General features: G+C 29.1%; 56 protein-coding genes and 4 pseudogenes (1 of these 60 running past the window's edge). 6 read left to right on the top strand and 54 right to left on the bottom strand.

Annotated elements, in window-relative coordinates:
• The 7 genes and pseudogenes from carB to IR152_RS13395 all read right to left on the bottom strand — a co-directional run.
• Positions 1 to 3,198 carry the 5' portion of a carbamoyl-phosphate synthase large subunit gene (carB, locus tag IR152_RS13425; protein ID WP_227452452.1) on the bottom strand. The gene continues 9 nt to the left of window position 1, outside the view, so the window shows 3,198 of its 3,207 coding nt (coding positions 1-3,198); its start codon is at positions 3,196 to 3,198; its stop codon lies off the left edge, out of view.
• Between the two features lie 52 nt (positions 3,199 to 3,250).
• On the bottom strand, positions 3,251 to 4,294 hold the full coding sequence (gene carA / locus IR152_RS13420; protein ID WP_227452451.1) for a glutamine-hydrolyzing carbamoyl-phosphate synthase small subunit: 1,044 nt from the start codon (positions 4,292 to 4,294) through the stop codon (positions 3,251 to 3,253).
• Between the two features lie 25 nt (positions 4,295 to 4,319).
• Complete coding sequence (pyrF, locus tag IR152_RS13415) at positions 4,320 to 5,036, bottom strand: orotidine-5'-phosphate decarboxylase (protein ID WP_227452450.1); 717 nt, start codon at positions 5,034 to 5,036, stop codon at positions 4,320 to 4,322.
• Positions 5,037 to 5,410: 374 nt separating this feature from the next.
• Positions 5,411 to 6,043 (bottom strand): DUF1847 domain-containing protein, encoded by a 633-nt coding sequence (locus tag IR152_RS13410; protein ID WP_227452449.1) that lies wholly within the window; start codon positions 6,041 to 6,043, stop codon positions 5,411 to 5,413.
• A 24-nt stretch (positions 6,044 to 6,067) separates the two neighbouring features.
• Complete coding sequence (locus tag IR152_RS13405; RefSeq protein WP_227452448.1) at positions 6,068 to 6,982, bottom strand: nitroreductase family protein; 915 nt, start codon at positions 6,980 to 6,982, stop codon at positions 6,068 to 6,070.
• A 443-nt stretch (positions 6,983 to 7,425) separates the two neighbouring features.
• Positions 7,426 to 8,540, bottom strand: a pseudogene (tnpB, locus tag IR152_RS13400) (IS200/IS605 family element RNA-guided endonuclease TnpB).
• Between the two features lies 1 nt (position 8,541).
• Positions 8,542 to 8,640 (bottom strand): annotated as a pseudogene (locus IR152_RS13395) (transposase); the annotation flags it as partial.
• A gap of 257 nt (positions 8,641 to 8,897) precedes the next feature.
• Between IR152_RS13395 and IR152_RS13390 the strand changes: the two are divergent.
• Both IR152_RS13390 and IR152_RS13385 read left to right on the top strand, forming a co-directional pair.
• Entirely contained in the window at positions 8,898 to 9,047 is a 150-nt protein-coding gene (locus tag IR152_RS13390) for a hypothetical protein (protein ID WP_107612679.1), read from the top strand.
• Positions 9,048 to 9,501: 454 nt separating this feature from the next.
• Positions 9,502 to 10,731 carry an aminopeptidase gene (locus IR152_RS13385; RefSeq protein ID WP_227452447.1) on the top strand — a complete coding sequence of 410 codons (1,230 nt, stop codon included), beginning with the start codon at positions 9,502 to 9,504 and terminating at the stop codon, positions 10,729 to 10,731.
• Positions 10,732 to 10,935: 204 nt separating this feature from the next.
• Here the strand turns inward: IR152_RS13385 and IR152_RS13380 are convergent, their stop codons facing one another.
• From IR152_RS13380 to IR152_RS13355, 6 genes are all read right to left on the bottom strand, one after another.
• Positions 10,936 to 13,314 carry a homocysteine S-methyltransferase family protein gene (locus IR152_RS13380; RefSeq protein WP_227452446.1) on the bottom strand — a complete coding sequence of 793 codons (2,379 nt, stop codon included), beginning with the start codon at positions 13,312 to 13,314 and terminating at the stop codon, positions 10,936 to 10,938.
• Positions 13,286 to 14,011, bottom strand: a complete 726-nt coding sequence (locus IR152_RS13375; protein WP_227452445.1) for a vitamin B12 dependent-methionine synthase activation domain-containing protein — start codon at positions 14,009 to 14,011, stop codon at positions 13,286 to 13,288. Before IR152_RS13375 ends, IR152_RS13380 begins: the two co-directional genes overlap by 29 nt.
• Entirely contained in the window at positions 14,001 to 14,456 is a 456-nt protein-coding gene (locus IR152_RS13370; RefSeq protein WP_227452444.1) for an S-ribosylhomocysteine lyase, read from the bottom strand. Before IR152_RS13370 ends, IR152_RS13375 begins: the two co-directional genes overlap by 11 nt.
• A 281-nt stretch (positions 14,457 to 14,737) precedes the next feature.
• Positions 14,738 to 15,919, bottom strand: a complete 1,182-nt coding sequence (locus tag IR152_RS13365; protein ID WP_227452443.1) for a sensor histidine kinase — start codon at positions 15,917 to 15,919, stop codon at positions 14,738 to 14,740.
• A complete protein-coding gene (locus IR152_RS13360; RefSeq protein ID WP_227452442.1) occupies positions 15,909 to 16,601 on the bottom strand; it encodes a response regulator transcription factor in 693 nt (230 codons plus the stop codon). Before IR152_RS13360 ends, IR152_RS13365 begins: the two co-directional genes overlap by 11 nt.
• 134 nt (positions 16,602 to 16,735) lie before the next feature.
• Positions 16,736 to 17,452, bottom strand: a complete 717-nt coding sequence (locus tag IR152_RS13355; protein ID WP_227452441.1) for a M15 family metallopeptidase — start codon at positions 17,450 to 17,452, stop codon at positions 16,736 to 16,738.
• Between the two features lie 126 nt (positions 17,453 to 17,578).
• On the opposite strand from IR152_RS13355, the gene IR152_RS13350 reads away from it, so the two are divergent.
• Positions 17,579 to 18,313 carry a tRNA 2-thiocytidine biosynthesis TtcA family protein gene (locus IR152_RS13350; protein WP_227452440.1) on the top strand — a complete coding sequence of 245 codons (735 nt, stop codon included), beginning with the start codon at positions 17,579 to 17,581 and terminating at the stop codon, positions 18,311 to 18,313.
• Positions 18,314 to 18,735: 422 nt separating this feature from the next.
• Here the strand turns inward: IR152_RS13350 and tnpA are convergent.
• The 11 genes and pseudogenes from tnpA to IR152_RS13300 form a co-directional block, all read right to left on the bottom strand.
• A pseudogene (tnpA, locus tag IR152_RS13345) lies at positions 18,736 to 19,080 on the bottom strand (IS200/IS605 family transposase).
• 320 nt (positions 19,081 to 19,400) lie between these two features.
• Positions 19,401 to 20,156, bottom strand: coding sequence for a metallophosphoesterase (locus tag IR152_RS13340; RefSeq protein ID WP_227452439.1), 756 nt, complete (start codon positions 20,154 to 20,156; stop codon positions 19,401 to 19,403).
• 121 nt (positions 20,157 to 20,277) lie between these two features.
• Positions 20,278 to 21,216, bottom strand: coding sequence for an SDR family oxidoreductase (locus IR152_RS13335; RefSeq protein ID WP_227452438.1), 939 nt, complete (start codon positions 21,214 to 21,216; stop codon positions 20,278 to 20,280).
• Positions 21,217 to 21,318: 102 nt separating this feature from the next.
• On the bottom strand, positions 21,319 to 21,969 hold the full coding sequence (locus IR152_RS13330) for an HAD family hydrolase (RefSeq protein WP_227452437.1): 651 nt from the start codon (positions 21,967 to 21,969) through the stop codon (positions 21,319 to 21,321).
• Between the two features lie 147 nt (positions 21,970 to 22,116).
• A complete protein-coding gene (locus IR152_RS13325; protein ID WP_227452436.1) occupies positions 22,117 to 22,305 on the bottom strand; it encodes a ferredoxin in 189 nt (62 codons plus the stop codon).
• 106 nt (positions 22,306 to 22,411) lie between these two features.
• On the bottom strand, positions 22,412 to 23,596 hold the full coding sequence (locus IR152_RS13320; RefSeq protein WP_227452435.1) for an amidohydrolase family protein: 1,185 nt from the start codon (positions 23,594 to 23,596) through the stop codon (positions 22,412 to 22,414).
• 141 nt (positions 23,597 to 23,737) lie between these two features.
• Positions 23,738 to 24,040: pseudogene (locus IR152_RS20490) on the bottom strand (SufD family Fe-S cluster assembly protein); the annotation flags it as partial.
• The gene (locus IR152_RS20485) at positions 24,020 to 24,250 is read right to left on the bottom strand and encodes a hypothetical protein (protein ID WP_413927502.1); all 231 of its coding nucleotides are present in this window, start codon (positions 24,248 to 24,250) and stop codon (positions 24,020 to 24,022) included. The pseudogene IR152_RS20490 and the gene IR152_RS20485, both read right to left, overlap by 21 nt.
• 195 nt (positions 24,251 to 24,445) lie before the next feature.
• Positions 24,446 to 24,646, bottom strand: a complete 201-nt coding sequence (locus tag IR152_RS13310) for a hypothetical protein (protein ID WP_003420681.1) — start codon at positions 24,644 to 24,646, stop codon at positions 24,446 to 24,448.
• Positions 24,647 to 24,770: 124 nt separating this feature from the next.
• Positions 24,771 to 25,151: a VOC family protein gene (locus tag IR152_RS13305; RefSeq protein ID WP_227452434.1), complete on the bottom strand. Its 381-nt coding sequence runs from the start codon at positions 25,149 to 25,151 to the stop codon at positions 24,771 to 24,773.
• Positions 25,152 to 25,434: 283 nt separating this feature from the next.
• On the bottom strand, positions 25,435 to 26,793 hold the full coding sequence (locus tag IR152_RS13300) for an MATE family efflux transporter (protein ID WP_227452433.1): 1,359 nt from the start codon (positions 26,791 to 26,793) through the stop codon (positions 25,435 to 25,437).
• Between the two features lie 450 nt (positions 26,794 to 27,243).
• Here IR152_RS13300 and IR152_RS13295 point away from each other — a divergent pair, with 450 nt between their 5' ends.
• Positions 27,244 to 27,696, top strand: a complete 453-nt coding sequence (locus tag IR152_RS13295; protein ID WP_227452432.1) for a staygreen family protein — start codon at positions 27,244 to 27,246, stop codon at positions 27,694 to 27,696.
• A 157-nt stretch (positions 27,697 to 27,853) separates the two neighbouring features.
• Here the strand turns inward: IR152_RS13295 and IR152_RS13290 are convergent, their stop codons facing one another.
• From IR152_RS13290 to IR152_RS13195, 20 genes are all read right to left on the bottom strand, one after another.
• Positions 27,854 to 28,471, bottom strand: coding sequence for a DUF488 family protein (locus tag IR152_RS13290; protein ID WP_227452431.1), 618 nt, complete (start codon positions 28,469 to 28,471; stop codon positions 27,854 to 27,856).
• A 408-nt stretch (positions 28,472 to 28,879) separates the two neighbouring features.
• Positions 28,880 to 29,692 (bottom strand): MerR family transcriptional regulator, encoded by an 813-nt coding sequence (locus tag IR152_RS13285; protein ID WP_227452430.1) that lies wholly within the window; start codon positions 29,690 to 29,692, stop codon positions 28,880 to 28,882.
• A gap of 75 nt (positions 29,693 to 29,767) precedes the next feature.
• On the bottom strand, positions 29,768 to 31,186 hold the full coding sequence (locus tag IR152_RS13280) for a potassium/proton antiporter (protein WP_227452429.1): 1,419 nt from the start codon (positions 31,184 to 31,186) through the stop codon (positions 29,768 to 29,770).
• A 480-nt stretch (positions 31,187 to 31,666) separates the two neighbouring features.
• A complete protein-coding gene (locus IR152_RS13275) occupies positions 31,667 to 31,804 on the bottom strand; it encodes a DUF2268 domain-containing putative Zn-dependent protease (protein WP_227452428.1) in 138 nt (45 codons plus the stop codon).
• Positions 31,805 to 31,928: 124 nt separating this feature from the next.
• Positions 31,929 to 32,333 (bottom strand): YmaF family protein, encoded by a 405-nt coding sequence (locus IR152_RS13270; protein ID WP_227452427.1) that lies wholly within the window; start codon positions 32,331 to 32,333, stop codon positions 31,929 to 31,931.
• Between the two features lie 115 nt (positions 32,334 to 32,448).
• Entirely contained in the window at positions 32,449 to 33,312 is an 864-nt protein-coding gene (locus IR152_RS13265) for a pentapeptide repeat-containing protein (RefSeq protein ID WP_227452426.1), read from the bottom strand.
• Between the two features lie 225 nt (positions 33,313 to 33,537).
• Positions 33,538 to 33,894, bottom strand: a complete 357-nt coding sequence (locus IR152_RS13260) for a zinc ribbon domain-containing protein YjdM (protein ID WP_227452425.1) — start codon at positions 33,892 to 33,894, stop codon at positions 33,538 to 33,540.
• 62 nt (positions 33,895 to 33,956) lie between these two features.
• Complete coding sequence (locus tag IR152_RS13255; RefSeq protein WP_227452424.1) at positions 33,957 to 34,055, bottom strand: helix-turn-helix domain-containing protein; 99 nt, start codon at positions 34,053 to 34,055, stop codon at positions 33,957 to 33,959.
• 250 nt (positions 34,056 to 34,305) lie between these two features.
• The gene (locus IR152_RS13250) at positions 34,306 to 34,938 is read right to left on the bottom strand and encodes a ketohydroxyglutarate aldolase (RefSeq protein WP_227452423.1); all 633 of its coding nucleotides are present in this window, start codon (positions 34,936 to 34,938) and stop codon (positions 34,306 to 34,308) included.
• Between the two features lie 100 nt (positions 34,939 to 35,038).
• Entirely contained in the window at positions 35,039 to 35,941 is a 903-nt protein-coding gene (gene dapA / locus IR152_RS13245) for a 4-hydroxy-tetrahydrodipicolinate synthase (RefSeq protein ID WP_227452495.1), read from the bottom strand.
• A gap of 4 nt (positions 35,942 to 35,945) precedes the next feature.
• Complete coding sequence (locus IR152_RS13240) at positions 35,946 to 36,548, bottom strand: KpsF/GutQ family sugar-phosphate isomerase (RefSeq protein ID WP_227452422.1); 603 nt, start codon at positions 36,546 to 36,548, stop codon at positions 35,946 to 35,948.
• A 61-nt stretch (positions 36,549 to 36,609) separates the two neighbouring features.
• Positions 36,610 to 37,881 (bottom strand): PTS ascorbate transporter subunit IIC, encoded by a 1,272-nt coding sequence (locus IR152_RS13235; protein ID WP_227452421.1) that lies wholly within the window; start codon positions 37,879 to 37,881, stop codon positions 36,610 to 36,612.
• A 27-nt stretch (positions 37,882 to 37,908) separates the two neighbouring features.
• Complete coding sequence (locus IR152_RS13230) at positions 37,909 to 38,196, bottom strand: PTS sugar transporter subunit IIB (RefSeq protein ID WP_227452420.1); 288 nt, start codon at positions 38,194 to 38,196, stop codon at positions 37,909 to 37,911.
• Positions 38,197 to 38,211: 15 nt separating this feature from the next.
• The gene (locus IR152_RS13225; protein ID WP_227452419.1) at positions 38,212 to 40,299 is read right to left on the bottom strand and encodes a BglG family transcription antiterminator; all 2,088 of its coding nucleotides are present in this window, start codon (positions 40,297 to 40,299) and stop codon (positions 38,212 to 38,214) included.
• A 361-nt stretch (positions 40,300 to 40,660) separates the two neighbouring features.
• Positions 40,661 to 41,245, bottom strand: a complete 585-nt coding sequence (locus IR152_RS13220; RefSeq protein WP_227452418.1) for a MerR family transcriptional regulator — start codon at positions 41,243 to 41,245, stop codon at positions 40,661 to 40,663.
• A gap of 353 nt (positions 41,246 to 41,598) precedes the next feature.
• A complete protein-coding gene (locus IR152_RS13215; RefSeq protein WP_227452417.1) occupies positions 41,599 to 42,453 on the bottom strand; it encodes an acetyl-CoA hydrolase in 855 nt (284 codons plus the stop codon).
• Positions 42,454 to 42,505: 52 nt separating this feature from the next.
• Positions 42,506 to 43,018, bottom strand: coding sequence for a DUF1097 domain-containing protein (locus IR152_RS13210; RefSeq protein ID WP_227452416.1), 513 nt, complete (start codon positions 43,016 to 43,018; stop codon positions 42,506 to 42,508).
• Complete coding sequence (locus IR152_RS13205; protein ID WP_227452415.1) at positions 43,011 to 43,235, bottom strand: hypothetical protein; 225 nt, start codon at positions 43,233 to 43,235, stop codon at positions 43,011 to 43,013. Before IR152_RS13205 ends, IR152_RS13210 begins: the two co-directional genes overlap by 8 nt.
• Positions 43,236 to 43,287: 52 nt before the next feature.
• Entirely contained in the window at positions 43,288 to 44,241 is a 954-nt protein-coding gene (locus IR152_RS13200) for a flavodoxin family protein (RefSeq protein ID WP_227452414.1), read from the bottom strand.
• 26 nt (positions 44,242 to 44,267) lie between these two features.
• Positions 44,268 to 45,656, bottom strand: a complete 1,389-nt coding sequence (locus tag IR152_RS13195) for an LVIVD repeat-containing protein (protein ID WP_227452413.1) — start codon at positions 45,654 to 45,656, stop codon at positions 44,268 to 44,270.
• A 272-nt stretch (positions 45,657 to 45,928) separates the two neighbouring features.
• Here IR152_RS13195 and IR152_RS13190 point away from each other — a divergent pair, with 272 nt between their 5' ends.
• Positions 45,929 to 46,810 (top strand): LysR family transcriptional regulator, encoded by an 882-nt coding sequence (locus IR152_RS13190; protein WP_227452412.1) that lies wholly within the window; start codon positions 45,929 to 45,931, stop codon positions 46,808 to 46,810.
• 123 nt (positions 46,811 to 46,933) lie between these two features.
• On the opposite strand, the gene IR152_RS13185 is transcribed toward IR152_RS13190, so the two are convergent.
• The 9 genes from IR152_RS13185 to tnpB (IR152_RS13140) all read right to left on the bottom strand — a co-directional run bounded on the left by IR152_RS13185 (position 46,934) and on the right by tnpB (IR152_RS13140) (position 56,310).
• Complete coding sequence (locus IR152_RS13185) at positions 46,934 to 47,926, bottom strand: sugar kinase (protein WP_227452411.1); 993 nt, start codon at positions 47,924 to 47,926, stop codon at positions 46,934 to 46,936.
• 4 nt (positions 47,927 to 47,930) lie between these two features.
• Positions 47,931 to 48,671 (bottom strand): 2-dehydro-3-deoxy-phosphogluconate aldolase, encoded by a 741-nt coding sequence (dagF, locus tag IR152_RS13180; RefSeq protein WP_227452410.1) that lies wholly within the window; start codon positions 48,669 to 48,671, stop codon positions 47,931 to 47,933.
• A gap of 64 nt (positions 48,672 to 48,735) precedes the next feature.
• Positions 48,736 to 49,845: a DgaE family pyridoxal phosphate-dependent ammonia lyase gene (locus tag IR152_RS13175; RefSeq protein ID WP_227452409.1), complete on the bottom strand. Its 1,110-nt coding sequence runs from the start codon at positions 49,843 to 49,845 to the stop codon at positions 48,736 to 48,738.
• Between the two features lie 39 nt (positions 49,846 to 49,884).
• Positions 49,885 to 50,997 carry an amidohydrolase/deacetylase family metallohydrolase gene (locus IR152_RS13170; protein WP_227452408.1) on the bottom strand — a complete coding sequence of 371 codons (1,113 nt, stop codon included), beginning with the start codon at positions 50,995 to 50,997 and terminating at the stop codon, positions 49,885 to 49,887.
• Between the two features lies 1 nt (position 50,998).
• The gene (locus IR152_RS13165; protein ID WP_227452407.1) at positions 50,999 to 52,093 is read right to left on the bottom strand and encodes a DUF871 domain-containing protein; all 1,095 of its coding nucleotides are present in this window, start codon (positions 52,091 to 52,093) and stop codon (positions 50,999 to 51,001) included.
• A gap of 130 nt (positions 52,094 to 52,223) precedes the next feature.
• Positions 52,224 to 53,525 (bottom strand): PTS sugar transporter subunit IIC, encoded by a 1,302-nt coding sequence (locus tag IR152_RS13160; protein WP_227452406.1) that lies wholly within the window; start codon positions 53,523 to 53,525, stop codon positions 52,224 to 52,226.
• A gap of 223 nt (positions 53,526 to 53,748) precedes the next feature.
• Complete coding sequence (locus IR152_RS20220; RefSeq protein WP_285894803.1) at positions 53,749 to 54,450, bottom strand: GntR family transcriptional regulator; 702 nt, start codon at positions 54,448 to 54,450, stop codon at positions 53,749 to 53,751.
• A 212-nt stretch (positions 54,451 to 54,662) separates the two neighbouring features.
• Positions 54,663 to 54,980, bottom strand: a complete 318-nt coding sequence (locus IR152_RS13145; protein ID WP_227452405.1) for a PTS lactose/cellobiose transporter subunit IIA — start codon at positions 54,978 to 54,980, stop codon at positions 54,663 to 54,665.
• 211 nt (positions 54,981 to 55,191) lie between these two features.
• Entirely contained in the window at positions 55,192 to 56,310 is a 1,119-nt protein-coding gene (gene tnpB / locus IR152_RS13140; RefSeq protein WP_227452404.1) for an IS200/IS605 family element RNA-guided endonuclease TnpB, read from the bottom strand.
• Positions 56,311 to 56,595: 285 nt separating this feature from the next.
• Between tnpB (IR152_RS13140) and IR152_RS13135 the strand changes: the two genes are divergently transcribed.
• Positions 56,596 to 56,745, top strand: coding sequence for a hypothetical protein (locus tag IR152_RS13135; protein ID WP_021358895.1), 150 nt, complete (start codon positions 56,596 to 56,598; stop codon positions 56,743 to 56,745).
• A 230-nt stretch (positions 56,746 to 56,975) separates the two neighbouring features.
• On the opposite strand, the gene IR152_RS13130 is transcribed toward IR152_RS13135, so the two are convergent.
• Positions 56,976 to 57,242 carry a PTS sugar transporter subunit IIB gene (locus tag IR152_RS13130; RefSeq protein WP_255624791.1) on the bottom strand — a complete coding sequence of 89 codons (267 nt, stop codon included), beginning with the start codon at positions 57,240 to 57,242 and terminating at the stop codon, positions 56,976 to 56,978.
• Positions 57,243 to 57,671 lie beyond the last annotated feature (429 nt).

Raw genomic sequence — 57,671 nt, 5'->3', positions numbered from 1 at the left:
TATATTGTAAACTTTTAACTCATCTTTGTTTAAATGTTTTTTCTTAACTTCTACTAAAGCTTTTAGTGTATCCAAAGATGTCATTATTTCAGTAGAAAATTCAATGGCCGTTCTTCTTATCTTAAACCCATCTCTTGTAGAGTCATTTCCTTTAGTTGGTGTATTTATTACTATATCAACTTGTTTATTTCTTATAGCATCTAGTATATTTGGTCTAGATTCTTCTACTCTATTTACTATATCAGCTTCTATTCCACTTTCTCTTAGACTCTTAGCTGTCCCTTCTGTAGCAACAAAAGTATATCCTAACTCTTTCATATCTTTTGCTATCTCTATAAATTCATCTTTATCATGATTATTGACAGTAGCAAGTACTACTCCTCTTTCATCAGACATATGTCTACCTGCCGCTAAGAATCCTTTATATAAAGCTTCTTCTAAATTTTCTCCTACGCCTAGAACTTCTCCTGTAGACTTCATCTCAGGTCCTAGACTTACTTCAACCTTAGATAATTTAGACATTGAGAATACTGGCACTTTTACTGATACTAATTTTGGCTCTTTGTAAACTCCTGTACCATATCCTAAATCTTTTAATTTAGACCCTAACATACACTTAGTCGCTAAGTCAACTATTGGTACTCCACTCACTTTACTTATATATGGAACTGTTCTACTAGCTCTAGGATTAACCTCAATTATATATAATTCATTTTGGAATTCTATAAACTGTATATTAACCATACCAAGTACATTAAGGTCTAAAGCTATCTTCTTAGTGTATTCTACTATCTTTTCTTTTATCTCATCAGAAATATTTTGACTTGGATACATTGTTGTGCTGTCTCCAGAGTGAACCCCAGCTCTTTCCAAATGTTCCATTATACCAGGTATTAATATATCTTCCTTATCACATATAGCATCTACTTCTATTTCCCTACCAGTTAGATATTTATCTATAAGTACTGGATTCTTATGGTCTCTATCAAATGCATCTTGTAGGTATTGAGATAATTTTTCTTCGTTATAAGTTATTTCCATACCTTGACCACCAAGTACATAAGATGGTCTAACCAATACTGGATAACCTAATTCATTAGCAACTTCAATACCTTCACTAAGTGACCATACACCTTTTCCTTTTGGTCTATTTATATCTAGTCTCTCTAGTAAATCATCAAATTTTTCCCTATCTTCTGCTGCATCTATATCATCAAAATCAGTACCCAATATAGGTATATTTTTTTCATGTAAGAACTTAGCCAATTTTATAGCTGTCTGTCCACCAAACTGTAATATTACACCTTCTGGTTTTTCTTTTTCGATTATACTTAAAACTTCTTCTTCTGTTAATGGTTCAAAATATAACTTATCTGATGTATCAAAATCTGTACTTACAGTTTCAGGGTTATTGTTTATGATTATAGTTTCTATATCCATTTTTCTTAAAGATTTTACACAATGAACTGAACAATAGTCAAATTCTATACCTTGACCTATTCTTATTGGACCAGAACCTAATACTATCACCTTTTTCTTATCACTAACAACTACCTCATCATATTGCTCATAAGTTGAATAATAGTAAGGAGATATAGCATCTATCTCACCTGCACAAGTATCAACCATCTTATATGCTGGCTTTATATTATATAGACTTCTCAATTCGTATAATTTTTCTGGGCTTATCTTCATTAAGTCAGATATACCCTTATCAGAGAATCCTTTTTTCTTTAATTCAAGAAGATAATCTTTCGTTAAATCTTCAATCTTCATAACTTTTAGTTTTTCTTCTTGCTCTACTATCCATTTAAATTTATTTATAAACCATTTATCTACACCTGTAATTTGCTCTATCATTTCTACTTTATAGCCTCTTCTTATCATTTCAGCTAAATCAAATAGTCTCTCATCATCAGGTACTACAACTCTTTTCTTTAACTCCTCAATACTTCTCTCTTCAGATGGTGTGTGAACTAATGAATATTTTCCTGTTTCAAGCGATCTTATCCCTTTAAGAATAGCAGCTTCAAAGTTGCTTCCTATACTCATGATTTCACCAGTTGCCATCATCTTAGTTCCTAATTTTCTATTTGCTTTTTTAAATTTATCAAAAGGCCACTTTGGTATTTTTGCTACTACGTAATCTATAGTTGGTTCAAAACAAGCATAAGTTTTTTTAGTTACTGCATTTTCTATCTCATCCAAAGTGTAACCTAAAGCTATTTTTGATGAAACTTTAGCTATTGGATATCCTGTAGCTTTTGATGCTAGAGCTGATGATCTACTAACTCTTGGATTTATCTCAATAACTGCATATTCAAAGCTGTGTGGATTTAATGCAAACTGAACATTACATCCACCTTGAACTTCTACTGCATTTAATATATCTAAAGATGCTTTTTTAAGCATCGCACATTCTTTGTTACTTAAAGTTTGAGTTGGGGCAACAACTATACTATCTCCTGTATGAACTCCAACTGGGTCTATATTCTCCATATTACATACAACTATACAATTTCCCTTTGAATCTCTTATTACTTCATATTCTATTTCTTTCCAGCCTTTTATACTCTTTTCAATTAATACCTGTCCAACAGGGCTTAATTGTAGTCCATGTGAAAGTATTTCTCTTAATTCTTCCTCATTCTCAGCTATACCTCCACCAGTTCCACCTAGTGTGTATGCTGGTCTTACAACTACTGGATAACCAATTGTAAGTGCATAATCAAGACCTGCTTGTAAATCTGTAACTATATCACTAACTATTACAGGCTGATTTATTTCTTTCATTACTTCTCTAAATATATCTCTATCTTCACCTTTTTTGATAGATTCTACTGAAGTACCTATTATCTTCACTCCATATTTATCTAGTATGCCTTTTTCATAAAGTTCAACTGCTAAGTTTAGCCCTGTTTGTCCACCCATACCTGCAAGTAAACTATCTGGTCTTTCTTTTTCTATTATTTTTTCTATAAATTCTATTGTTAATGGTTCTATATATATTTTATCTGCCACTTCTTTATCAGTCATTATTGTAGCTGGATTACTATTTATTAATACAACTTCTATTCCTTCTTCTTTTAAAGATTGGCAAGCTTGTGTTCCTGAATAGTCAAATTCCGCTGCTTGACCTATTATTATTGGTCCTGACCCTAATACTAAAGTTTTCTTTATACTATCTAATTTAGGCATAAATTTTTCTCCTTATCTAAATGGTTTTTACTATCTGTAAATAATACTAAATCTATATTAATGCTAAGAATTTATTAAATATACAATCTAAATCTTCTTTTGTTGTGTATTCTGGAATGTACTGAACACTATATATTGGCAATTCTTTATGTCTCATTCCTTCTATAGTATTGTCATTTAAATTTATGTGAGTTACCTCTGTATTTTCTGGCATTTCTGAAACATTATATCCATGATTTTGAGAAGTTATAAATACTTTTCCAGTTTCTAAACATTTAACTGGATGATTGCCTCCTCTATGTCCAAATATAAGCTTTGAAGTCTTTCCTCCTAATGCCAATGCTAAAATTTGATGTCCTAAACCTATTCCTGTCAATGGCTTTTTGCCTACTAAGTTTTTTATATTTTCAACTATATCATTTACATCTTCTGGATTTCCCGGTCCATTAGATAGTAAGATTAAGTCAGGATTTATATTTAAAATTTCTTCTGCTGTAGTCATTGCTGGTACTATAGTTATATCACAGTTGCAAGCTTTAAGAGACTCTAGTACACTATTTTTAACACCAAAGTCTATAACTACAACCTTAGCACCAGTACCTTTGATATTTTCAATTTCTTTTCTCGTAACATTTTTTACTGAATCTTTGTTACAATGCTCTTCTAGTTTAGACTGAACATCTTGTAACGATGTATTTTCTAAAGTTATAATTCCTCTCTTAGTTCCATTGTTTCTAATAATTTTAGTTAATGCTCTTGTATCTATTCCTTCAAGTCCTATTACCTTATTTTGCTTTAGATATGTGTCTATATCCATCTCACATCTAAAATTATTTGGGTTATCACTTTTTTCTCTTACAATAAGTCCTTTTACTTGTACCTTATTTGATTCAACATCTTCTAAATTTATTCCATAGTTTCCTATAAGTGGATAGGTCATAGTAACTATTTGTCCATAATAAGTTGCATCTGTCAATATTTCTCCATATCCAGCCATTGAAGTATTAAATACAACTTCTCCAACAGTTTCCTTTAGATATCCAAATGCTTTTCCTTCAAATACTGTTCCATCTTCTAAAATTAATTTCCCCTTCATGTAAGCTACCTCCCAAATATTTTATCTAAGCATTTTCTATTTCTTTTACAATATTAATAGCTGATTCTCTTGGATTTTCTGCTTTTGTTATAGGTCTTCCAACAACTAAATAATGAGCACCTCTTTTTATTGCATCTGATGGAGTCACAACTCTTTTTTGGTCTCCAACCTCTGCTGATTTAGGTCTTATTCCTGGGCAAACTGTTATAAAATCAGTTCCACATGCTTCTACTATCTTATCAACTTCTTGAGCTGAACAAACAACCCCATCTATTCCTGCTTCTTTTGCCAGTTTAGCTCTCTTTATAGCTAACTCTTCTGTTGTCATATTACATCCTATGTCCTGTAAATCTTGGTTACTTAATGAAGTTAAAACCGTTACTCCAACTACTAATGGCTTTTCTATATTTAATCTTTCTGCTTCTTCCTTAGCAACTAGTGCACATTGTCTCATTCCTTCCATATCTGATACATGTATTGTCATTAACCAAACATTATCTCTCACTGCAGCTCTCACTGCACTTTTCATAGTATTTGGGATATCATGGAATTTAAGGTCTAAAAATATTTTTTTACCTTTTTCTTTAAGATAATCTATTGTTTTACCTTTTGTGGCAACGTATTGCTCTAGCCCTACCTTAAATATGTCTACACTATCTTCTAATCTGTCTATTAGTTCTTTAGCTTTATCAAATTCGTCAGTATCAATTGCAACTATCAACTTCTCTTTTCCATTTATCATTTTTACATCTCCTTTTTAATAAAGCCTAAATCCTCATAAAAAAATCCTTACACCAAAAGAGGCACAAGGATTTTATCTATACATAACTCAATTCTTAGCTATGAGATATCTTTCCCAGTCTCTCTGGACTAGTTTAAAAGACTTTATTATATTTAAATTTTTATTTTATACTCATCAAAAACCTCTAGAAGATTTACTAGAGGTTATATATTAACATTATCTATAACCCTTTAGTCTCTCTGGACTACTTTAAGGAATTTAGCTGTAATATTTTTCTTTATTTATATAACTTTATGTATCACTAGGATAATTTAAAGTTTTATCTTTTTTATAATTAAACCACTAATTGCTTTTTATGTCAATAAGTCTTTGAATTATTCTTCTTTATCAAACAATTTTTTCTCAAAATATGATTCTGCATTATATATTGCAGCAACTGGATTATGCCCAGTTACTCTATCTTTGACAACTAAAGTTGTTATAGGAGCTTCCATATATTTCATGGCTAAAGTATCGTGACCAACACATAATCCAAGAATTACATTAAGGTCAACCTTAGCTTCATTTAAAAATAAAGCTTGTCCTATTGGATTGCACATTATTTCATCTGCACACTTTGATATTGTTTGAGATGCTTCTAGTCCAACTGTACTCTTAGGCATTGCTCCGTTTTTACATATAACAGAAAATACTTCAAATCCATGATGTTCAAATATCTTTTGTACTGTTTGCATTTCTCTTTTTAATCCAATACAAAATGCTATACCAATCTTTTTATAACCACATTTCTTAGCAAACTCTATAATTTCTTTTAGTCTAGTATATTCACAGTATCCTTCTGCTTCAACTAGCCCAGCGTTATAAGCTATTTTTCTATTCTCTTCTTCTTCATAAAGTTGCTTTGCTTTTTGTTGTAGCTCAATTTCTCTAGTTGGACATATCTTCATTAACTTATCCATATTTCCATCAGAACAGCCTCTAAGGTTACATTTCCCGCACTTATACATATCCAATATCCACCTTCCAAAATTTTATTCATCTTGTGATTCTTCTTTTTCACGACTTACATTTTCTTCTTGGATTTCTTCTTCTGGTTTCACATGCTCAACTACAGTTATAAAATATGATTTTCCTATTTTATTCCTTATAGGAAGTTTTTCATATGAAACATCTATTTTATTTTTTATACAAGCTATATCAAAATGTCTTAAACCTACACCTAAGCTAACCTTATTCATATCTTCACAGTGTTTCTTAGGTTTCTTTTCAAATAAATGAAGACCTCGTTCATCCTTATGGAAATACCATGGTTGAGAATTTTTTACAGATGGAGCCCTTCTTGTCAATTCTAATACTTCTTTCCATTTTCTATTCCTATTTATCTTATTTATCATATCTTTTATTGGCTTTCTATCAGGTCTAGCATATCTTGTCCTAAACAAATCTTCATTTTTTGCTGGATATCCAAAAGCTATTATTATATAAGGATTCTCTATTTTGTTTTCATCTTCTACTTCTGTTTTTAATCCAGCTAAATAGTCTAAATCATCTTCTTCATCTTCTTCAAAGTTCTTATTCCCAATATCCACAAATTCTAATATATCTTCTCTCTTTAAGTTTCCTTCCAACCAGCAAGTAGCTACTCCCAATGTTGTAAGACGTAAAACTACACCTTCTGTAGCAAATCCTATATTCTGTAAATAGTCTTCACCTTTATCTGATGTAACTACTATATAGTGAGGTGCCTTTACTTTACATTCCTTACCCATTAAAAAATGTATTATATGCCCTCTATCAACAACATGTGCTTTAATATTTAAATCTTCATTTAAGTATTCTAAATTTTTACAACTTCTTTTTATTTCTTCCATTAATGGCTTTTTTATCTTATTACTAGAAAAATTTCTTACAGATTTTCTATAAAAAATGGCTTCATAAAGCTCCATTTATGCCCTCCTAACTGAAATCTTCTGACGTATAAACTCTATAAATTTATATAAATACTTTATATTTTTTATAGTTTTATTTCCTTTTTCCTCCTGCCCTATTTTGAAATTCATAAGAATATCTACTCTAGTTTAATATAGCATTCAAAAGGCTTAAATTCTACCTTATCAATGTCTATACATTAGCATAATTTTTTTATTTGATTTTCTATAAAAATTTTTTTCATTTATAAATATCTATCTCATTATTATATTATAAGTTTTTTTTGGTATTCTTGTATAGCTTTTCACTAAAAAAGTATTTTTATTTCTACTTTAATACTATTCTGAACCTCCTATGACTAAAGTCACAAGGTTCCTGCTTCATAGAATTTTGCATACTAAAATATGTCTTACTAATTCTCCACAGGCCATCCCCGTAGTTCCTACGGTTCTTACATACGTTATTTATTTTGAATTGTTATTAGTCTTAATCCTTCTTTTAATATATTTATACTTGCATTTATATCTCTATCGTGAGTTTCATTACAACTAGGACAAATCCATTCTCTTATATTTAAGTTTTTAACTTCCTCGTTTTTATACCCACATTTATTGCATATTTGTGAACTTGCAAAGAATTTACCCACCTTTAAAATTTGTCTACCATACCAATTAGCCTTGTATTCTAATTGACGAACAAATTCTGACCATGACACATCAGAAATTAAGCGAGATAGTTTACGATTTTTAATCATATCCTCTGTAAATCTTCTATGCAAATAATATCATTCTCTTTTATTAATTTAGTAGATAGTTTTTGTAGAAAATCATTTCTTTGATTAGCTATATGTTCTTGAAGTCCTGCAACTTTTAATCTTGCTTTATTTCTATTTAAACTACCGATTGTTTTTCTCGATAATTCTCTTTGTAATTTAGCAAGTTTGTTTAATGACTTCTTAAGATACTTAGGATTTTCTATAAATTCTCCACAACTTGAGATACAAAATTCTTTAATTCCCAAATCTAAACCTATTTGATTGTTAGTATTTTCAAATGCTTCAATGTCTACATCAGTACAGCATAATGATACATAATATCTACCACTTGGTTCTTTAGATATAGTAGCATTAAGTATTCTACCTTGAGGTACTTGTTTATCCCTTATCTTAACCATACCAAGTTTAGGTAGTTTTATATGTTGACCACAATACATAATGTTTCCATTTGTAAAGTTAGTTTTATATGAAAATCTATTAATTTTCTTTGATTTAAATTTAGGAAATCCTGCCTTTTTTTTAAAGAATTTTTCATATGCATTATCTAAATCTTTTAAGGCGTTTTGTAGTGAAAATTTGTCAGGTTCTTTAAGCCATTTTAATTCTTTTTTTAAGTTGGTCAAATCAGAACTACACTGTTTATAAGTAAAAGTTTCTTTATCGTTTTTATAAACTTCTATTCTTTTAGCAAGATATTTATTATATACAAATCTACAACATCCAAAAGTTTTGTTAATTAACTCTTGCTGTTTTTTATTTGGATATATTCTAAACTTATAAGCTTTTTCCACTACTACCACCTCACTTTACTTGCTTTTTCTGATTATTAATATATTTTCTTATCTGTTCTTCTGTATTTTCTGATACAGTAGCAACGAAATAACTAGGATTCCAAAGATGTCTCCCCATAATACTGGATGTCTATATTTGACATACTATATGCATATCCTCTACCATGAGTAACTTCTACTTTTCATCACCTATCATAAGATTAAAATATTCAATTACTTAAAACAAGTATTTTGAAGGTTTTTTATATTTATTTTTAAATAACCTATATAAGAACCGTAAGTCTTTACTTTTATCATTTTTGAGGTTGTCGTTCACATAAGTTCGCTACTACCTATGAAGTTCTCTTATGAACTTCTTACACTTTCATGCAAGCACAGACTATATCTTATCCTTCGGCATTATCCGTTAAGGTCTACACACTTCCACTACCGATAACTTGTAGTGTACTTCCCTCAAGAGGAATAGTCGTTGAAGTTTCTCCTATTCGGAGTTTACCTGCTGATTGCCCATTTTAAAGTACTTAGGGTTTAACCTTATACCATCTAACCAATTTTTTCTACTTTCGTAACTTTCACACTTAGGTTTATTTCATCCTTATGTTTTAGTTTGGTTAACTTTAGGGGTTTTTAGCAATTCAAGTAGTATTGGATAGGTTCTATCCTATCTCTACATATAGGTTTCCCTATATGCTGACTATTTTAGCTACTAACTCATGACTAAAGTCACGAGTGTACGTAGCTATTTTTTAATCAACAAAAAAACATACTGCTTAAATAAGTTTGTTATCCTCATAATCTGTTTTAATTAAAATATTTTTTTATTTCTCAATCTATAAAGTATAAATATTTTGAATATGACCCAAAATCTAAGTAAAGTTATAATATTTTATAAGTTGTTCAATATTAAAAACATAAGTAATGTTATAATACTTTATAAGTTATTCAATATTAAAAATATAGGAGGATAAATATGAATTTAAATAGAAATTTAGAAAAATACGCTGAGTTAGCAATAAAAGTTGGAGTTAACATACAGCCAGGTCAAACTCTACTTATAAAGTCACCAATAGAATGTGCTGATTTTGCAAGAAATGCACTTAAGGAAGCCTATAAATGTGGTGCTAAAAATGTATATATAGAGTGGTCTGACGAAGAAAGCACTCTTATTAAGTACTTATATGCTCCAGATGAAGCATTTCATGAGTTCCCAAAATGGACAGCAGAACAATATGTAGATATAGCAAAAGAAGGTGGAGCATTTTTATCAGTCTACGCCCAAAATCCTGACTTACTAAAAGATGTTGACCCTGAAAGAGTTGCAAATTTTCAAAAGGCATCTGGAAAAGCTTTAAAAGAATGGCGTTCTTATACTCTAACTGATAAATGTAAATGGAGTATCGTCTCTGTTCCAACAAAAGATTGGGCAAAAAAAGTGTTTCCAAATTTATCAGAAGATAAAGCAATAGAAAAACTGTGGGATGCTATATTTAAATGTTCAAGAGTAGATGGTCAAGACCCTATAAAAGCATGGGAAGAGCATAATGAAAATCTTAAGTCTAAAATGGACTTTCTAAATAAAAATAACTTTAAAACTTTAAAATATAAATCCTCAAAAACTGATTTGACTCTAGACTTACCAAAAGGTCATATCTGGCTAAGTGGAGCATCCAAAGACCCTAATGGAATAAGTTTTAATCCGAATATTCCAACTGAAGAGATTTTTGGAATGCCACATAAGTTTAAAGTAAATGGAACTGTTTATAGTACAAAACCTCTTGTTTATGGTGGAAACATAATCGACAAATTCTTTTTAACCTTTAAAGATGGTAAAATAATAGATTTCTCTGCTGAAAATGGACTAGATACACTAGAAAAACTTATTGAAACGGATGAAGGCTCTCATTATTTAGGAGAAGTTGCTCTTGTTCCATACAACTCACCAATATCCAATACAGATATAATTTTTTATAATACTCTATACGATGAAAATGCTTCTTGCCACTTTGCAATTGGTTCTGCTTATAAAACTTGTCTAGAAGGTGGAAACAATTTAAAAGATGAAGAATTAGATGAATATGGTGTAAATGACAGTTTAACACATGTAGATTTTATGATTGGTTCTGCTGATATGGATATTATTGGTGAGACTTATGATGGGAAGCAAATACAGATTTTTAAAAATGGTAATTGGGCTTTTTAACATATGATTTTAACTAAAAAGGGCTGATGGAAGTTATACCAGACTTCCCAGCCCTTTTTAATGTTGATGATAAATATTTTTTATATTAATTAATCTCATTATTATAGATTAATTCCTATTGTTTTAAACATAAGTATCTAAAACTTATATTTATATTATATATAAAATATCCTATTTAGTAAAACCTTTATTTTAATTTACATGCTAAAAATTTAACTTTGCTATTTCAACAGCAGACTTTGCATCCTTTGAATAATAATCAGCACCTATTTCTTCAGCATATTCTTCTGTTAAAACTGCACCACCTACAAATACCTTTGCATTTATCTCATTATCTCTCAATGCCTGAATTGTATCTTTCATACTTTGAACAGTTGTAGTCATAAGTGCACTTAATCCTACTAATTTTATATTTCTTTTTTTAGCAACTTCCACTACTTCTTCAATAGGGACATCTTTACCTAAATCTACAACCTCATATCCATAATTTTCTAGCATTATTTTTACTATATTTTTTCCAATATCATGGATATCACCTTTTACTGTAGCAACTATTATTTTTCCTTTAGATACATTATTGCTACTTTTACTTAATAAAACTTCCTTTATTGTATTTAATGAAACTTTTACCGTTTCTGCTGATTGAATCAATTGTGGTAAAAATATATCTCCACTATCATATCTTTTTCCTACCTTATCAAGAGCAGGAATTAAAATCTCATCTAATATATAATTTTCATCCTTTTCTTTCAAAAGATTCAATGTTACATTTTTTGCTTCATCTTTTAATCCTCTTTCAACTAAAACATCTAGAGACAAATCTTTGTCAATCTTCGTAGACGAATCCAATTTTTTTGAATTATTTATATTACTATATTGATTTATATAGTTTACACATCCTTTATCTGTGTTATTTAATATTTTAAAAGAATTGATAGCTTCCATCATACTGCATTCATTTGGATTTATAATTGCTAAATCAAGCCCTGCCCCTAAAGCTAATGTTAGAAAAGAAGCGTTAAGTGCTTTTCTATTTGGGAGACCAAATGAAATATTTGAAACACCTAATATAGTTTTTACTCCTAGTGTCTTTACCATTGTTATAGCCTTTATAGTCTCTATTGCTTCTTCTTGTTGTGCTGAAACAGTTAATGATAAACAATCTATAAATATATCTTTTGGTTTTATCCCATAAGAAACTGCTCTATCAACTATCCTTTTTGCTATTTCAAATCTTTCTTCAGCTTTTTTAGGTATACCTTTTTCATCGAGTGTAAGTCCAACCACACATGAACCATACTTTTTGACTATTGGTAATATGCTTTCTAAAGACTCTTCTTTGCCATTTAAAGAGTTTACTATTGTTCTACCATTATAATATCTAAGACCTTGCTCTAACGCCTCTACATTGGAAGAATCGACTTGTAAAGGTGTATCTACTACTGCCTGAATTTCTTTTATTAATTTTGGCATTAATTTTTTTTCATCTATCTCTGGTAAACCAACATTCACTCCCAATATTTGTGCTCCAGCATTTACTTGTTCTAGTCCTAAATTTATCGCATAATCTACGTTTTCATTTTTCAATGCTTCTTGTAGAGGTTTTCTACCTGTAGGATTCAATCTTTCTCCAATCACTGTAGGCGATTCTACTTCTACAAATTTTGATGGTGAACAAACCACACATTTGTCAATCTTCTTGATACTTCCTTTAGTAACAGAATTTATATTATCAGATATTTCTTTTATAAAGCTTGGATTCGTACCACAACATCCACCTATTATAGTAGCTCCAACCTCAACGAACTTTTTAACCCCTTCAAAGAATTCTTTTGCATCAACATCATATATAGCCTCTCCATCAACTATATTTGGTAGACCTGCATTTGCTTGAACCATCACAGGTATTGTAGCTCTTGATACTATTTTTTCAACTATTGGTAAAAGCTGTTTTGGTCCTAATGAACAATTTACTCCTATTGCATCTACACCTAATCCTTCTATAGTAGCCACCATACATTCTGGCATACATCCAGTAAAGCTTCTTCCGCCTTCATCAAATGTCATAGTACAGAAAACAGGTAAATCAGAATTTTCTTTAGCTGCTAATACAGCTGCTTTAGCTTCATATAAATCCATCATAGTCTCTATTACTATTACATCAACTCCAGACTTAACACCTTGTAGCACTTGTCTTTTAAATATTTCATATGCCTTATCAAAGCTTAAAGTCCCCATAGGCTCTAGCATTTCTCCTATAGGACCAATATCTAATGCTACATATCTAGGTTTAGTATTATCTACATTTTCTATAGCTTTTCTAGCCACTGAAACAGCACTATCAATCACTTCTTCTACTGTATACTTATATAATTTTAATTCATTACATCCAAAAGTATTTGTAAGAATTACATTTGAACCTGCATCTAAGTATGCTGTATGTATTTCTATAAGTTTGTCTGGATTTTGAAGGCCAAATACTTCTGGATTTTCACCTAACTTTAAACCTTTCTGCTGAAGCATTGTTCCCATTGCACCATCAAATATTAATATATTATTTTTCATATATTGTTTTATTTCCACAAGAATTCGCTCCTTTTCTATATGTACAATTTCTATAGTTTTTACAATTTTCACACGATTTTTCTTTCTTAGATTTATCTATCTTTGTATTAGAAATACCTATTATAGCCACTACCGACTTTCTAGGTATCATAATTCCATTGGAAGTAATTGTTAGACCTATTTGCTTTTGAGCATTTAAAACGTTTAATATATCTATATTTTTCTCTATTGGTAAATCGCCATACCCTGGGCTATATCGCATAGTTATAAATTTATTTTGTTTTAAAAAAACCTTTTCTACATTATCTTGAACAATGTCACACACTTCTTCTATTGCTGTTGTTCCACATGAATCAATTATTAGTCCTTTTGTTAAATCTGAGTAAGAATATCTCTTTATTTCTTTTTCTATATCTATTCCTATAGTAGCTGCCATAATTACACATTCACTACATTCTTTTAAAAGTTCATATATATCTTTACTCTCTAAATTTAAATTTGTCCCCTCTAATTCTACAATATTATCTTTATTTATTTTAATAGGATAAATCCTAGATAGATATCTAGGATTTATTTTATTTTTAGTTATAGCTATACATTCACCAATAGTATCTCTAAGGTCTTTATCTATCTCTTGACCCCTATATTGTAAATATCTTAAAACTTCACTTTGATTTATGTTTATATTTTCTCTGCCAATTAAATTATTCTCCATATATATTTAAAGAAAATCCTTTATCTAAAACATCTTTTGCATATTCTTTTGCTCCAAATAAAGATAAGTCTCTGTAGTTTCCACATTCTATAGCTGTAGCTGCTGGTATTTTATCTGATTCAAGAACTTTTTTTAATGCTTCTTCTAAACCAACTTTAACTGTATTAGCATCTACATCTCCCCATAGTATTAAATAAAAGCCTGTTCTACATCCCATTGGAGATAAATCTATTACACCATCTAGTGTATCTCTTAAATAAGTAGCTAAAAGATGCTCTAAACCGTGCATAGCAGCAGTTCCAAAACTCTCTACATTGGGCTGTAAAAATCTTAAGTCAAACTTACTTACTTTATCTCCCTTTACTCCATCAAGAACGCTACACTTTCTTACAAAAGGAGCTTTTACTTTTGTGTGGTCTAATTTAAAACTTTCTACTTTTTCCATTATTTAATCCTCCATCATCATTTAAAATTTATTACATTAATTCTAAAAAAAACTCCCCCTATCCATTATTGATAAGAAGAGTATATTATTTCAAATCGTCTCATCGTTGTTAGCAGGACCACCTGATAAAAGGTTGGTATAGGATCACTGAGCTAACTCTCTCCCCTAACTCTTGATAAGTATCTTATTAAACTGACTTAAATTATATATTACTTTTTTATTTTTGTAAACACTTTATTGTTATAATATTTATATCACATAATCGTACTTTTATTTTATAACTAAGCTGATTGTATTATTGGCAGTTGTACCTCAAATACAGTTTGATATTTATCGCTTGAAACAGTAATTTCTCCATTATGTAAATTTACAATATTTTTTGTAATCGCAAGACCCAATCCAGAACCTCCAACATTTCTATTTCTCGATTTTTCAACTCTATAAAATCTATCAAATATATTTGGTAAATCTAACACAGGAATTGGTTCTCCATAATTTATCACTTTTACAACCGCCATATCTTCCTTTTTCTCTGTGACTATATCTACATAATGCCCATCTTTTCCATATTTCACAGCATTAGTTATAAGATTTTCAAATGCTCTTACCAATTTATTTGGATCAGCTTTTACAATTAATTTTTCTTCACTAAAATTAACTCTACTAACCATAAACTCCTGTTTAAAATAAATTTCAAATTGAGATACTATCTGACTTAATAATTCTACTAAATTTACTTCTATTTTATTTAATCTTATCGTATTATTTTGCATTTTAGTCAATTCAAACAAATCATTTATAAGCACATTTAAACTTTTCGATTTTTCATATGCGATATTAACATAATACATCATCTGCACTTCATCTTTATACTTACCTTCTTCTATCAATCCTAAATAACCCATTATCGATGTTAAAGGTGTTCTTAAATCATGTGACACATTTGTTATTAAATCTGTTTTAGTCTGTTGAGCTTGTCTCTCTTCAATAGTTATGTTTCTAAGTTGATTAATGATACTATTAATTTTACGCGCCAGTTCATCAATATTATCAATTTCTTTATCTTTTAACACATCTAAATCATACTCAATATCTATATTCTTTTGTAAATCACCTTCATCCATTGAATTTACCGCATCTATAATGATTTCTAACTTCTGATTTTTTTTATTAGCTCTTCTTATAAAATCTACAATTTGCTTATTTCTCTTGTATGATATTAAAAAATAAATTGCTAATGATGAGGTTATAAATAAAGATGGATAAAATAATCCCTCTCCTATAAGTGTTCTTAAATTTCTTAGATTATATACAAGATAATTAATTGTAGATAAACCAGTATTAAAATATAACACTTTTATTATATAGATACTTGTTAGCATAATTATTAAGGTAATAATACAACTTATAATAAAGTCTATTATAGGGCGAAACATATGATTTAATAAGCTTTTATTTTTCAATTTTATATCCTACTCCCCATACAGTATGAATTATTTTTTCTCCATCTGTATATTTTTCAATTTTATCCCTTATTCTACTCATATGAACCATTACAGTATTATTAGATTGATAATATTTCTCTTTCCATACCTTTTCAAATATTTCTTCTGTACTATATACCCTTCCTTTATTATTTGCCAGTAAGTACAGTATATCAAATTCTCTTGATGTTAAAGTTATTTCCTTTCCAGCTACTGTTACACTATGCTTTTCCTTATCTATCAATACCACTCCAACTTCTATGACATTTTTATTTTCATTATTAGTACCACTAAAATAATATGCTCTTCTAATCAATGATTTCACTCTCACAGTGAGTTCAAGTGGATTAAATGGTTTTGTTAGATAGTCATCTGCACCAGTCATTATCCCTTGTATTTTGTCCATGTCTTCTGATTTTGCACTCAACATAAGTATTGGTATATTCAAACTTTCTCTAACTCTTCTGCAAACTTCTATCCCATCCATTTTGGGCATCATTATATCCAACACCATTAAATGAATATTTTCCTTTTTTAAAATATCTAGAGCTTCTTCTCCATCTTCAGCTTTAATTACATTATATCCACCATTTAAAAGATATATCTCTATAAGGTCTCTTATTTCCTTTTCATCATCCACAACAAGAATTGTATTCTTCACTTTTACACATCCTAACTTAATCTTTGTATATAGTTTTGTTCATACAAAATTATACTATATTTTAGTTAGTGTAATCTATAAATTTATTCATTTCGCAATTTACAATATCACAAAATTTATTTTATATATTTATACTATTTATTTTGTAAATATTCTTCTAAAGTTAGCCCTTTTGAATAAATTTCCTCAGCATCATCCTTACCAACATATCTAATATGCCATGGTTCGTACGCTGTACCTGTTATATCTTCTTTATCTTTAGGATACCTTATTATAAATCCAAACTTATGAGCATTTTCTGCCAACCATATAGCTTCTTTTGTGCTTCCAACAAACCATCTTTCTGGATTTGTTAGGTCGATACACAGTCCAGTTTGATGCTCACTGTAACCAGGCTTTGCTACATATTCATCTGCTTTTTTCTGACCCTGAGATTTTACCCTTCTTGTATAAGTATCTAGCTGAGTATCGTAAGATCTATATGCTGAAGACCCTAAAAACTGTACTCCTTCTTCATTAGCTTGCTTTACTAAATCTTCAACTGCCTTTGCAGGTTCTCCTGCCATTTGTTTTTCTTCTTCTGTTGCTTCTTCAACAAAAGGTATGTTTACTTTAGTAATATTTTCAGGAGTATAATTTTTGCTAATTCCATTTGTCTTGTTTACCAATAATATATTTGATATACTATTTGAGTGATTTTTATTTTGAGAATTTGACTCAACACCTTGCTCTGAATCATGTTGAGCAATTACTGTTGGTTCTTTATCTTTCTTAAGTAATCTATGTTTAGATATAAATATACTTATAAATACTACTAAAACAATGGCTACTATCAATTTAAATTTTTTCATAATTAAATCTTCTCCTTTTCGTTATGTTTGTCTATAGTGTTGATTTTAGGGTATAGGCCTTAAGTATTCTATAAGTAAATCTTAAATAAATCTTAAATTTAATATTTTTAAAGGATGGTGCTAATAATGTCTATACAAAAACTTCTAAGTAAAACTCGCAAGGCTATACAAGATTTTGATATGATACAAGAAAATGATAAAATTGCAGTTGGACTTTCTGGCGGAAAAGATAGTTTGACTCTACTTCATATACTTAAAAACTATCAAAGATTTTCTCCACAAAGATTTGAATTGATAGCTATAACATTAAATACTGGAGGTATTGATAATTCTCCACTAGATAAATTGTGTAAAGAAATAAATGTTCCTTTTTATGAATTTCAAACTGACATAAAAGAAATTGTATTTGATATAAGACAAGAAAAGAATCCTTGTGCATTATGTGCTAATTTAAGAAGGGGTGCTTTGAATGATAATGCTAAAAAACTTGGATGTAATAAAGTAGCTCTTGGGCATCATAAAGATGACGCAATTGAGACATTTTTAATGTCTATGTTTTATGAAGGGAGAGTAAATTGTTTTTCACCAAAGACATATCTAAATAGGCAGGATTTAACTGTTATAAGACCTATGATTTACATAGAAGAGTATATGACTAAGAAAATTTCAAAAGATTCTAACTATCCTATTATAACAAATCCATGCCCTGCAAATGGTCACACTAGAAGAGAGTACATAAAAAATCTTATTGCTATTTTAAATAAAGAGATGCCTGATTTTAAAAGAAATGTATTTGGTGCTCTAAATAATTCTGAGAAATTGTTTATATGGGATAAAGAGAAGATAAAAAATTTTAAATAAGAATTAAAATTTTAAAGGAAAAAAGCAAGATTTTGACACTCTCTCCATAGATAAATCTAGGGGGTTCTTGGTGGCTAACTCACTTATTTGTACTTAAACAGTACAACATAGGTGGTTACAAAACCAAGCTACTTGGACGGTGTCTTCACTACTACCTTAAAGTTATTCGCCCACACGTGGTTCAAACGGTAGATACTTTTATATTCATTGGTTGCTTACGGTTTATTCTAAAATCTACTAAGTCATATTTATATTTTTTATTTAAAATATTCCACGCTCCAATTATATCTCTATGAGTTTTATATCCACAAGCACAACTTAAGTTCTACCTAATGGCTTGTATTTTTTAGAACACTTTGGGCAGACCTTTTGCTCTACACAAAAATCTATAAATTTTCTAGTTGTTTGATGATATAAGCTTATTACATTTGCTTTACTGCTTCTAAACTAAATGCACCAACTGTTCCAACGAAATAACTATTAGTCCATAGAGTAGGCAGAGTTGATTTTAAATGTGTAAAGTTTTCTCTAAGAACTCTTGAACTAAAAGCTTTTAATTGCTTAACAACCTTATGAATACCATATTGAGGGTCGCAGGATACTAACAAATGTACATGGTCAAGGTCAGTTTCTATTTGGATTATTTCTGCTCCTAAAGTTTCTGCTTTAAATGGCAATATTTCTTTTAATACAGGTTTTCTATATTTAGGACACTATACAACATGATACTTGCAATCATAAACTATATTTTTATTTGATTTATACATATTAAATACCACCTGCTAAATACTACTATATTTAAATAGATGTTATTTATCAATAACTTATATAACATTTCGAAAACTTATTAAAGACCGAGCAATTCCACCCCATAGCTAAAGCAAGGGGCTATCTTGCTCATTTATTGTATTTTTATTTCTTATATGTTATTGTCTTTAATCTATATTTTAATAGTTATTAATAGTATTTATTTTGTCTAATACATTAATTATAATTTAAATATTTAATCTACTAATTTAATCTATTTTTACAGTATATATCTCTGTATATTCTAACAAACAAAATAACATTTCCTAAATATTTTATGTTAGATTATAATATTAAATTCTATTATCTCTGGTATATTAAAAAATCTAAATGGTAACTTTGTACTTCCAAGACCTGAACTCACATATAAATTATTTCCATTTATATCATAAAACCCTTTAGTGTATTTCCTCCCATATGGAGGAGTAACTAATGCTCCCTTAATAGGTAGTCTTATTTGACCACCATGACTATGACCAGATAAAACTAAATTCATTACATCTTCACTAAGCATGTCTACTAAATCAGGTTCATGTGCTAACAATAAATTAAAATCCTTATTATCTATTTGACTCTCCAGATATTTTATATTAGGATTTCCATTTAATATTTCATCAACACCTAATATATTAATATATTTATTATCTTCTAATTTTATTTTTTTATTTTCATTTATCAAAAGATTAAAGTTGGAATTTTTCATAATCTGCCTATAATACCTAGGAAGTTTATACATATAATCATGATTGCCGAATACTGAAAATTTTCCCAACCTAGCATCCATACTTGATAAAATAGTTGTAATTTCATCTATATCTGGGTTTTTATTGGAGTAATCAATTAAATCACCAGTAAATACTATTATATCTGGATTTAAAGTGTTAATCTTATTAGCTACTCTTTTGAGGTTCTTAGTTGAGTAAAAACTACCTATTTGAGTATCTGAAATTTGAACTACTTTTATACTTTCAGATTTACTCCCTATTGTATCGCTTTTTATCAATGTTCCATTTTCACTTATATTATATTTTTTCACAATTAATAGACTCGGTTCTATCGCAACTGAGTATATAAAAATCAAAATAAATATCAAAATAAAAAATTTTAAAAAATACTTAATTTTTGAGTTCAAAATATCTACCTACTTATTTATTTTCTTAAATTATTTGCATTACATGCTCAACTTTATTCATTTTTCTGTCATGCATTTTTGGCTTATTTGCTGAAAACCATTTATATGTTGCTGTAAGACCTTCTTTTAATAACACGTTTGGTATATAAAGCCCATGATCAATAAGCTTATTTATATCAAGATTAAAGTCTATATTTCTAAATGGGAAATATGTTCTTTCTCTAAACTCAACTTTTTCTATATCTACATACTTTATTATAGGTTCTTTGCCAATAATTTCTCCACATGTATATATAAGGTCATCCCAAGAAATTAATTGTGGATTTGTTACATTATAGGCCTCTCTTACATGAGGGTTTTTCATTATACTTTCTAATACCTTTACCAAATCTCCAATGTATATAAATTGATTACTCACTTGTTTTCCTTTTGGTACTGGTATCTTTTCATTTTTTTCTATTTTTTCAAAGAAATAATACTCTCTATATAAATTATTATTTTCACCATATATGTAAGTTGGTCTAATAATTATATATGGTATAGGGCTATTTATAACAAAATCTTCTGCTTCTTTCTTATTTAAACCATATTTTCCCCAGTTTTCATTTTCACCTTTCTCATTTTCTTCTTTTATATTTCTTCCGCTCTCTTTATACACTGCTCCTGCTGACAATACAATATACTTTTTTAAGCTATCTATGCTTATAAAATCAATAAGATTGCTTATATCTTCTCTTGTATATGCTGTCATATCATATATGTAATCATACTTTCTCCCCGTGATAATGTTTTCCATATCTTTGCGAACTTTTCTATCACAAATTAGATGTTCTTTAAAACCTTTATAATCTATTTCCTTTTTACCATTTGTAAGTATATCAATTTGATACCCACATTTAATTAAACGCTTAGCAAGTGCAGAACCTATGAAGTCGCTTCCACCCATAATTAAAATAGATTTCATTTCAAGTGCATCCTCCTCTTTTTTAAATGACTTCCTTAATTATAATATCATATTTTTAAATATGCTACACCATTTTGTATTATTTTTGCCTATAAAAGATATTTATAGCAAAATATCTTTTATAGACTCTACACTTTCGACAATATAAGTAGGTTCACTTTCACTAATCTCTTCAAAAGAGCCATATCCATACAACACTCCGATAGAGTCTATACCTATTTTCTTAGCTCCAATTATGTCATATTTTCTATCTCCAACCATAATAACTTTATCTTTATCTTTTATATTACATAAATCTAGTACATATTGTATAACTTCATTTTTATTCACTCTTGTTCCATCAAGATTACTACCGGCTATATATTTGAAATATCTATCTATATTAAAATATCTAAGTATAGTTTCTGCGAAAACTGTTGGCTTAGAAGTTGCTACTAATAGTATTTTATCATTTTTATAGAGCATATCTAATATCTCTTTTATATTTTCATAAATTTTATTTTCAAATATCCCTTTATCAGCAAAATACTCTCTATACTTTTCAACAGCTTCTGTAGCTTTTTTATCCTCAAATTTATAATACTCCTTAAAAGTATCATGTAATGGTGGTCCTATAAATTGTTCTAAGTTATCCAAATCTTCTTCTATGCCAAAACTATTTAAAGAATACTGTATAGACTTTGTTATCCCTTCTTTAGGGTCTGTAAGTGTTCCATCTAAATCAAACAATACTATTTCATAATTTTTCTTCATATTTCAATCCTCCATATTTATAAAAAGTAATATCTTATATTTTAACTTTATCTATTTTAAAAAGCTATAGTAATAGAAGTTCTAATACTATAGCTTAAGTGCCAATTAAATCTTATATATTTATTTTTAAAATAAATTTAAACAGTTCTATTTAACTGTTATAGCTGAAACTGGACATCCTTCTTCTGCTTCTTTACATAAATCTTGTAAGTCTGTTGGTATTTCTCCTTCAATTGCTACTGAATGCCCCTCATCGCTCATACTAAAAACGTCTGGACATGTTCCTATACATGCTCCACAAGCTACACATACATCCTTATCAACAAATGCTTTCATACTAGAATACCTCCCCTAAAATTATCATTTTTTAATTCTTGTTTCCTTAGATATTTATCCAATATATTCCAATTTAAACATATATTTATTATTTTATCACTATTATTCAATTTATTATACTACCTTCATATTCGTGTCTATAAACTTCACTACTTTTCATCCATGATTTTACAGTATATTGTAAACTTAACTTTTTCTTCAAAGTTAGTTCGTTATCATTATAGTCTTTTATAATGTCATTACTATCCTTCATTGTGAATATCGTAAAATCACCTTCTCCACCAACCTTTATTCTGCCTTTACTTCCATGTAAATTGAAAATTTTTGTTGGATATTCAGTTACTTTTTCTATACATTTTTCAAAAGGTATACCAAGTTCCATAATTTTATTTATAACATTTAAAAGAGAATAACTTATGTCTTTCATATTTTTTATATGCATATCAGTACTTATTAAATCCGGCTCCAATCCTTGCTTTACGGCTTTTTTAAAAATTTCAAAATCAAATTGGTCTAATCCATGACAAACATCAAACAATACTCCTCGATTCTTTGCATTTATTACTGACTTTCTTAATATGCCAAATTCATTAAATATTCCATGTGTACTATTTCCATATACAGGTGTAACCACATCTCCTTTTCCCAAAATATTCATTACTTCATCTATATATGATGGATACTCACCTATATATACCACTAATGGTAAATTTAATTTTTTTGCAACTTCCTTTGATTTTTTTATTATATCTACACCATTTTCATTAGATTGAAATTTACTTGCTTTTACTTTTATGCCCTTTATCTTTTCCATATTTTTTTCTACAACAGACTCAACATTATTAAAATTTATAACATCTAAAGAAGTCGATTCATTCAATATATTTAGTCCCTCATTTGTTACATTTAAAAAGGAATACACTTCAGTTTTACACTTATCCATATACTTCTTCTTAAAATCATAGTAATTTAAAGGACCAGCTGTCCCTGCATCAAATATAACCGTTGAACCTTTTTCGATTCCAATTGAATCAGAATCCATACCTGTAGGTAATTTTCTCTTATAACAATGGGTGTGAACATCTATAAAACCAGGAGCAATATACATGTTATCAGCATTTATTATCTCAAACTCTTTATTTGTAAGTAATCTTTCTTTTCTTATTTTTTCTTTAAGATTCAGTCCAATATCATATATTTTCCCATGTAAAACTAAAATATCTCTTTTTTCAAATTTGATATCCTCTGTTGGAGATATTATTGTCCCATTTCTTATAAGTAAATTTTTCATTTATTCCACATCCTAATTACAATATAATTTCTCTAATAGTTTTTCTTACATAAAGAAAATAAGTCTAAAAATAAAAATATTTTAGACTTATTCACTATATTATACTATATTCATTATATTAAATTAAATAAAAACTTTAATTTACTTTAAGAAGCAATTAAGTATTTGTTGCTCAGCTTCTTCTTCAGTAAGACCTAATGTCATCATCTTTAGTATTTGGTCTCCTGCAATCTTTCCAATTGCTGCCTCATGTACTAAAAGAGCATCTGGATGGTTTGCAACAATTTCAGGTATCGCACTAATTTGAGAATTTCCCATAATTATTGAGTCACATTGAACATGTGCAGAACAAAGTGAATCCTCTATAACAGAAGGATTAAACTTTTGCTTAGAATTATCTTGCCCAACTGTGCGAAAAACTATTTAAGCAGAAGAATTTTCTCCTCCAGAAAGAGAGTTATCCACTTCACGATTTAAATAGTCCTTTGAGCATAATCCAACATCTGTAAGGTTTTGACAACATACATCAGTAGACAATGGTTTTCCATGAGCAAGTGTAAGTAGATTTTCAACTGTCATACCTTTTATTCTTGGTGGTTGTTGAAATGCATTGTTAGACTCAACATTAGAGGAAAGATTTTTTATCTCAAACATAATACCCCTCTTTTCTGTAAAATATTACATTAATATTTTATTCTTTTACTATATCAATACTTTTTATATGTCAGCAACTCTGAGGATATAAAATGTGTATTAAATAATAAAATGAACTTATTAAAAATAAAAAAGATGAGTTTTATGCCAACTCATCTTAAAAATTTAGTATTATCAAATTATATGTATTAAAAATTAACCTTCTATATATTCTAGTATTATTTTTTGATTATCTTTTAACATAATCTCTTCCTTTTTAGATTCTATTCCATTCTTTTTTATCTTTACCTCAGCTACAAAAGCATCATTACCTTCAACCATTTCTAATAGTTCATAAGCTTTTTTACGACCTATTTTAGTTGCTATATCTTTTAATACTGCCATTTTCTTAAACATTTTATCACCTCTACTCAAAATTTACAATTAATTTTTAATTATACACCCCTAGCCTTAGACTAGTTTATAATAATTATTGTCTCTAATTATATCAGATATTGAGTAAATTTAACACTTTGTAAAATTATTTATCCTCTCTTACTAAATAATCATTTCCATCTTGGTCTTTAAAAGAAAACATTCTTCCATAAGGCATTTCCATTAGTTCCCCAACTTCAACCTTGTTATTCGCCATTTGTTCATAAGTTCCATTAATATCCCTTGTACTTAAAATTATTGATGGATGAGATAAGTCTATCTCTTTATTTTGATTCATCATTAGATTTTTATCGTACAATACAAATGTTGTAAATTCATTTTTACTTGGTGCTATTTCCACCCATTTCATATTTGGACCTATTTCTTTTTCATAAGTTACCACAAAGTTCAAATTTTCTGTCCAAAACAATTTTGCATCCTCTTGATTATTTACATAGAGAGTTATTTTTCCTATTTTATTTATCATAACAATACCCACCTTTATTATTAAATAAATACTTAATATTTTTTATATTTAATAATATACCCATATATATTATTTTCTATAGATATATATCTCTAATATTTATCGCCAAATTATGTAATTCTACACAAATTCTACACAATATATAATTTATAGTATCCATATTATTATAGACCTTATTTATGTAATTTAATCACTTTATATATCACATTTATAATTATGATAATATCTACATAAAAAATCACTCCTAAATAAAGTTTTCTATCTAAAAGTGATTTTATATATTCTATGCAATTTTGTGTTTTAGCCACTTTGTTCCTCTTAATCTTAAACAATATAGAGTCCCTCTAACAAGCCAATCAGTATACATACCTATCCAAATTCCTAACACTCCAAATTCTAATACAACCCCCAATACGTAACCTGTAAAAATTCTAAAAATCCACATACCTATTACAGCAGTCATCATTGTATATCGAGTATCACCAGCTCCTTTTAGACCTGCTGACAATACAAAGGATATAGGCCATATTACCATAGCTAAACAATCACTTCGAATTAGTTGTGTTGATATATCAATTACATTAGCATTTTGAGTATACATACTTGAAATCCAAGGTGCAATTGGTATAAATATAACCCCTACTACAAATAAACAAATGGTTGCAAATTTAGTTAAATATAATAAAGTACTCTTAGCTCCCTTAATATCTCCACGTCCTATATATTGACCAACCAAAGTTGTAGCAGACAAAGCTAAAGCATTCCCAATCACATTTATGATAGATGCAATTGACATTCCTATCGCATTGGATGCAATCGCTGATGTTCCCATAGTAACTATAAATACTTGAACAATCAATTTACCTGCATTAAAAAGTAGTTGCTCAACTCCTGCCGGTATCCCTATATTAAATATGGATTTTTGAGTTTCAACATCAATCTTAAATGGAAATATTTTACCTATAGATATTAATTCGTTTCCTTTAAATAAAGCTCTTACAATGACTATACATCCAATTATTCTGGCTATAGCTATAGACATAGCTGCACCAGTTATACCATAAGATGGTGTTTGTAGATTTATTCCTAGGGGATTTAAATCAATGCCATATATAAGTATATATCCTAATGTTATATTTACTATATTCATAAACATAGTAACATACATAGGTTTCTTTACATCTCCACATCCCCTTAGAATACCATTTGCTATTTGTTGTGTTGCAATAAATGGATACGTAAATAATGTAAACTCTATGTATAATTTTGCATTTGATTTTACCAATTCTTCTGCTGAACCATAAAATAAATTAATTACACCAATTCTAAAAACCCACATTAATATTGTTATTGTAAATGATAGTATTGCTCCAGATACTAGAGCTTGCTTGATAGTTTCATTCACCTTTTCACTATCCCTTTTACCTATCTGTTGAGCTACAACAACAGTTGCCCCCACAGATAGTGCAGCAAATACAGATATAAATATATTGTTTATTGAGTCAACCATTCCAACTGCAGATACAGCTTCTTCCCCAATATGACCTGCCATCATCGTATTAAATACCCCTAGAAGCATGACAAATGTCTGCTCTATCATTATAGGAATTGCTAATTTTATAACATTTTTCCTTATAAACATACTTCTCCCTCTTTTCCCCACTTATATAGATTTAGTTTTTAGTTAGTTTATCAAACTGTAATTTGGTATTTTAAAATTTAGAATTATATTGTTAACATCATAATATACTGTGTTCAAATAACATTATTCTTGTTTAATATCACTTGAACACAGTACATCTTTATAATTATTTTATGTTTATTATTTTTTATGGATACTAGATTTTAAATATTTATATATTTAAACTAGGCAACTGCTATAACTAACTATTATAAAAGATAGCTCTATTTCGTCAATATTGTATCATCATTGTATAATAATAATAAGTACATGCTATATGTTTATCCAAATTTTGATTACACAAATCTATATAAAATATAATATAAAATACAGAATCTTACAATATAAATGTAACAAAATTAAATCAATTTAAATATTGTATCTTATAGACTATTTTTAGGATGTGATACTTTGGTTAATTTGAATGCAAATAAATTAAACGTAAACATGGTTTATCCTGTTTCTGCTACAGCTCCTATACGTTTTAGAAGATACACTGTTTCATACTCAGAAAATACTAGCAATATTTATTTAACTATAGCAACCTACTTCGATACACTTAGTATAGGAACAGTAAGTATTGATAAAGTTTATGGTCAATGGGCTTGGGTTATTGGTAATATATATGATTTAAATCTATTCGTTTTTGTTGGAAACTATCCTTATGAAATTGCTAGAAATAGATATGAATCTTTTGTTAATATTCTTCCAATTGCAATTACTTCCATTATAAATGGAGATAGGATATTCTTAATTTCTAACTTTTATTTATTAAACTCAAAAATTACAGTTAGATTTATATCTAGTCATCCTACGCTTAATAGAACTGTAGATTATGGCAGTATTAGAAATTTTGTTTTGTAACATTACAACATGATGTACTATTTAAAGCAATATCACAAACTAAATGGTATTATTAAACTATAGTAATATTATTAATCAGTACATCATGTTTATCTGTTACAATTTTATCATATTTTCTTATTTAAGATAAATTTTATATTTTTAGCAATTAAGATTTCTAATTACTTATTTTCTCTGTTCTAAATCCTATCTCTTTATTGGCTAATTTATAGCCTTCTTGTATCATTTCTTCTCTTGTCAACGCATTACCTAATAAATTATCAATACTAAGTTGTTTTCTATCACTAAAATACTTGTCTAATAATGATTCCTCTATGTCTTCTTGAGTCGCTAGATACCCTTCATGCATTATATATTTTACATCAAAGCCTTCTTTATTCAGTACCTTCCCCAGCAAAATACTTCTATGACATCGTATAGGCTCTTGCATTGCTCCCAATAAAACTATTTTATATCCCATCTGACATCCCTTTTTCAATCTTTCTATCCCTTTTAAGAAAATATCTTCTTCAATTACCTTTTCAAAATCTGCATAGCCTTCTTCTGTATATACATCTTTATTGATTCTTTTTGCTCCAAACTCCTTGCCCATGTATACATATACAAATCCAGACTTTTTCAGTGATTCATTAAATGCCTCTCTATTATACTGAATATTATATTTAGAATATGGAGTTTCTCTAATGTCAACTACACAATTTATGTCATGTTTTTTTATCATATCAATAAGCTTATCATATGGATAATTTGAATGTCCTATCGCGAATATTTCCATATAAATACCTCCTATTCTTTAAAATTAGTATCTATATATGTAGATACCCGATTTATTTAATATTAAATAAAGTATTACTTTAAAAATACTTAATATCTTTTTTACTTGATATCCTTAACAAAAATATATAACTTTATATATAAAATATCAATATTTATATATATTTTGTATATTAAATACAGTTATTTATAAAATTTTTAATAAAAAACTTATAAACAAGACATTTATAGCATACTCTAAAAATAAAAAAAGAAGGGACTATCTCAAAATAGAGATAAGCTTCTTTTTCATTGTTGAAATGATAAAAATATACTTGATTTCATACAAAAAAGAGTGTCTCATGAACTAAAAAGCTCATTTTGAGACACCACCTTCTTTTTTTATTCTTATTTATACTTTGTAAACCTATTATAATGTGCGTTTCACTGGTATCTGAACTTCTGTTAACCAATCGTCTTCATTTTCTTTATTCCATATGCCATCTATATAAGACTCTCTAGGATTTCCAATCACTTCATATTTATTATCTTGTATCCACTTAAATGCATCTGCATAAGTTTTTCCTAATGTTGAATATGAACCATTGTGTAATATACAAACTGCATTTTCAACTTCATCTAGCTCTTTAAACTTTAATATATCTGTATCTTCCTTTAAATCATTTATAGCCTGACACATCTCCACATCCATATCAGTCTCTCTATATTCACCATCATGATATATATTGAAACAATAATCTGGAATTGCACATGTACACCCTGTCTTCATCATTTCTTCTGCCATTACATTTGGAAATAGATTGAAAAGCTCATCATACCCCTTTAACACTTTTCTCATAGAAGCAACTTTAACTTTTGGTAAAGACTTAATAATTACATCATTCATGTTGACTTCTCCTTTCAAATTCATAAGATAATTACGTAGTTTAATGAGCTTATATTCTTCACTTTTGATTACATCCAATATTTCTTTTTCTTTATTCATTAAAATATTTTCAACCTCTTCAGGATTTTCCACAGCTTCTTTTATCTCAGCTAATGATAAACCCATTTGCTTTAAAGTTATTATCTGATGTAATTTAGGTAATTGCTCTGTTGTATAGTACCTATATTTTGTAAACTCATCTACATATTCTGGTTTTAACAAACCTATATCTTCATAGTACCTTAACGTCTTTGTAGTTATTTTATTTATTTTAGAAAACATTCCTATAGAAAACATCTCATCACCTGCGCATTAGATTTGATTAATTTAAGTTTATACCTTACCCTTAGGTTAAAGTCAATACAAAATAAATTATAATTGTATTAATTCTTCAATTCTATCTCCACTTAATACCAATGTATCTCCTGTTTTTATAACAGTTGAACCTTTAGGTACTAAAACCTGCTCCTTTCGTTTTATCATAACTATTAATATGTCTTCTGGTATATTAGAATCCATTATACTCTTATTTACCCACTTGCTACTATCATCAACATTTATTTCTATAAGTTTAGAGCTAATTTCTCCATCATAATCATTAAACGTTTTCAATACAGGTGTATTATCATCAACTAAATCCAGCTTTTTGGCTACAGTTGGTATTAATGTTCCTTGTATTCCTACTGAAAGTAATGCTATAAAAAATATTATATGGAATATATCATTCTCTATGATTACACCCTGAGTGACTGCATAAATCGCAAAAACTACTGAAGCAGCACCTCTAAGACCTACCCATGATATGAATAATTTTTCTTTATTTGAAAATTTAAATTTTGCTAGAATTATAAATGTTGCTAATGGTCTTGCAATAACTATCATGAATATAGATATGGTCATTGCTATACCAAATACATTTGGTAGCTTGGAAGGGAAAGATAACAATCCTAACATAAAGAATAACATTATTTGCATAATCCATGAAATTCCGTCAAAGAAATGAACCAAACTTTTTTTATGAGGTATCTTACTATTTCCTATAATAATACCTGAAATATACACACTTAAGTATCCATTTCCTCCAAGATACTCACTAAATGCATAAGAAAGTATTGCAATAGCTGTTATAAATATAGTATAGAATCCCTCTATCTCGAAGTTTGAATTTCTTAAAATATAAACAGACAATTTTGCTAGTATAAATCCTATAGCTAGCCCAAAAGCTATTTGCTTTATTACCATTGGCACAATAAGTTCTACTCCAGAATTATTCATCAATGTCAAAAGAATTAGTGTCAACATATACGCTATTGGGTCATTACTTCCACTTTCGACTTCCAATAATGAGGCAAGAGAACCTTTTAAATTTAGTTTTCGAGAACGCAATACAGCAAATACAGATGCAGCATCTGTTGAGGCTGCAATTGCTCCAATTAATAAGCCCTCAAGTAAACTAGTTCCTACTACCATATGACAAAATATACCTGTGACTCCTGCTGTAATTATTACACCCAATGATGACATCAGTATAGAAGGTATTGCAACAGGCTTAGCCATATTCCAGTTTGTTCCAAATCCTCCAAAGAACATTATAAATATTAGTCCAATAGAGCATAATTGTTTTGTTAATTCATAGTTGTCAAAATAAATTCCTACCATACCATCAGACCCAAACAACATCCCTAATAAGATAAAAATTAATAATATTGGTACTCCAAATTTATATAATACCTTGCTCGAGGTTATACAAATCAATAGCACTAGACCACTTATAATCATCAATTCTGTCATAGCATCAACTCCATTTCATATAAATTTTATAGATTAAAATATATCTACAATTTTATTTGTTCAAATATAACATGACATAGGTTTTATAAGTTGTGGTGCATAAAGTACAATTAAAATTTGATAATACACTAAAATATAAGTATTGTACTCAAGTTTATATATTTATTTTAATCATATTCATTTAATATTCAAAATTTGAATTCTTTTTCATTAATATTTCATTTTTCAGTTGATTATTTAATATATTTCATGCTCTTATAGTGATTTTATAGATACTCTGAAATATATAATATTTAGATAAGTAATAAGAAACTAACATACAATGTTAGGCACTTTAGATATGAAATCTTCAAAAACTTCATACATCGAAATATTTCTTTATATATATTATATTATATTTATTATAAATTATTGTCAATTCATTTTTCTTAAAAATAAAAAAATTGCATAATTTTTTTCAAACCATGCAACTCATAGTATTTAATACCAAAACTCTTTTAGCCCTTCTATTATCTTACTATAAGGCAATAAAGTAGCTTCGATTATCGATTTATTTGTTTTCTCTAAATAATATTCAACCATATAATATCCACAAGCATTTTCTACTTCTTTATGCAAAACTTAAAAAGGACTATGAAGGTTAAATATCATAGTCCTCATTAAGTTTAAATATTATCTATTATATATTTTTATCATTTATATACTACAATCTAGCAGATTTACTACAATAATTCACATTAGTTTATACTAAAGGAGCTTCTATTTGAGTAGTAAAAAGGAATTTATGACAGTGACCATCATTAACAGTAGTGTTTCCAGATACTAAGTGAATGTGTTTATCAGTTCCAGGTATTCTAATTGCTGGACCTGTTGTAACACATATCTTATGAAAATGGTCAAGAAAATCTACATTATCATTTATTTTATGAACATGATTTGTACCACCATTTATTGGTATAACTTCACCAGTAACTCCTGCTGCACGGTGGTTATGTCTATCATCACATTCTTCTGCTAACTTAACACTTTGTGAATATTCATGAACATGCGTCATTTCTTCATAATCATTATAGCACTTGTTGCATTTATTATATTTATAATCATCATATACATAATCTCTTTCACATTTATAATTTTGATAACTCATTTTTATATCTCTCCCTATTATATTATATTAAGAAATTCTTCTAAAGAATCTCTAATATATAGTATGAATTAAAGTCAAAAAGGTTCATATTTTGTAAAATTATGTATTAATTTAATTATTTCCCCCAATATTTAGGATGTACTAGTGAAGCTGGCAACTTCGTATTAGAATCTCCTTTTGCAGTATTAACTTGTAATTGTGTTAAAAATATACTATTCTCAAGATTAGCACCTCTAATATCACAATCTCTTAAATCTGCTCCTATTAAATTTGCTCCACTCAAATCTGTATCCTTTAAATTTGCCGCTATTAGAAATCGCCCTTTTAAATCTGCTCCTATTAGATTTGTTTTTCTAAGGTCTACTCCTATTAAATCTATATTTTTGCTTAATTTTTTCATATTTTTAAAAGTAGAAGTTTTGATAAATGATTTAACTTTTCTCATCACAGACTCACTAGCTTGTGATAATAACGAATTAACCTTTGCTCTATGTGATGTGATATCCAAATCAATTAGCTGTTCTGGACTCATATTGGTTATTTTTTCAGTTTCTTCAATTATTAAATCAGTTTTTGATTTGATTGTATCTGATATATTTAATATAGATGCTTCTTTAAGGTACCATAACATTTCATGTAGCTGTCTCATAATTAAAAATACTTCAGACATTTGATTTGCTAGTTCTGGTGATTGTATCCAGTCTATACCCTTATATGTTACTTGTGCTACTTTTTGACCTGAACCAAAGCAATCGTATGCAGTACATCCTTTAAAACCTCGCTTTATAAGATTATTATGTACAGAACATTTAAAATCTGGTTGCAAATTAATACATGGTTTTCCTGATTCCTTATCGATAGGAAATCCATCTGAATCAGAAAAATAAAGAGCTAGACAACAAAGTCCAAAACACTTATCACAATCAATTTTTAACTCATCAAGTAATTTATTATACATATCTTTGTGTACATTTATCATATTACTTCTCCTTCTAAGTATAATTTTTAATAATCTACTATTGTAGATAAATTACACTTCAATCTCTTATGTAATCTTTCTTATTCCTAATTATAATTTAATGTGTTATTTATTCCAATAGTATAAATAAAACCACAAGAGAATATAAGGATAAATAAAGAAACTTTAACTCCTTGGTAGACTCTTATGGTTTACACTATACTAGAAAATCATAAATAAAATAATTTATTTATGATTTTCTGCTTTTTTAACAACTGAAGACTTCAACTTCATAGCTCCAAATCCATCTATTTTACATTCTATATCATGTCCATCTGATAGGTCCTGTATTAAACGTATATTTTTCACTTTTGTTCCAATCTTTATAGATGATGAACTACCTTTTACTTTAAGGTCTCTGACTACTGTAACAGAATCTCCATCATTTAATCTATTTCCATTTATGTCTTTAATAATATTTGAATCTTCTTCTGTTCCTAATTCTAAGAACCATTCATGAGAGCATTCTGGGCAAACTAAAAGAGTTCCATCTTCATAAGTATATTCTGAATTACATTTCGGGCAATTTGGTAAGCTTTCCATATTTATATGTCCTCCACTTGTTATGTTTAAATTTTTTACTACATAAAATTTCTTTTGAGCCTCTATGATATCATATTATACTCATATTTACAAATCTCTATATCTGGATATGTTTTATTAGATTCCCATTTTGATATAGCTTGTCTAGATACATTTAGCATTTCAGAAAGTTATTCTTGTGATAAATTTATTTCTTTTCTTAGTCTCCTTAAATTTTCTCCAAAGTTCAACATTATTACCTCATCTCAACTTAATTATATTTATATATTGACTGATTCACAATCCTTATACAATTGTATTTTATTAACTAATAGTTGCATTACTAATTTTATCTATATTTTAAATTAAGATAACAAATATTAAAGAGGCTATATCATAGTAATTATAAATTACTATGATATAGCCTGAATGTTAAACTTCTCTTATATTTTTAATGATTTCACGAATCTTTCTAGCATTTTGAGTAATATCCTCAACACTACCTTTGGTTAATAACCCACCAAAGCCACATACATCAACCCCATTTTCTAACCATACATGTAAGTTATCAAGATTAATTCCACCACTTGCCAAAACTGGCATATCAGGTATTGGTGTTTTGAATACTTTCACTAATTTAGGTCCATAGAAATCTGATATTGGAAAAGCCTTGATAAAGGCAGCTCCTAAACTCAATGCATCTACTGCTTCAGTCAATGATGTACATGCTGGAGCATAAGGAATCTGATATCTATTACAAATTTTTGCTACACCTTCATTGTAATTGGGTGCAATAATAAACTGAGCACCATGTAAAATAGCATGACGGGCTGTTTCACTATCCAAAACTGTTCCTGCTCCTACACAAAGTCCTTCACCATACTTTTTACTAAGACCTTGAATGATTTCTCCAGCATTATTCAAGGTATAACTCATTTCTATAACCGTTATACCACCATTAATACAACCTTCAGCAATTTCACATGCACGATTAAATGTTTCTTCCCTTACAATTGCAAGGGCTCCACATTCCGCCATCCTTTTGGTTATATTCATCTTTTTCATATCATTCACCTCTATATTCATTAAACCATTTTTTATCTATTCAATCCAATCATATTCCTTATGACACATTTTTCATCATATATTGATATATTTATCTAATCTATTCCCCTAAATCCTTATTAAGTATTGATTTATAATTTTCAACCACTTGCTTAATTTCTTCAAGTACTTCTCCAGTTGGTTCAGTTACAGGAAGTCGCGCAGTTCCAACATTAATTCCATTTAAGACAACAGCTTTCTTTATAACAGATGGAATTGTTCCAAGCTTTAGAATACGGCGAAGTTCTTCTATACTATTCTGAGCTTTTTGAGCTTCTTCCAAATCACCATTCATAAAGTTATCATAAATAGCAATATCAATCTCTGTAAGGAAGTTTGCTGTTGCAGCAACAGCACCTTTACCACCAGCTTTCAAACTATCAAGAATAAGTGAATCGGAGCCTGAAAATACACTAAAATCCTCACCTTTAGTTACTTCAATATAAGCTTTCATGTTGTCAAGCTTACCACTACTATCCTTAATCCCAACAATATTCTTTATCTTTGCCAATTCACATACTGAATTGGGTTCAATATTAATTCCAGTCTTACTTGGCATGTTGTACATCATAATAGGCAAATTAACTGAATTAGCAATAGTTTTGTAGTGTAAAATTAATTCCTGCTGTGTTGGTGTTACAAAGTATGGTGTAATAATCGATAATGCACTTGCACCAATCTTTTCCATTCTTTTGGATAAATTTATAACTTCACGAGTTGAATTGCCACCTGTTCCAACAAAAACAGGTACACGGTTGTTAGTGTAATCAATAACAATTTTTGCAAACTCAACTTTTTCATCATCTGTCATTACATGACATTCACCATTAGTTCCTAAAATAAATAATCCATAAATTCCCTTATTAATTAGATGGTCAATTAAATCACATGTTGCTCGTGGATTAATATTTTGATTTTCATCAAATGGTGTTATCATTGCACATATAATACCTTTATATCTCATAAAATTACATTCCCTCTCTAATAGACTTTCCAAGACTTCCTCCTGGATGCCACTTCAAATACTGCTGTGCATCAAGCCCTTTAGCATATTGTAATGCAACACTTAATGACTGTAAGACTATAGTTTCAGCGAGAATTGAAGCACGAGGAGCTTTATTAAGACAATCACCTTCTTGTGTGACACCTGCAAACAAGAATATATCAGAAGCCTCTTTTAAGAATGAATTAATATTACCACTTACACCAATTATTTTTGCTCCATTAATTTTTAATGTTTCAATAGTTGCTTTCAATTCTTGAGTTTCACCACTATTTGATATTGCAATGACAACATCACCAGCAACTACTTGACCACTTGAACCATGTACTGCTTCTGTAGCATGCAATGTATATGCTGGTGTTCCAGTAGATGAAAGTAGTGAGGAAATATATCCTGATACATGACCTGGTTTACCAATGCCAGTCACATGTACACGTCCATGATTCCTTTCTGACTCAAAGATTAAATCACACGCTTTATTTATAGATACTTCGTCTATTGATTCAATGAATGTTGATATTTCATTAGATATGGTATCAAGAAATACAGGTAATGTATTTTCTATCATATATTTATCCTCCTTAAAATCATAATAACCTACTATAACTCTTATACAATGTTAATATAAATTAGATAGGTTTTATAAATTGTAAAATATTATGTAATATTGAACCAACTACGTTGTAATCAATGTTAGGGAAGGTTGCACCTTCTATACCAAGTGTCCCATAAACTGGATATAGTATCACTGGTAAGAATGCAAGGAATAATCCCGCAACGAAAGACCCAACAATAGCTCCTCTCCATCCACCTGATGCATTACCAAATACTGCAGCTGTACCACCTGAGAAGAAACATATATGAGCAGCTGGAATAATTACTACAGGGAATACACTAGGAAATGATGCCATAATAACGATTGCTAATAAACCAGCAGCATATGCTGAAATAAATCCAATAATAACTGCATTTGGTGCATATGGAAATACTGTTGGAACATCTAATGCAGGACGTGAACCTGGAATATATTTTTCTGAAATAATTACGAATGCTGCAGTTATTTCAGCCAAGAACATACGAACACCTGACATCAAGATTGACATACCCGCTACAAATGTAAATGCTTCTATAAGAGGGAACACCAACCAGTGCGTTGAACCAGCGATTTCCTGAGTAAATGTTTGACCAGCTTTTAATGTTGCAATGTAAAATAATATCAGCATAACTATAGACAGACCCATTAAGAAATCTCTGAAAATTGATAACCACTTAGGAAATTCTATAGTTTCTGTTGTTTCATCTTTATGCTCCGAAAATAAACGCCCAATATAACCTGATAGACCATAACCAATCATGTTAAAGTGACCAATAGCTTGTTCATCTCCACCTGTTAGTTCACGCATAAATGGTTGACAGAATTGAGGTAATGCAGCAGACATAAATCCTAAGATAGCTCCACCTATTAAAATAGTAGTTGTATTATCGAACCCATGAGCTTTCATGATTAAAACTAATACACAAGAAAAGAATAAACTATGACCTGTTGTAAAGAAAATATTCTTAAACTTTGTAATACGTGCAAATACTAAATTTAGTATGAATCCAAGAATCAATGTACATGAAACTGCAAAACCATATGTACCTTGTGCAAGTGCTGTAGCTGCTTCTGGTGAAGCTATAACACCTGTAATTCCAAAACCATGCTGGAACAATTTATTGAAATTCTGTAATGCGCCAGTCATAGCAGAAGCACCAATACCAAATATCAAGAACCCGATAAGTGTTTTTGAAGCTCCAGTGAATACTTCAACAGCAGATTTTTTTTGAAGAACCAGCCCTATAAATGCAACTACGCCAAGTAAAACAGCTGGCGTACTCAATAAACTAATAATAAACTCCATAAGTATCCCTCCTTATTCTATTAAATTTTATTTTTCTTTTGAAGCAAGAAAATCTTCTAAAGCTGTTTTAATCTCGTTACGGTCAACAATGTTGTGAATTCCAATTATATCAAACTTAAGATTTTTCTTTTTTAATTCTTCAGCAACATCAATTAATGTTTCTACAGCATCTCCATTAAATCCATTTAATGAATCTAAAGAACCATGTTCTACTTCAATTGGAAAATTATTTTCCTTAATGATTTGTTGAGTCTTTATTTTTAACATCAAACTTGAGCCAACTCCTGCTCTACATGCGATTAAAAGTTTATACATAATTAAATCCCCCTCTTATAATTCTTTTATTTTTATAAAATCAATAATATCCTTGGCTTCATTGGCATTATCCAAGACTTTAAAAAATTCATCCTGTTCCAATAATTCAACCAGTTCAGACATAGCACGCAAATGACTATTATTATCTATTGCACTTAAGCAAAATACATATTTTACAGGGTCATTTTCATCATTTCCGAACTCAATAGGCTTCTCTAGAGTGGCAATTCCTATTGCAATATCTTTTGAACCTGCTTCTGGTCTAGCATGTGGAAGTGCCACATGTTTTGTAATTACTATGTATGGCCCAGATGCTTTAGCTGAATTAACCATAGCATCAACATAGGCTTCAGTTGCTTTATTGTTTTCAACTAAGACAGAAGCTGATTGTCTAATAGCTTCCTCCCAGTCTTTAGCTTTTACCTTTAGTTTTATTAATGCTTCATTAGTGATGTCACTTAGCATAGGTCCTTCTCCTTCCTTAGACGTAAAATTCTCTATTTGTGTAAAATAAGCTATTAACTCACTTGAAAGAATACTTTCAGAAGTTACTTTTGCATATTTTTTTATTATCCCCATAACCTCATCTATTTTAGGTTGTCTTAAAAAAATATCACCTAATTGAATGTATACTTCACGTGTAATTTTATATTTTTCTTTTGTGGTCATAACAGGGCTTACTTTAATTACTGGTACATCTGTTTTTAGACCCTCTGTATTATAATTAGTAGTAAAAACAATGTCTACAGGTTCACTGATATTCTCCAATCCAACTGATTCTGACATCGGTATAAAATGCAAGTCAGGAAATAAGTTTGTGAGTTCCGCATGTAAAATAGCTGAACTACCAACACCATTTGAACAAACTATTAATGCTATCCTTTTTCTAAAACCATCAAATTCTTTTTTATTTGAGAAAAGTGTTGCAAAGTGCATTGTTAAGTATGCTAATTCCTCCTCTTGAATTTCTTCTCCAAATAATCCACAAAACTCTTTCATTGCATTACTTACGATTCTATAAACTAATTTGTATTCTTCTTTTACTTTTTCACAAAGTGGATTATAAATAGGTAATTTAAATAAAAGTCTATAATAAGCCGGTCTAAAATGAGAATATAATTGTTTAAATATTTTTTCTTGACTTATATAATAAACTCCACTTAAATAACCAAATCTTGTCATAATTTTATTTACAATTTTTGAAATTACAGCCTTATCTTCTGTATCTTCTTCATAATTCCCTACTGATATACCTAAAATCCAAGCACTAATATACATTATATTATGAGGTTTTATTTTCTCTTCACTCTCATATACTTCTAATAATTCCTTAGCAAATTTATATTCCTTCATTGAACTCATGACTGCAATATTAGGAATATCTATATTTTCTTGTGTATCTATTCTAGTTGAACACATCCTTGCTTTCAGAAAGATAAATATATATATAAATTCTATTAATCTGTCTTCAACAAAAGTAATTTCATATTTTTTTATAAGCTTTAATATAATTTTTTTAGCTTCTTCAAAGCTGTCTAAATTATATTCTTCAATAAAAATATCAAATACTCTTGAACTTTTCTCATTAGACAGCGTTTCTATAATGTTCTTAATAAGTACTCTCCTGATTTCCATCTCGTTTCCAACTAAGTAATAACCATTTATACGATTATTCTTAACGTCAATACCCTTTTTTTCAAGGTTTGGTATTAAATCTTTAAAGTCCAGATTTACAGTAGACCTACTTACTTTTATAGAATTTATAAAATGATTAATTGAGATGTCCTCCATATTAATAAAAAGCATTAAATACATATATAAAAGTCTTTCTATTTTACTAAAGTAGTAAGTATTCTTAGAATAGTTTTTTTCTAGAATTTCTTTAATTGCTTTTTTTGTTTCTTTTCTAACGATAATATCTTTATCAGCTCTTAAACATATAAGTGGTACTTTTTTTACTTTAAGCATGTCATTGATTTTATTTATTCTATAAGTAATTTGTCTCTTTGATGAATTGGATTCTTCTTGTAATCCATTAGTTGTAATCAATGTGCTATTTAATAAAATCTGGAGAATTGATACAATTTCTTTGTCCACTACCATTAATCCCTACTTTCTTATTAAGATTAGTCTTCATATTATCATTGGATTTTTTATCACCTCCACAATATTTATTTTATTTGAGAATTTTATTGTTTTCAATTTCATTTAAGTATAACTTTTGTTTTAGATTGAGACAAAAATTAAACTTATCTAAAATAGATGCTATAATACAACTGTATATTTTATAAACAAAAAGGCTTCTTTAGGTAAAGAAGCTCAAGAAAAATTGCTTTAAATAATAAAAACTATCTTAACTTTTAATAAATTATTTCAACTAAAAAAGCACATTAATTTAAAATAAAATTATGTGCCTTCTCTTATATAGTTCTAATACATTACATTTGCTACAAATCCATTAAAATTATATTATTATACCTTTTATACCTTTGTCGAAGTCATCTACTTCTCTTACAACTATAAATTCATCTTCTATTATACCTTCTTCATTAAAACTTATTACTCTCCTTAAATCGGTTAATGTAACTGTTTTTTTTAAGTTGTTTGTATTCTCTCTTAAAATCTCATATTCATCATAATCAGTAACATGTTTTATTCTACCCTTTACTTCTAAAGGCTTCATTTCTTTTATTGTGTATTTTCCAAAATATTTCTTAATTTTTTTGCATTGTTCTTTAACTAACTGAATCTTTTTTAAAATAAGCTTTTTATATTCTATCTCTTCTAGTATAATTTGTTCTTTCTCTTCTAGCAAAAGTTCTAAATTGTTTATACTCTTACTTTTTCTTATTTCTTGAATCTTTTTAATTTCTATATCCATTTCTCTATAAAAATTTATCATTGTGATATCATATATATCAAACTGATTATATTTTCTATATCCATTTTCATCATTTTTCTTAGGATTTACTAATCCTTTGTCCTCATAAAATTTTAGTGTGTCCCTAGACATGCCTAAAAATTTAGATACTTGTCCAATTGTATACATTGTATTCTCCTATTATTATATAATCTATTTATATTAACTAAATTGCTTCCTATTTAACAATCCTAGCATCTTCTAAGTCTAGAAGAGTACAGTTAATATAGTATTTACAATCTTTGCAATTATTATTTTTAGTTCACAACCCAAATGTAAACTTGTTAATATGATATGTTATAAATTTTATATTGTCTATATATCTCTAACAATAATTCTTTATCTTTAAGATATTCTTGCAAATATTTAAATTTTATATCACAAAATTTTTTAGATATAAAAATATTCCCTTTATAATGACAGTTTTATTATTTCAACTCTCTATCATAAAAGGAATATTTTAATCTTTAAATGCACTATTTTTATCTCATTGGAATATATCCACGATACTGTGAATATGCGTCCATAGTAGCTATATCACCTAAAAACACTGATGCGATATTGAATTGTGGCTTTAAATATGGGAACTCCTCTTCTTGCGCCCATTCTGGCTTTTTAATAAATGATTTTGCCTCTTCAACCACAGCTTTATACCATTCTTCTTCTCCTTCAAACCATAATTCTACTACACGGTCAAAAGCAGTTGCCCCATAGTTAATCATAATTTTACTACTTACAAAACGATTAACATAACAACAGTTTGTAAAGTATGGAACTACCTCATCATAGAACCATTTTTCCCCTTCTTCTTTGGAAATGCCTTCTGGATACTTAATCATAAATTGCCAACGATAGTTTGGTCCATCTTGTACAGTACGTCCTTTTCCTCTAAAATCTTCTTCCCAGTTTATTGGAACAAAAGCAAATATAAATGGTGGACATCCGTTGTCCCCACCTACTGCACGTCCTGCATCTCCACTTTCTGCATTCTCATGAATTTTTTTATTCTCCACATCTGGTATACATCCTTGCCAACGAAGAACATCCATAGGCATGTACTCGGTCATAATTCTATTTGCCATTTCAGGCATATGCTCATCTACAAGCCAATAATGCTCTGTTAATTGCATCTTACGGACACCAAAACGTTCTCCTTCATTTGGTGTAGGATATGCTTGATAAAAAGCATATTTAGTACAATATGGTGCAAAATTACTAATACTATCTGGAATATGGTAACGATATAACCAGTCCATTAACTTAGGTCTATACTCTTCCTTAGCAAGCCCTACATATATTAAACTTCTCATTATTTTAAATTCAAATCCCATAAACATTCTCCTATACTGAACCTCCCATGCTCCTATAATCAAATTATATTCACATGCTTCAATTTTCTTCTTTTTTATATTTCTTCAAAATACCTCTAGTAAACAAATCTACACCTGCTCCCACATACCACACTCCTACTGCCATAGCTACAGCAATTTGAATACAAATGCCCTGTAAGTTAATAATATTTTCACCTGTCATAATAGTTAGACCTATAGCCCAACCACAAAGCCATGATGGTAAGAAAATTATTTTTTCAAATAAAGATGCAATTATAACTGCAAAAAAACCTAATATACTGAGTGTTAAAAATAATTCTAAATTTGGGTTGAAATTTATATATTTCATAATTAAAATGGCTAATACTGCCCATAAATCTCCACACCAAAAACCGAGCATTATTTTTAATCCATCTTTTTGTTTATTACCATTAGTTACATATAATCCTGCACAAATTAATGCTACAGCTCCAGTTTTTATTCCTATGTAAGGTGCTAACACTGCCCATAAAGGAGGTAATAAAGCAATTCCTATTGATAGTGTTAATATTTCTTTTTTCTTTCTATCCATTTTCTATACTGTAATTAGTAGTTTCTCTAGCTTGCCTTATCTCTAATAACTTCATTGTTATTGGATTTGCAATCATAGATACTACAAAATAACTTAAGTATAGTGGTATAAATATAGCAATAAATACTGGAACTAATCTAACATTCTGATATGTAAGTACTAAACAAATAATTACTAAAATAATTTCAATATGTTTAAAGCAGGGTTTTTCATTCATATAATAAGCCTCCTATAATACTCCCTAAAAAAGAGTCTTAGTATTTTAATTATTATCCTAATGAAGCTCCAGCTTGCTTTTCTTTAGTTAATGGTTCTATAAAATTATAAGCTGTTTTTCTTTCTTTAAATTCCGGTGTTTTACGAACTTCTGCATAATGACCTTCCATTCTCTTAATATCATCACCATGTATAAACTTGCCTGGTAAAGTATCATGAGCATGACCTAGTTGCTCTTCTGGAAAACTAAATACAGTTTTTCCACTTGTAGTATCTAATTCTCCAACTATACCACATAGAGCACATATTGATTTTTTAGTACCTGGTTCAAGATAGAATAATCTATTGTGACAATGTGGACAGACTCCTTCTTCTCCTTGGTATGAAGCTTTTTCAAAATCTCTTGCTGCTTCAACTATGTTTAAACCTATCTGCTGAACTTGAGCAAGTTTTGCATCATCCATAACTAGTTCCTTTGCCCATGGGAACCAAGAATTATCTATCACTTTCCACATTGGTATTAGAGCCAGCATAGCATGCTCACATTGAACTCTTGTACCCCAATCTGAACCACCTATTCCCATGAATGATATTACTTTATCTTTAAGCATTCTTGGGTCTGGAATTTTTCCTCCTGTAGCTTCTGCAACTTTTGTCCCTATAATATTATTTCCTTTATCTGCTCTTGGTCCAAGACGATCCATTATAGTATGAAATAATCCTGATGCACCTTCTTCGAATATTGGGTCTGAAACTACTATCCCATCTGCGTCTTTCATTTTGTCAAGTAACCATTCAAAGTCATCTTTTAGTACACACATACTGCCTTTTCCAGATAATAAAGTCTTAACGCATGCACAGCACCCAGTACAATGTTTAATATTAAGTGATGACATTTGAATAAATTCTACTTCAGCTCCTGCTTCTTGAGCTCCTTTAAGTGCCACTTTACACATTGTGTCATTATTTCCATTTTTTGTTCCAAAAGAAATACCTAATATTTTCATTTTTTATTCTCCCTCTTTAATGTTTATTAATCTTCTTTCATTTTTAATATATAGAATCCATCATCTAAAGCATCTATAATGATGTAGCCTCTATCATCAACAATAATATCTTCTGTTACTGCCAAACGTGGTCCAGGGAATCCTGGGAAATAAGACTCTTCTGGTATTTTATTTGGATTTGGTGGTATAAAATATGCTAACTCTTTGATGTAATATGGGTCTGATACATCATAAACCCTTAAACCTGCATGGAAATAACAGCAATATACTCTATCTCCTCTTTGTTCTAACCACGGCTTATTATCCATTGGTTCATGAAGGTTATGTGGCCCAAATGGTCCTGGTTTTCCTAGACCTGCAACATTAAAGTTAGGATAAGGAAAATCCTGTGGTACTTCAGGATATGGGAATTGAGCAATTAATGTTGGCTGTGTTGCGTTACTAACATCAACCATATGTATATTATTCATAGCTTGAACATCTGTGATACTATCTGGTTTAAAAAATTGAAATCGTTCTCCTTCATTTTGAACAACAACTAAATCCCTTCCCGGTAATGGTAGTGCTGTATGAGTTCTTGCTCCTGCAAGTCTACTAGAAAATGCAGGCATGAATGGTAATTCACCTAAGCATTTTGGTCTTGTTAAGTCCTCAACATCTAGTACAACTAATCCAGCTCCACCATAACCACAATACGCTTTTCCATCTCTTACAAATGGAGGTCCATGAAGCCATCCTTTATCCATAAATTCTGGGCAATGAGGTGCTCCTGGATCAAAAGTTTTATTTGGGTATCCATCTGCATATTGGTCTGGTCTCCACCATTTACCTATTTCTACTGGATTAGTCGGATCTATTATATCTATGATTCTGTAAATCAGACCTTCAAAGCCAACACAGTCACTTGATAAATGTACATATCTTCCACCATTGTACATAAATCTATGAACACCCATTACATGCTTTAAGCCACAATCCCAATATCCTAAAAACTTAGGATTTAAAGGGTCTTCTTTTAAACTATATATTCTAATTCCTGCTTCACACTTAATACTTGCTAATTTAGCTTGGTCAACAAGTGCTCCTGGTCCACTTCCACAACTCATAGCCACTATCATTAAATCATCTGCTATTTGAATTTTTGGAGTTGTTGTTGTAGGATACTCTTTTGGGTCTAACATTTGAAAATGTTTTATAAATTGTGGATTATAAGGATTCGTAACATCACTAATCATTACTCCATTTTTTTTACTTCCTCCAAAACAACATCCATATAAATAGTATTTTTCACCTCTTTTGTACAGAGCCATTTGAAACATACCACAAGTTCCGTCTAAGTTATTAAAGGAACAAACTTCAAGATTTTTAATATAACCGTTATTTCCTTTACCTTTTGCATAAAATTTATCTTCCATTTTTTCTCCTTTCTTATTTGAAGTATTATCAATTGATATACTTTCATTTTATGAGACAAACTTGCTTAAATCCAATATCGTTTTCATGGGAATATATAAGTTATTCTTATTAATAAATTTATAAAATCTAATACAAAGATATGTTTAAAATATATATTTTTATACAAATATTTTCCAATATCCTTTAAAAGTAAATTTTCTTATAATATAATAAGTTTTAATTATATATAAATAAGGTTTACAAACAATCAAGTTTAAATAGGGGTGATTATTTGAATACTAAACAATTAGAATATTTTATATCTGTAGCAGAAAGTCTAAGTTTTACCAAAACAGCAGAAAAATTTTATATTTCCCAAACTGCTGTTACACAGCAAATAAAAGCTTTAGAAGAACAAATAAATGTAACTCTATTTACAAGAAGTAAACGACATGTTGAATTAACACCTGCTGGAAAAGTTTTTTTATCTGAGGCACGTACTATAATAAAAAATATCAATGATGCTATTGAAAAAGCACAACAATTTGCACATGGCTTTTTTGGAACTTTGAGTATTGGAATCTTAATAGGATATGAAAAAAGTAAATTTCAACAATATTTAAAAGAATTTTCTAATACATACCCTAATATATCTATGGAAATTTGTACCAATGAGATAACCGAACTTTTAAACTTAGTGAAAAATAATTTTATGGATATTGCCTTTGTTATTAATCCAGAAAATCAACCATTAAAAGATTTTGAATATAAAACTGTAGAAAGATATTCTTTGGTAGCCCTTTTACCCCCTGCTCATCCACTTTACAATGAAGATTATATTGATTTAATTGAATTACAACACGAGAAGTTTATTTTTGTAAAGGAAACAGGAGATGAGTATGGGCAAAAATCCATGATACAGAATAGATATCGTGAAGCTGGATTTGTGCCTAATGTGGTGCAACGTTCAAATAATCTTAATACTATTGAATCATTAGTAGCCTCTAACATGGGGATATCCATTTTACCTTCATTTTGTGTTACAGATACAATGATAGAACGTGATATTGCAATAGTACCTATAAATGAAGTAAAAGATAGAATTGAGGTTGTAGTTGTATGGAATAAAAACAATACAAACCCAGCATTAGAAAAGTTTATTTCTATAGTATAAAATTAAGCAAAAAAATAGCATTAGCCATTTTTATATGGTTAATGCTATTTTTTTACTTAATTTTATTAATTAGGTATTCCGAGAACATTCGTAATATATCACTATAAATCTAATCTAAAAATGCTATCTCAATATATCTAATTTCTCATTGTTCATAAGTCTAAATACATGATTTGTGTTTACTAAAGAACTATCACCATAAGTTGTATGGGCTAACACTGAACTAGCAACTCCAAATTCAACTATATCTTCATTACTCATCTTTTCCAAATACGAATACATAATTCCTGCTACATATCCATCTCCGGCACCAACTCTATCATATATTTCTAACTTATATTCCCTACTTTCAAAATAGCCATCATTATTTGATATATATCCCTTTATAAATTTATTGTTCATATCATCAAATCGTCTCATAGTTCCAGCTACAATTTCTATATCATACTCTTTTTTAATCAATTCTGAACTCACTTTTATATCTAGAGTATCTATATTAAGTATTTTATTTATATCTCTATAACTAGCAAATAATCCATGGCAATATGGTAATATTTCTTTATAATCATTTACTAAATCATCATAAGTCTTGTCTGGATTTAGCGATTGCCTAAAATTAAAATCAAAGAATACTTTTATGCCCTTTTCATAAGATTTTTTAGCTAGTTCTAAAGCAACCTCTTTAACTGAATCTGTAAGCTGCATAGTAATACCACAAATATGGACTACATCAATTCCTTCTAGACATTTATCAATATCATAGTCTTGTAATCTGCTCTCACAGAATGAACTATTTAACCTATTTAAATAAGTCACTTCAGAAGGCCTTTCTCCATATCCAGTTTCAAGAAAGTATATTCCAATATGATTTCCTCCATATATAATAAAGTCATCTTTTACTCCAAGCTTTCTTATATTTGCACTTGATGCTTTACCTACATTATTATTAGGCAACTTTGTTAACATGTAGGTATCGTATCCAAAGTTTTTAAGCCCAGATAATATATTTAATCCTGTACCTGTAATTACATAATTTAATTGGCTCGTTTGTGTTAAAAACTTATAATCAGGTACTGAAAGTCTCATCATTATTTCACCAAAAGCTAATATATTCATAAATCTATCCCAATAATTCTTTCATTATTTTGTAAAGTACTTTTATATCTTCTACTTTTGTATCACCTGTTTCTTTATCGATTATTGATGTATAAACATGAGGTATAACTTTTTCTACACCAGCATCAAGTGCAATTTGAACTATCTCTTTGAAGTTATCTAAGTCTATACCTCCTGTTGGCTCTAGATAAAAGTTATGCTTTACACAAGCTTTTACAACTTCTATATATTCATCTTTTGTTTTAAGCCCTCCCATTGGGAAAAACTTAACTGAACTTCCTCCCATATCCTTCATCATAGCTATAGCTGTTTCTATAGGAACTATACCATCTTCCTCCTTTGAACTTAATGGACCTGTAGATATCTTTACAAATCCTGGTTTACCAGTTGGAGAAACTAGTCCATTTATTATGCTATCGTTTTGACCAAGTAAGGCTCTGGATGTAGCTATACCTGTAAATACTTGGTTTATATGTTGTGGTTGAAGTTCTTTAGAAATTTGAGATACCATATTTGACTGATTCGGATCCCCAGCTCCAAGACCTACAGATACTGCATTATCTATTTCCCTTGAGTATTTTTTCATATCTTCAATAGCTGTTTCTACAGTACTATAATTCTTCGATAGTACTCCTACTAATACATGCCCATCACAAGCATCATATATTTCTTTGGCATTTTTTATACTTCCTGCAAGAACATTTAGACAAACTCTATCTTTATAATATTTTGGTGTACAATTCATATCAGTTACCTCCATTAGTAAAATTTAATTTAATAAATCTTTATAATTTTATTTATCTTATTTTCTATTTTTCTATTATCTCTTTTATTCTATTATAAATAATATCTAAATCATCTTCACTCACGCTTCTTATATCGACCTCTATATTACCTTCATTAGACTTATAATCTCTAGTATATATGGCTATCTCTCCACCTCTAAGTTCGTTTATAATTTGTTGTGTTGATTTATTTATCACGTCTTCATTAAAACTAATCTCTCCACGAAGTATTTCTCTACCTGCTGAATCTCTAGTTATGTTAGCACTTGCTCCTTTTAAAGTATTTATCTTATCTATAAATGGATTTAGCTTATCTTCCATTTCTTTTAAAGTTACCTTCTCACTATTCACATATCTCTCAATTGCACATGTTAAACCTACGATATTTTCTTTTCCTATTTTCATAGCTCTTCCAATACCCTTTGATTGAAGCTTTACATTATCTATGTGTTTTTTCCTACCTATTACTAACCCTGAACTAGGACCCTCTATAGCCTTTGCACCACTGTAGATGACTAAGTCTGCTCCTAATTCATAGTATACTTTTAAATCTTCCTCTGCAGCTGCATCTACTATTAAAGGTAAATTATATTCTTTGGCAACTTGCACTGCATCTAATACACTTAGCATACTCTTTTGAACACAATGATGAGATTTAACATACATAATTGCTGCTGTATTGTCATTTATCTCTCTTATTATATGTTCCTTATTGCACATATTGCTATATCCAGCCTCAACAACTTCTCCACCGCCAAGTCTTATCATTGTTTCTACTGGAACTCCATAGTCAACATTGTGCCCTTTTGGAATTATTATTTCTCTTTTAACTTGTTTCTTATGGTTATTTATATTGTAAACTAAATTCATATCATCCTTTGCTATTATTGCACCTACACTCTGTGCAATTCCAGCAGATGCACTAGAAACTATTACTGCACTTTCACACCCTAATAAATTTGATATATATTCACCTGTTTTATTTACAAGTTCTTCTACTATGAAGAAATTTTTACACCCTTGACCTATTGCTTCAATAACTTCCTTATCTAGTGTTGACACCCCTAGTATAGTCATTTTACCTGAAGCATTTATAACACGTCTTACAGAGTACTTTTCAAATATACTACTCATACAATCAGTCTCTCCCATCTATGTATTCTATTTTATGGACTAACATATATTCAAATACTCTCCATTTATTACTACAGCCTTTGGCTTTATGGACGTATTTGTGATTACTAACTTATTCAAAGAATCTTGAAGTTCTTTTTCTTCATTCACCACGTCAAATATGGTTAAATCAGCATCATATCCTTTTTTTATTAAACCTTTATTTTTTAAGTTTATTGCATTTGCTGCATTTTTAGTAACCTTATTTATTATATCTTCAAGTGAGTAACCCATATATATAAACTTTTCCATTGTTGTAGACAAGCTATATACTGGACCATTTATTCTATTTTTAATATATATATCTGTACTTATAGTATCTGGAAAAAGTCCTGCATCCTTAGCTTTCACTGCAACATCCATACTAAAACTTTCTGTTCCATGACCTACATCAAGGATTATACCTCTTTCTTTAGCTTCTATAATTTCAGCTTTAACTTTATTACCTTTTAATATTCCATTTGGTTTTCCATTATATATATGAGTTAATATATCACCTTTTTCCATATAACCTAATATATCCTCTATAGTTGGAGGAGAACTGCCAAAGTGAACCATCATAGGTAGATTAAGTTCTTTTTTAATTCTTTTGGCTAACTTCAAGGGTTCAATACCATTTGAAATTACAACACTTTTACTCATTCTAGCTTTGATTCCAACAATAAAATCTTTGTATCTTTTAACTGCATCTTTAAGCTTATCCTCATCTATGCTCATCATATTTGAAAGTTCATCTTGAGATGTTATTCCCTGCTTAGCAATATTTATTAAAGCATATACGTTTGTTTTGTACTTTTTAGTATCCTTATAAAATTTATCTATATCTAAAGCACCTGTTGTACCTGTATCTACTACAGTAGTAACTCCACTTTTTATTCCAACCTCATCAGGATAATCCTTGTAAATCTCTAACCTTTCATAGCAGTGTGTATGTATATCTATCCACCCTGCACTAATAAATGTCTCTCCATCCAGTTCTATGATTTGGCTTGCCTGATACTTAGAATCATCTATATGATTTGCTACCTCTATTATTTTACCTTCTGATATAGCGATATCAATTATATGTTTATCTACTGTTTTTCCACCTTTGATTAATATGTCTATCTTCACTTTACTCTCCCTCTAAAATAATCTTAAATTTACTCCAAGGTTCAATAAAGTCTAAAAGCATTATTTCATCTTCCTTTATTCTACCAACCTTATTTTTTCTTTCATCTTCACAGTCTTGAAGTATCAACTGTAATTCCCCTTTATACTTTCCAAAGTCATCATTACCAATCACTACATCTCCTCTTTTAAAAACAGTAATGTTATCATGTTTATGGAAATTTTCTTTAGCATATTTTTTTCTTACCTCTGTAGACCTGGCTACCTGACTAGTTATGTCCCCTCTTCTAAAATGTTGCTCGTTTATCATTATTATCTTTTCTACTTCAGAAGTTTTCTCCTCGGCTACTACATTAAATACAACTTGATATTTATTTGCTTCAGCCATTCTTTTTAACTCATCTTCACTTGCATATGCATTTCCTACAATCACATCATCAATCAAACCAGTTGCAAATAAGTGTTTAGTTGCTGTAGCTATATCTAAATTTCTATGCATTTCAAGTGTACACAGTCCATCATTTATATTCCAAGGTCCTATTGTTGCATGTTTTGAATTAACAAAAGCCGCAGTTCTTATTCCATACTTTTTAAATCTATTTGAACATCTTACAAAGAAATCATATGGTAAACCTGTACCCTTTTGAGGATAAAAATTATGACAACCATATATATTATTTATATTTGGCTTGTACGTAATTATATTATCTAAGTATGCTACATCATTACTCATATTTAGCTCTACTTTTAAATCATATGGGTTGAAAGAAATCATTGCTTCTTTACTTCCATCATATCCATAGTCAAGTCTTATTCCACTAGCATTTAACTCATTGAAAAATGTTAAATCATCATAAGATATTTCTAATATATCAAATATATTTGGAGCTATATCAAGGATTACTTCAAATCCTAAGTCTCTTGCGTAAGTTATAATCTCTTTAAAATGTTTTTTAACCTCTTTCTTTGGTCTTGTAATTGAAAGCATACACATAAATATTCTTTTAAATCCATACTTTGAAGCCATTTTTATATATGCTTTATCATCTTCCATATTACTATGCTCTGGATATACTGATATACCTAATCTTCTTTCCATCTTTCTCCTCCTCAAGTTATATTTTTTGAAATATATAAAATAAAAGTGAAGGTAATTCCTCCTACCTTCACCTTTAATAATTTATAAGTTTTTTATATTTACAATACAAAACTTCTATATATATGTATTTTTATAAACTTTCACTTATTTCTTCTTGTTCTCTTTGTAATTGTTGCTTTTCAAAAACCTTAAAAAATGGGTAATAAACAACAAATGATATTATAAAGTTGATTAGTACTAAGATACCTGCCATTATACTCCAGTTAGTACTCATTACTGCTGCTATTGGTGCTGGCATTGCAAATGGTAATCTTGCTACCATCATAGGTATAATCCCTGTAATAGTAAGAACATACGATAGAGCTGTCATTATCATAGGTCCAACTATAAATGGTATACCTAATATCGGATTCATAACTATCGGTGCTCCAAATATTATGGGTTCATTTATGTTAAATAGACCTGGTAAAAATCCTAATCTTCCTAAGCTTTTTAGGTATTTTGACTTAGAAAACATAAACATTATAACTAATGCAAGAGTAGCACCTGCTCCTCCTATCCATACATACCATTGTAAAAATTGTTCTGTAAATATATTTGGCATTGCATGAGCTGATACTCCTTCTGTGAATGCAGTTATATTTTCTGCTATAGACATATCCCATATAGGTCTTATTACTGGACCCATTATAGCTGGACCATGTATTCCAAGTACCCAGAATACTGTTATCAGAAATACTGTCAGCAGTCCACCACCTAAACTGTTTCCTGATAAGAATCCTTTTAAAGGTGATAACATAGAACTCAGCGCTGCACTTATATCAAATCCAAGTATATGTCTTATTACCCAGAATAACATTAACACCACTGCTGTTGGTAATAATGCAGTAAATGAGTTTGAGACCTCTGGTGGAACCCCTGCTGGCATCTTAATTGTAATATTCCTTTCCTTCATAAAACGATATATCTCAACAGTAATTAATGACGTCACTATTGCTCCAAACAATGATGGTGAATTAAGTTTTGCCATGTCCATCCATCTACCAGCTTCTATAACTCCATCTATCGGGTCAATCACTTGAGTTGGAACTATTGTAGAAACCAAAAATGCCATAACTGCAAGCATACCAACACCTGTTGTATCTAGGTTGTAGCTTTTGGCAAGTGATGATGCTATTCCAAAAGTAGCATATAGAGATAAAAATCCTACAGTATATCTAAATGGTATATCTAATGTTGCCTTAAATGGAGCTATAAAATCCATATAAGCATCAATAGGTATGTTTAATAATATTGTAAAAAATGAACCCACTATTGTTAGTGGCAATGTTGCTATTATACCTGCCCTTACAGCTCTCATATGTCTTTGATTACTTATCTTCGCTGCTACAGGCATAACCTTGCGCTCTAAAAAACTTGCGAATTTTTCCATAATTCCCCCCCTGTATTAGTGATATTCTCCTTTATTTATAATGCAATAACGATTTCATAACAAAATTAATTTTTATATAATTGATAATATCACTTATTTGCTTAAAATTATTATAACATTATAATGTTTGCTTGTAAACATTATAATGTTATAATATTATTTTTTTTATAATACAAATAAAAATCCTGAGCATATTATCATTTTAATAAACTCAGGATTTTTATTATATTTCATATTTAATTACGTAATTTTGTACTTCTGTATTATATCTTGCAAATGATAACTCAACTATATTATCGCTATCATCATAGGTCTTTCTTTTTCTTCCTAATAATATATCTTTATCTAGATTTAAAGCCTTTGATACTTCTAGCTCAGATTCTTCTATAAAAAATTCATCTTCAAATCTAGTTATATTTATATTTCTCCTGTATAAATACATATATAAAGAACTTTCATTATTAAAACTTTCAACAGTTAGATTTTCGTCAAAAGGTATATAATGAGTAAAAAATATATATGGCTTACTATCCAAGTAATACATTCTAGTAATCTTGATACATTTTTCTCCAAATATACTAAACACTTGTGAATTTTTATCATTTATTATTTTTTCAATTGAAATAGTCTCTTTAGATAACTTATGACCTTTAGATAAAAGTATACTTGAAAAAGACTCTGCCTTCGATAGCTTATTAAAAAGATTATTACTTATTACTTTTGTCCCTTTTCCACTTTTTTTCTCTACATATCCTTCTGATTCTAATATCTCAATAGCTTTTCTAATAGTAATTTTACTGACCCCAAATTCTTGCTCTAATTCTCTTTCTGTTGGAATATTTTTATCAATTTTATATTCGTTATTTAATATTTTTTGCTTTAATATCTCAACGACTTGTATATATAATGGTTGATTTCTTAACATGATTCACCTCTTAAATTATATGTTATAATATTATAACATATAATCTTATACTATTAATAGTAAATATCCATTAACTTTAAACTCAATACAAAAAAAGTCCTCAAAACAAACTTAATGTACTGCTCACCAAATATTGAACCAACAATCTAGCAATTAGTGTGCAACACATAATGTATATTTTAAGAACTCTCTTAATTTATTCTCTTTAATTTTTACTTATCTTGTAATCTCAAATGTAAATCAACGATTTCCTCAGCCAACTGTTGAAAATTCATACCATTCATTAAGTGGTCCTGTGCATGTACAAGTATGACACTTAGTTCAGTCTTGTTTCCACTAGCTTCATTTTGTATTAATTCTGTTTGATATCTATGTGCCTTATTTATAACTTCCTTAGACTCTTTTAATAATTCTTTTGCTTTTTCTATGTTTCCATTTTTAGCTTCTTTTATTGCCTCAAAAGCTAATCCTTTACCTTCACCTGCATAGCCTATTATACCAAAAGAAATCTCTATAATTTTTTCGTCCATCCTTTGATTCTCCCAATTTATATATTAAACATACATTATATTTTCTATTACTTAGCATTGTTAAGTTCTATAGCTCTATTTAAAACAGCTTTCCCCTGAACCTCCCATGACTAAAGTCACAGGGTTCCTGCTTCATAGAATTTTGCATATAAAATATGTCTTACAAATTCTCCACAAGCTATCCCCGTAGTTCCTACGGTTCTTACATAAGTTATTTATTTTGAATTTTTATTAGTCTTAATCCTTCTTTTAATATATTTATACTTGCATTTATATCTCTATCGTGAGTTTCATTACAACAAGGACAAATCCATTCTCTTATATTTAAGTTCTTCACTTCCTCGTTTTTGTACCCACATTTATTGCATATTTGTGAACTTGCAAAGAACTTACCTACCTTTACAATTTGTCTACCATGCCAATTAGCCTTATATTCTAATTGACGAACAAATTCTGACCACGACACATCAGAAATAGAGAGAGATAGTTTACGATTTTTAATCATGTTCTTTACTTGTAAATCTTCTATGCAAATAATATCATTCTCTTTTATTAATTTAGTAGATAATTTTTGTAGGAAATCCTTCCTTTGATTAGATATATGTTCTTGAAGTCTTGCAACTTTTAATCTTGCTTTATTTCTATTTAAACTACCGATTGTTTTTCTCGATAATTCTCTTTGTAATTTAGAAAGTTTTCTTAATGACTTCTTAAGATACTTAGGATTTTCTATAAAGTCTCCACAACTTGAGATACAAAACTCTTTAATTCCTAAATCTAGACCTATCTGATTATTAGTATTTTCAAATGCTTCAATATCTACATCAGTACAGCATAATGATACATAATATTTACCACTTGGTTCTTTAGATACAGTAGCATTAAGTATTCTCCCTTGAGGGACTTGTTTATCCCTTACTTTAACCATACCAAGTTTAGGTAATTTTATATATTGACTAAAGTACATAATATTTCCATTTGTAAAGTTCGTCTTATATGAAAATCTATTAATTTTCTTTGATTTAAATTTAGGAAATCCTGCCTTTCCTTTAAAGAATTTTTCATATGCGTTTTCTAAATCTTTTAAGGCGTTTTGTAGTGAAAATTTGTCAGGTTCTTTAAGCCACTTTAATTCTTTTTTTAAATTGGTCAAATCAGAACTGCACTGTTTATAAGTAAAAGTTTCTTTATCATTTTTATAAACTTCTATTCTTTTAGCAAGATACTTATTATATACAAATCTACAACATCCAAAAGTTTTGTTAATTAACTCTTGCTGTTTTTTATTTGGATACATTCTAAACTTATAAGCTTTTTCCACTACTATCACCTCACTTTAATTGTTTTTTCTGATTATGTTAATACTGAATGTCTATATTTTACATACCATACTATATAGTATTGTGCCACATATCTGATTCACTTCCATTTTTCATAACCTATTATAATATTAACAAACGTAATTATTTAAAACAATTATTTAGAAGGTTTTTATATTTATTTTTAAATAACATATTTAAGAACCGTAAGTCTTAACTTTTATCATTTTTGAGGTTGTCGTTCACATAAGTTCGCTACTACCTATGCAGTTCTCTTATGAACTTCTTACACTTTCATGCAAGCACAGACTATATCTTATCCTTCGGCATTATCCGTTAAGGTCTACCCACTTCCACTACCGATAGCTTGTAGTGTACTTCCCTCAAGAGGAATAGTCGTTGAAGTTTCTCCTATTCGGAGTTTACCTGCTGATTGCCCATTTTAAAGTACTTAGGATTTAACCTTATACCATCTAACCAATTTTTTCTACTTTCGTAACTTTCACACTTAGGTTTATTTCATCCTTATGTTTTAGTTTGGTTAGCTTTAGGGGTTTTTAGCAATTCAAGTAGTATTGGATAGGTTCTATCCTATCTCTACATATAAGTTTCCCTATATGCTGACTAATTTAGCTACTAACTCATGACTAAAGTCACAAGTGTGTGTAGCTATTTTTTAATCAACTGTCCCATAGTGCATCATATTTATAACTTCTACTGGTACATTATATGGCTTAGCTATTTCCTGAGCCTTAGACAATATGTATCTAACTTGTGGTCCTAATAATAAAACATCACATTTTTCTATTTCATTTTGTATATTTGATTCTGGTATTGCCCAAATTTGTGACTCTATACCGTTTTCTTTAGCTGCACTTTCCATCTTATTAACTAATAAACTTGTAGACATTCCCGCTGAACAAGCCAACATTATTTTTATCATATATTTCCCTCCAAATTTTTATTAACAATTTTATAAACATTATAATGTTATAATATTTTATTTAATTCTACCTTAAATACAATATACTTTCAACACTTTTTTATTATTTTAATATTATTAATTTCTAAGTTGACAAAAAACCGTATCACTTATTTATAATACGGTTTAACAATACAACTACAAAGAATGTAATTTTTTTATATACTATATAAATTTATTAGTATTTACAATAATTTATTGTATACTATTGTTTTATTCCATTATATTACAAATTTTAAAGTAGTACAATTAAGCATAGAAATAGGGGCTGTAAGTAGATTTGTGTAAAAACAAATTTACCTATAGTCTTTTTGGTATACAAAATTGGTAAATTTGGAATAATATTCATATAAAAAATTTTGGAGGTTTTGAAAATGAAAGATATAATTG

This window comes from Clostridioides sp. ES-S-0108-01 (genome assembly GCF_020662285.1).
Classification (GTDB): Bacteria; Bacillota; Clostridia; order Peptostreptococcales; family Peptostreptococcaceae; genus Clostridioides.
This window is presented reverse-complemented; position numbering and strand designations above follow the sequence as displayed.

What these genes read in the sequence shown, in the direction of transcription:
- carA (WP_227452451.1), bottom strand. Translation starts at nt 4,294, where the DNA reads ATGAAGGGGAAATTAATTTTAGAAGATGGAACAGTATTTGAAGGAAAA.
- pyrF (WP_227452450.1), bottom strand. Translation starts at nt 5,036, where the DNA reads ATGATAAATGGAAAAGAGAAGTTGATAGTTGCAATTGATACTGACGAA.
- IR152_RS13410 (WP_227452449.1), bottom strand. Translation starts at nt 6,043, where the DNA reads ATGTATAAGTGCGGGAAATGTAACCTTAGAGGCTGTTCTGATGGAAAT.
- IR152_RS13405 (WP_227452448.1), bottom strand. Translation starts at nt 6,982, where the DNA reads ATGGAGCTTTATGAAGCCATTTTTTATAGAAAATCTGTAAGAAATTTT.
- IR152_RS13390 (WP_107612679.1), top strand. Translation starts at nt 8,898, where the DNA reads ATGCAAGCACAGACTATATCTTATCCTTCGGCATTATCCGTTAAGGTC.
- IR152_RS13385 (WP_227452447.1), top strand. Translation starts at nt 9,502, where the DNA reads ATGAATTTAAATAGAAATTTAGAAAAATACGCTGAGTTAGCAATAAAA.
- IR152_RS13375 (WP_227452445.1), bottom strand. Translation starts at nt 14,011, where the DNA reads ATGGAGAATAATTTAATTGGCAGAGAAAATATAAACATAAATCAAAGT.
- IR152_RS13370 (WP_227452444.1), bottom strand. Translation starts at nt 14,456, where the DNA reads ATGGAAAAAGTAGAAAGTTTTAAATTAGACCACACAAAAGTAAAAGCT.
- IR152_RS13355 (WP_227452441.1), bottom strand. Translation starts at nt 17,452, where the DNA reads ATGAAAAAATTTAAATTGATAGTAGCCATTGTTTTAGTAGTATTTATA.
- IR152_RS13350 (WP_227452440.1), top strand. Translation starts at nt 17,579, where the DNA reads ATGTCTATACAAAAACTTCTAAGTAAAACTCGCAAGGCTATACAAGAT.
- IR152_RS13335 (WP_227452438.1), bottom strand. Translation starts at nt 21,216, where the DNA reads ATGAAATCTATTTTAATTATGGGTGGAAGCGACTTCATAGGTTCTGCA.
- IR152_RS13330 (WP_227452437.1), bottom strand. Translation starts at nt 21,969, where the DNA reads ATGAAGAAAAATTATGAAATAGTATTGTTTGATTTAGATGGAACACTT.
- IR152_RS13325 (WP_227452436.1), bottom strand. Translation starts at nt 22,305, where the DNA reads ATGAAAGCATTTGTTGATAAGGATGTATGTGTAGCTTGTGGAGCATGT.
- IR152_RS13320 (WP_227452435.1), bottom strand. Translation starts at nt 23,596, where the DNA reads ATGAAAAATTTACTTATAAGAAATGGGACAATAATATCTCCAACAGAG.
- IR152_RS20485 (WP_413927502.1), bottom strand. Translation starts at nt 24,250, where the DNA reads ATGTTTGAGATAAAAAATCTTTCCTCTAATGTTGAGTCTAACAATGCA.
- IR152_RS13310 (WP_003420681.1), bottom strand. Translation starts at nt 24,646, where the DNA reads ATGTTTAAGAAAATGGCAGTATTAAAAGATATAGCAACTAAAATAGGT.
- IR152_RS13305 (WP_227452434.1), bottom strand. Translation starts at nt 25,151, where the DNA reads ATGATAAATAAAATAGGAAAAATAACTCTCTATGTAAATAATCAAGAG.
- IR152_RS13300 (WP_227452433.1), bottom strand. Translation starts at nt 26,793, where the DNA reads ATGTTTATAAGGAAAAATGTTATAAAATTAGCAATTCCTATAATGATA.
- IR152_RS13290 (WP_227452431.1), bottom strand. Translation starts at nt 28,471, where the DNA reads ATGGAAATATTCGCGATAGGACATTCAAATTATCCATATGATAAGCTT.
- IR152_RS13285 (WP_227452430.1), bottom strand. Translation starts at nt 29,692, where the DNA reads ATGTTTTCTATAGGAATGTTTTCTAAAATAAATAAAATAACTACAAAG.
- IR152_RS13280 (WP_227452429.1), bottom strand. Translation starts at nt 31,186, where the DNA reads ATGACAGAATTGATGATTATAAGTGGTCTAGTGCTATTGATTTGTATA.
- IR152_RS13270 (WP_227452427.1), bottom strand. Translation starts at nt 32,333, where the DNA reads ATGAGTTATCAAAATTATAAATGTGAAAGAGATTATGTATATGATGAT.
- IR152_RS13265 (WP_227452426.1), bottom strand. Translation starts at nt 33,312, where the DNA reads ATGATAAATGTACACAAAGATATGTATAATAAATTACTTGATGAGTTA.
- IR152_RS13260 (WP_227452425.1), bottom strand. Translation starts at nt 33,894, where the DNA reads ATGGAAAGCTTACCAAATTGCCCGAAATGTAATTCAGAATATACTTAT.
- IR152_RS13255 (WP_227452424.1), bottom strand. Translation starts at nt 34,055, where the DNA reads ATGCTAAATGTATCTAGACAAGCTATATCAAAATGGGAATCTAATAAA.
- IR152_RS13250 (WP_227452423.1), bottom strand. Translation starts at nt 34,938, where the DNA reads ATGAAAAAGATGAATATAACCAAAAGGATGGCGGAATGTGGAGCCCTT.
- dapA (WP_227452495.1), bottom strand. Translation starts at nt 35,941, where the DNA reads ATGAGATATAAAGGTATTATATGTGCAATGATAACACCATTTGATGAA.
- IR152_RS13240 (WP_227452422.1), bottom strand. Translation starts at nt 36,548, where the DNA reads ATGATAGAAAATACATTACCTGTATTTCTTGATACCATATCTAATGAA.
- IR152_RS13235 (WP_227452421.1), bottom strand. Translation starts at nt 37,881, where the DNA reads ATGGAGTTTATTATTAGTTTATTGAGTACGCCAGCTGTTTTACTTGGC.
- IR152_RS13230 (WP_227452420.1), bottom strand. Translation starts at nt 38,196, where the DNA reads ATGTATAAACTTTTAATCGCATGTAGAGCAGGAGTTGGCTCAAGTTTG.
- IR152_RS13225 (WP_227452419.1), bottom strand. Translation starts at nt 40,299, where the DNA reads ATGGTAGTGGACAAAGAAATTGTATCAATTCTCCAGATTTTATTAAAT.
- IR152_RS13220 (WP_227452418.1), bottom strand. Translation starts at nt 41,245, where the DNA reads ATGTATACAATTGGACAAGTATCTAAATTTTTAGGCATGTCTAGGGAC.
- IR152_RS13215 (WP_227452417.1), bottom strand. Translation starts at nt 42,453, where the DNA reads ATGTTTATGGGATTTGAATTTAAAATAATGAGAAGTTTAATATATGTA.
- IR152_RS13210 (WP_227452416.1), bottom strand. Translation starts at nt 43,018, where the DNA reads ATGGATAGAAAGAAAAAAGAAATATTAACACTATCAATAGGAATTGCT.
- IR152_RS13205 (WP_227452415.1), bottom strand. Translation starts at nt 43,235, where the DNA reads ATGAATGAAAAACCCTGCTTTAAACATATTGAAATTATTTTAGTAATT.
- IR152_RS13200 (WP_227452414.1), bottom strand. Translation starts at nt 44,241, where the DNA reads ATGAAAATATTAGGTATTTCTTTTGGAACAAAAAATGGAAATAATGAC.
- IR152_RS13195 (WP_227452413.1), bottom strand. Translation starts at nt 45,656, where the DNA reads ATGGAAGATAAATTTTATGCAAAAGGTAAAGGAAATAACGGTTATATT.
- IR152_RS13185 (WP_227452411.1), bottom strand. Translation starts at nt 47,926, where the DNA reads ATGAATATATTAGCTTTTGGTGAAATAATGATGAGACTTTCAGTACCT.
- dagF (WP_227452410.1), bottom strand. Translation starts at nt 48,671, where the DNA reads ATGAATTGTACACCAAAATATTATAAAGATAGAGTTTGTCTAAATGTT.
- IR152_RS13175 (WP_227452409.1), bottom strand. Translation starts at nt 49,845, where the DNA reads ATGAGTAGTATATTTGAAAAGTACTCTGTAAGACGTGTTATAAATGCT.
- IR152_RS13165 (WP_227452407.1), bottom strand. Translation starts at nt 52,093, where the DNA reads ATGGAAAGAAGATTAGGTATATCAGTATATCCAGAGCATAGTAATATG.
- IR152_RS13160 (WP_227452406.1), bottom strand. Translation starts at nt 53,525, where the DNA reads ATGGAAAAATTCGCAAGTTTTTTAGAGCGCAAGGTTATGCCTGTAGCA.
- IR152_RS20220 (WP_285894803.1), bottom strand. Translation starts at nt 54,450, where the DNA reads ATGTTAAGAAATCAACCATTATATATACAAGTCGTTGAGATATTAAAG.
- IR152_RS13145 (WP_227452405.1), bottom strand. Translation starts at nt 54,980, where the DNA reads ATGGACGAAAAAATTATAGAGATTTCTTTTGGTATAATAGGCTATGCA.
- IR152_RS13135 (WP_021358895.1), top strand. Translation starts at nt 56,596, where the DNA reads ATGCAAGCACAGACTATATCTTATCCTTCGGCATTATCCGTTAAGGTC.
- IR152_RS13130 (WP_255624791.1), bottom strand. Translation starts at nt 57,242, where the DNA reads ATGATAAAAATAATGTTGGCTTGTTCAGCGGGAATGTCTACAAGTTTA.